40 protein-coding genes (2 of these 40 only partly in view) are annotated in these 57671 nt (G+C 35.4%); 21 read left to right on the top strand and 19 right to left on the bottom strand.

Annotated features, from left to right (window positions below):
• Window positions 1-807, top strand: partial view of a B12-binding domain-containing radical SAM protein gene (locus tag VB796_RS01170; protein WP_323344675.1) — the 3' end only. 1404 nt of this gene lie to the left of the window's left edge; only the last 807 of its 2211 coding nucleotides appear in the window; its start codon lies beyond the left edge, outside the window; its stop codon occupies window positions 805-807.
• Between the two features lie 81 nt (window positions 808-888).
• Window positions 889-3291 (top strand): alpha-L-rhamnosidase N-terminal domain-containing protein, encoded by a 2403-nt coding sequence (locus tag VB796_RS01165; protein ID WP_323344674.1) that lies wholly within the window; start codon window positions 889-891, stop codon window positions 3289-3291.
• A 206-nt stretch (window positions 3292-3497) separates the two neighbouring features.
• On the opposite strand, the gene VB796_RS01160 is transcribed toward VB796_RS01165, so the two are convergent.
• Complete coding sequence (locus tag VB796_RS01160; RefSeq protein WP_323344673.1) at window positions 3498-4409, bottom strand: DMT family transporter; 912 nt, start codon at window positions 4407-4409, stop codon at window positions 3498-3500.
• 133 nt (window positions 4410-4542) lie between these two features.
• On the opposite strand from VB796_RS01160, the gene VB796_RS01155 reads away from it, so the two are divergent.
• The 7 genes from VB796_RS01155 (at window position 4543) to VB796_RS01125 (ending at window position 12385) form a co-directional block, all read left to right on the top strand.
• Window positions 4543-4779 (top strand): hypothetical protein, encoded by a 237-nt coding sequence (locus VB796_RS01155; protein WP_323344672.1) that lies wholly within the window; start codon window positions 4543-4545, stop codon window positions 4777-4779.
• A gap of 120 nt (window positions 4780-4899) precedes the next feature.
• Window positions 4900-5466, top strand: coding sequence for a transposase (locus VB796_RS01150; RefSeq protein WP_323344671.1), 567 nt, complete (start codon window positions 4900-4902; stop codon window positions 5464-5466).
• A 160-nt stretch (window positions 5467-5626) separates the two neighbouring features.
• The gene (locus VB796_RS01145) at window positions 5627-5902 is read left to right on the top strand and encodes a hypothetical protein (RefSeq protein WP_323344670.1); all 276 of its coding nucleotides are present in this window, start codon (window positions 5627-5629) and stop codon (window positions 5900-5902) included.
• A 12-nt stretch (window positions 5903-5914) separates the two neighbouring features.
• Window positions 5915-6679, top strand: a complete 765-nt coding sequence (locus VB796_RS01140; protein WP_323344669.1) for a hypothetical protein — start codon at window positions 5915-5917, stop codon at window positions 6677-6679.
• A 54-nt stretch (window positions 6680-6733) separates the two neighbouring features.
• Window positions 6734-8062: an IS4 family transposase gene (locus tag VB796_RS01135; protein ID WP_323344668.1), complete on the top strand. Its 1329-nt coding sequence runs from the start codon at window positions 6734-6736 to the stop codon at window positions 8060-8062.
• Between the two features lie 166 nt (window positions 8063-8228).
• Entirely contained in the window at window positions 8229-10652 is a 2424-nt protein-coding gene (locus tag VB796_RS01130) for a zinc-dependent metalloprotease (protein ID WP_323344667.1), read from the top strand.
• Between the two features lie 272 nt (window positions 10653-10924).
• Window positions 10925-12385, top strand: coding sequence for an APC family permease (locus VB796_RS01125; RefSeq protein WP_323344666.1), 1461 nt, complete (start codon window positions 10925-10927; stop codon window positions 12383-12385).
• A 250-nt stretch (window positions 12386-12635) separates the two neighbouring features.
• Here VB796_RS01125 and VB796_RS01120 read toward each other — a convergent pair whose 3' ends face one another.
• From VB796_RS01120 to VB796_RS01110, 3 genes are all read right to left on the bottom strand, one after another.
• Window positions 12636-13367 (bottom strand): hypothetical protein, encoded by a 732-nt coding sequence (locus VB796_RS01120; RefSeq protein WP_323344665.1) that lies wholly within the window; start codon window positions 13365-13367, stop codon window positions 12636-12638.
• Window positions 13368-13620: 253 nt separating this feature from the next.
• Entirely contained in the window at window positions 13621-14205 is a 585-nt protein-coding gene (locus VB796_RS01115; protein WP_323344664.1) for a Crp/Fnr family transcriptional regulator, read from the bottom strand.
• Complete coding sequence (locus VB796_RS01110) at window positions 14205-14543, bottom strand: hypothetical protein (protein ID WP_323344663.1); 339 nt, start codon at window positions 14541-14543, stop codon at window positions 14205-14207. Before VB796_RS01110 ends, VB796_RS01115 begins: the two co-directional genes overlap by 1 nt.
• Before the next feature lie 288 nt (window positions 14544-14831).
• Between VB796_RS01110 and VB796_RS01105 the strand changes: the two genes are divergently transcribed.
• Window positions 14832-15542 (top strand): SDR family oxidoreductase, encoded by a 711-nt coding sequence (locus tag VB796_RS01105; RefSeq protein ID WP_323344662.1) that lies wholly within the window; start codon window positions 14832-14834, stop codon window positions 15540-15542.
• Between the two features lie 126 nt (window positions 15543-15668).
• Here the strand turns inward: VB796_RS01105 and VB796_RS01100 are convergent, their stop codons facing one another.
• On the bottom strand, window positions 15669-16604 hold the full coding sequence (locus tag VB796_RS01100; RefSeq protein ID WP_323344661.1) for a hypothetical protein: 936 nt from the start codon (window positions 16602-16604) through the stop codon (window positions 15669-15671).
• 259 nt (window positions 16605-16863) lie between these two features.
• Between VB796_RS01100 and VB796_RS01095 the strand changes: the two genes are divergently transcribed.
• From VB796_RS01095 to VB796_RS01085, 3 genes are all read left to right on the top strand, one after another.
• The gene (locus VB796_RS01095) at window positions 16864-17403 is read left to right on the top strand and encodes a gluconate 2-dehydrogenase subunit 3 family protein (protein WP_323344660.1); all 540 of its coding nucleotides are present in this window, start codon (window positions 16864-16866) and stop codon (window positions 17401-17403) included.
• Window positions 17404-17547: 144 nt separating this feature from the next.
• Window positions 17548-19275, top strand: coding sequence for a GMC family oxidoreductase (locus VB796_RS01090; protein WP_323344659.1), 1728 nt, complete (start codon window positions 17548-17550; stop codon window positions 19273-19275).
• A gap of 792 nt (window positions 19276-20067) precedes the next feature.
• Complete coding sequence (locus VB796_RS01085) at window positions 20068-22014, top strand: DUF1508 domain-containing protein (protein ID WP_323344658.1); 1947 nt, start codon at window positions 20068-20070, stop codon at window positions 22012-22014.
• A gap of 317 nt (window positions 22015-22331) precedes the next feature.
• On the opposite strand, the gene VB796_RS01080 is transcribed toward VB796_RS01085, so the two are convergent.
• The 3 genes from VB796_RS01080 to VB796_RS01070 form a co-directional block, all read right to left on the bottom strand.
• A complete protein-coding gene (locus VB796_RS01080; protein ID WP_323344657.1) occupies window positions 22332-22715 on the bottom strand; it encodes a DUF3037 domain-containing protein in 384 nt (127 codons plus the stop codon).
• Window positions 22693-23478 (bottom strand): HipA family kinase, encoded by a 786-nt coding sequence (locus tag VB796_RS01075; protein ID WP_323344656.1) that lies wholly within the window; start codon window positions 23476-23478, stop codon window positions 22693-22695. Before VB796_RS01075 ends, VB796_RS01080 begins: the two co-directional genes overlap by 23 nt.
• Window positions 23479-23626: 148 nt before the next feature.
• Window positions 23627-25306, bottom strand: coding sequence for a 2-oxo acid dehydrogenase subunit E2 (locus VB796_RS01070; RefSeq protein ID WP_323344655.1), 1680 nt, complete (start codon window positions 25304-25306; stop codon window positions 23627-23629).
• Between the two features lie 243 nt (window positions 25307-25549).
• Between VB796_RS01070 and VB796_RS01065 the strand changes: the two genes are divergently transcribed.
• From VB796_RS01065 to VB796_RS01055, 3 genes are all read left to right on the top strand, one after another.
• Entirely contained in the window at window positions 25550-26689 is a 1140-nt protein-coding gene (locus VB796_RS01065) for an acyltransferase (protein WP_323344654.1), read from the top strand.
• A 191-nt stretch (window positions 26690-26880) separates the two neighbouring features.
• A complete protein-coding gene (locus tag VB796_RS01060; protein WP_323344653.1) occupies window positions 26881-29157 on the top strand; it encodes a T9SS type A sorting domain-containing protein in 2277 nt (758 codons plus the stop codon).
• 69 nt (window positions 29158-29226) lie between these two features.
• A complete protein-coding gene (locus VB796_RS01055) occupies window positions 29227-30477 on the top strand; it encodes a hypothetical protein (protein ID WP_323344652.1) in 1251 nt (416 codons plus the stop codon).
• A 53-nt stretch (window positions 30478-30530) separates the two neighbouring features.
• Here VB796_RS01055 and VB796_RS01050 read toward each other — a convergent pair whose 3' ends face one another.
• From VB796_RS01050 to VB796_RS01030, 5 genes are all read right to left on the bottom strand, one after another.
• On the bottom strand, window positions 30531-33854 hold the full coding sequence (locus tag VB796_RS01050) for a VCBS repeat-containing protein (protein ID WP_323344651.1): 3324 nt from the start codon (window positions 33852-33854) through the stop codon (window positions 30531-30533).
• Window positions 33855-33882: 28 nt separating this feature from the next.
• Complete coding sequence (locus VB796_RS01045; RefSeq protein ID WP_323344650.1) at window positions 33883-35736, bottom strand: CRTAC1 family protein; 1854 nt, start codon at window positions 35734-35736, stop codon at window positions 33883-33885.
• Window positions 35733-37070 carry a vanadium-dependent haloperoxidase gene (locus VB796_RS01040; protein ID WP_323344649.1) on the bottom strand — a complete coding sequence of 446 codons (1338 nt, stop codon included), beginning with the start codon at window positions 37068-37070 and terminating at the stop codon, window positions 35733-35735. Before VB796_RS01040 ends, VB796_RS01045 begins: the two co-directional genes overlap by 4 nt.
• 396 nt (window positions 37071-37466) lie before the next feature.
• The gene (locus VB796_RS01035) at window positions 37467-39344 is read right to left on the bottom strand and encodes a RagB/SusD family nutrient uptake outer membrane protein (RefSeq protein ID WP_323344648.1); all 1878 of its coding nucleotides are present in this window, start codon (window positions 39342-39344) and stop codon (window positions 37467-37469) included.
• A gap of 22 nt (window positions 39345-39366) precedes the next feature.
• Window positions 39367-42564 (bottom strand): TonB-dependent receptor, encoded by a 3198-nt coding sequence (locus tag VB796_RS01030; RefSeq protein WP_323344647.1) that lies wholly within the window; start codon window positions 42562-42564, stop codon window positions 39367-39369.
• Between the two features lie 960 nt (window positions 42565-43524).
• Between VB796_RS01030 and VB796_RS01025 the strand changes: the two genes are divergently transcribed.
• The 4 genes from VB796_RS01025 to VB796_RS01010 all read left to right on the top strand — a co-directional run bounded on the left by VB796_RS01025 (window position 43525) and on the right by VB796_RS01010 (window position 48475).
• The gene (locus VB796_RS01025; protein WP_323344646.1) at window positions 43525-44574 is read left to right on the top strand and encodes a PmoA family protein; all 1050 of its coding nucleotides are present in this window, start codon (window positions 43525-43527) and stop codon (window positions 44572-44574) included.
• Window positions 44575-44890: 316 nt separating this feature from the next.
• Window positions 44891-45553 (top strand): CAP domain-containing protein, encoded by a 663-nt coding sequence (locus VB796_RS01020; protein WP_323344645.1) that lies wholly within the window; start codon window positions 44891-44893, stop codon window positions 45551-45553.
• A gap of 179 nt (window positions 45554-45732) precedes the next feature.
• The gene (locus VB796_RS01015; RefSeq protein WP_323344644.1) at window positions 45733-47160 is read left to right on the top strand and encodes an MBL fold metallo-hydrolase; all 1428 of its coding nucleotides are present in this window, start codon (window positions 45733-45735) and stop codon (window positions 47158-47160) included.
• A 76-nt stretch (window positions 47161-47236) separates the two neighbouring features.
• Entirely contained in the window at window positions 47237-48475 is a 1239-nt protein-coding gene (locus tag VB796_RS01010; RefSeq protein ID WP_323344643.1) for a DUF819 domain-containing protein, read from the top strand.
• Window positions 48476-48531: 56 nt separating this feature from the next.
• Here the strand turns inward: VB796_RS01010 and VB796_RS01005 are convergent, their stop codons facing one another.
• Window positions 48532-49134: a Crp/Fnr family transcriptional regulator gene (locus tag VB796_RS01005; protein WP_323344642.1), complete on the bottom strand. Its 603-nt coding sequence runs from the start codon at window positions 49132-49134 to the stop codon at window positions 48532-48534.
• 194 nt (window positions 49135-49328) lie between these two features.
• Between VB796_RS01005 and lepA the strand changes: the two genes are divergently transcribed.
• Window positions 49329-51116: a translation elongation factor 4 gene (gene lepA, locus VB796_RS01000; RefSeq protein ID WP_323344641.1), complete on the top strand. Its 1788-nt coding sequence runs from the start codon at window positions 49329-49331 to the stop codon at window positions 51114-51116.
• A 123-nt stretch (window positions 51117-51239) separates the two neighbouring features.
• Here the strand turns inward: lepA and dacB are convergent, their stop codons facing one another.
• The 5 genes from dacB to VB796_RS00975 form a co-directional block, all read right to left on the bottom strand.
• Complete coding sequence (dacB, locus tag VB796_RS00995) at window positions 51240-52730, bottom strand: D-alanyl-D-alanine carboxypeptidase/D-alanyl-D-alanine-endopeptidase (RefSeq protein ID WP_323344640.1); 1491 nt, start codon at window positions 52728-52730, stop codon at window positions 51240-51242.
• Between the two features lie 103 nt (window positions 52731-52833).
• Window positions 52834-54720, bottom strand: coding sequence for a CocE/NonD family hydrolase (locus VB796_RS00990; RefSeq protein WP_416233507.1), 1887 nt, complete (start codon window positions 54718-54720; stop codon window positions 52834-52836).
• Window positions 54721-54803: 83 nt separating this feature from the next.
• Window positions 54804-55925 carry an ABC transporter permease gene (locus VB796_RS00985; protein ID WP_323344639.1) on the bottom strand — a complete coding sequence of 374 codons (1122 nt, stop codon included), beginning with the start codon at window positions 55923-55925 and terminating at the stop codon, window positions 54804-54806.
• Window positions 55926-56102: 177 nt separating this feature from the next.
• A complete protein-coding gene (locus VB796_RS00980) occupies window positions 56103-57245 on the bottom strand; it encodes an agmatine deiminase family protein (protein WP_323344638.1) in 1143 nt (380 codons plus the stop codon).
• A gap of 233 nt (window positions 57246-57478) precedes the next feature.
• A protein-coding gene (locus VB796_RS00975) for an AraC family transcriptional regulator (RefSeq protein WP_323344637.1) crosses the window boundary here: on the bottom strand, window positions 57479-57671 show its 3' portion. It continues 632 nt past the right edge of the window; only the last 193 of its 825 coding nucleotides appear in the window; its start codon lies off the right edge, out of view — the gene reads right to left on this strand; its stop codon occupies window positions 57479-57481.

Here is a 57671-nt window from a genome sequence, read left to right as displayed (position 1 = left end):
TCTGACCGACTTTTAGACTTAATTCAGAAAGGCGTAACGGTTGCCCAAGTAGCCCAAGTAACTCGCCATTTTACCGAAGCAGGCATTATGGTTCATGCGTATTTGATGTATGGTTTTCCAACGCAAACTGCCCAAGAAACGGTTGATTCGTTGGAAATGGTGCGTCAAATGTTTGAATTAGGCATTTTGCAATCGGGATTTTGGCATCAATTTGCCATGACGGCACACAGTCCCGTTGGGATGTATCCAGAACAATTTTCGGTGAAAAAAGATAGTAATTCTGTCGGAACTTTTGCCAATAACGACCTTGTTTTTACCGACCCAAAAGGCACAGAACACGATACTTTTAGCTACGGTTTAAAGAAATCTTTGCTTAATTATATGCACGGAATTGGCTTTGATTCACCTTTACAGGATTGGTTTGAATTTAAAATTCCAAGAACTAAAATCCAGAAAAATTATATTGAAAATGCCCTTTCGGAAGAAGATGATTTTATGGTAAAGCCAAGTTCTAAAATCGTTTGGCTGGGAAAAAAACCTGCTACTGAAATTTCGACTACCAAGAAAGGAGAAATTGTTACCTTGAGTTTTCATGATAAAAAAGAAACGTTTTCAATCAAGGTCAATAAAATTCATGGAGATTGGCTCGTTGAAATTTTAAACTTGATTTCTACCAAGAATGCTAAAATTTATACGTTTCAAGAAGTAAAAAAACATTTTGAAACTTTTGGTTTAGACGATTTTGAACTTTTTTGGTACAGCAAATCTGTCAATACTTTACGAGATTATGGTTTGTTGGTTTTGTAATACTCAAAACATGAATCATCAGTACACAAATTCACGGAATAAAGATTATTTTAGGGCATTGATTTTACCTAATCTCAAAACATGATGAATAAATACTGCTTTTTCCTGCTATTTTTCGCTCTTTTAACCCAAAAACTTACTGCTCAACAACCCAATCCCAACTTATTAAATCGTCGTTGGAAAGCCGATTGGATTGCTCCTCAAAATGTCAATTTAAAGGATTTTGGCGTTTATCATTTCCGTAAAAACTTTGAACTTGCCCAAAAACCAAATCAATTTATTATCAACGTTTCGGGAGATAACCGTTATCGAGTTTTTGTAAATGGAAATTATATTGGAGCTGGGCCCGCTCGGAGCGACTTAATGCACTGGAATTTTGAGACTTACGATATTGCCCAATATTTACAACAAGGCAAAAACACGATTGCAGCCGTTGTTTGGAATTTTGGAGATTATATGCCCGTTGCTCAAATGAGTAACAAAACTGGTTTTATTTTACAGGGAAATTCGAGTACGGAGGAAATTGTAAATACCAATAAATCATGGAAAGTAACCCAAAATAAAGGGTACAAAGCTTTACCTGTTGATGGTGCAAAATTGCAAACGTACATCGTGGTTGGTTGTGGTGAAGAGGTGGATGCTTCAAAATATCCTTTTGGTTGGGAGAAAACCGATTATGATGATAAAACTTGGGAAAATGCCAAGTCGCTCGAATCGGGTTTTGCCACGGGTTCAGGTTCGGGAGCGGGTTGGTATTTAGTACCAAGAACGATTCCGCAAATGGAGGAAATTTATCAGCCCATGAAAGAAATTCGCCGATTTTCCAATATTTCCGATGCCAATATGACGGATAAATGGTTGAAAGGAACGGGAATATTAACGATTCCAGCCAATACAAAAACGACTATTTTGCTCGACCAAAATTTTGAAACGGTGGCTTATCCTGAAATGACGGTTTCGGGTGGGAAAGGCTCTTCTATTCAGTTTACTTACGCAGAGGCTTTGATTGATGACAAACGTCAAAAAGGTAATCGAAATGAAATTTCGGGACGGAAAATAATTGGAAATACCGATATTTTTAGACCAGATGGAGCCGTAAAAAGAACATTTAGACCACTTTGGATTAGAACTTTCCGATATATTGAATTAGAAATTGAAACAAAAACCGAACCGCTTATCATTAATTCTTTTTATGGTTTAAAGACAGGTTATCCCTTTGAAGAAAAAGCGTCGTTTTCAAGTAAAGACGACCAGTCTTTGACTAATATTTGGAAAGTTGGCTGGCAAACCGCTCGACTTTGCGGAGGTGAAAATTATTATGATTGTCCGTATTATGAGCAGTTGCAATACACAGGCGATACTCGTATTCAGTCGCTGATTAGTTTGTATGTTTCGGGCGATGACCGCTTGATGCGAAAGGCTTTGATGGATTTTGATAATTCTACCACTTCGGAAGGATTAACCCAAAGTCGGTATCCCTCAAATACAGCTCAATTAATTCCTCCTTTTTCATTGTATTGGGTATCAATGACTTATGATTATTGGATGCACCGCAAAGATGATACATTTATAAAATCGCTTTTGCCGAATGTGGAGAAGGTTTTGGCTTGGTACGAACGCAAATTTGATGCTCAGAAAAATATGTTAGGGGCTGTTAATTGGTGGCCTTTTGTAGATTGGGCAAAGCCTTGGCAGTGGGACGAAATGGCAGGTATTGGTGGTGTTCCGAGTGGAGCAACGAAGGGCAATTCTTCTATTTTATCATTTCAATATGCTTATACACTTCGTCAGGCAGCGGCAATTTTTGAAACTTATGGACAAAAAGAAAAGGCAATTTATTATAGAACTTTAGCCGATTTAATCTCAAAATCGACCTACGAATTATGTTATGATGCGACTAAAGGCGAAGTTGCTGATACGCCCGAAAAAAAGATATTTAGTCAGCACGCCAATATCATGGCTTTGTTATCGAATAGCGTTCCCAAAGCCAATGAAAAGGCAATGATGGATAAAATTCTCAATGATAATTCACTCATTCAAGCTACCTTTTATTTCAAATTTTACTTGACTCAAGCACTCAAGAAAGTGGGAATGGCAGACCGTTATCATGGCACATTACAACCGTGGAGGGAAATGATAAATATGGGTTTGACAACTTTTGCAGAAAAAGAAGAACCCACTCGTTCCGATTGTCACGCTTGGTCGGCTTCACCAAATTATGATTTTTTAGCGACTATTTGCGGTATCATGCCCGATGCCCCTGCTTTTGAAGAAGTGCTTATTCAGCCTGCTTTGGGCATTTTGGATGATGCCGAAGGAAAAATGCCACATCCACAAGGAGAAATAAAAGTGAATTTAAAGCGTAAGGGTAAAACAGGAATTTCGGCAGAAATTAATTTACCACAACAGCTAAAAGGGCGTTTTGTTTGGAATGGAAAAACAGAAATATTGAAAGGAGGGAAGCAGACCGTTTCGATAGATTGATAATGGTTTTAGCACGCAGATGACGCAGATACAAGTAACACAGATTTTATGGATTTTTTTAAGCAATTATCAAGAATAAATATAGTTGATATTACGTAATTGTATTGGCGTATAGCTGAACATATCTATCTTATTAAGGAATTTATCCGTCTAACGCAGGCAGGGTTCAAACCCTACCTGCGTTGAAAGGAGAGAGGTTAAAAAGGCTACGACCTACGACTCACCGAAGTAATCAAAATAACAGCCGTAATAATAATTGCACCTGATACAATCATTAAAGGATGCAATTTTTCACCCGCCAATAACCAACCTAAAAACATAGCTACTAAAGGATTGACATACGTATAAGTGGCGACCAACGTCGGAGAAGCCACTTTTGATAACCAACTAAACACTAAAAAGCCGATGATTGAGCCAAATGTTAGTAGATATACAAATGCCCAAGCGGCTTTTGGTGTGACTTGATGAAGATTTAATTTGTCAAAATCGCCAATAATAAAACTAATTCCTAAAGAAATTAAACCTCCAAAAATCATTTGCGTACCTGCCAATTGAGCAGCGTGATAGGTTGTTATATTCGCTTTTTTGGTAATGACAACACCGATATTCCAGAATAACACCGCCCCGAAAAGAGTCAAAATTCCTTTTACATAATAGTTTTCGTAACCATCTATCGCTAAAGATTTTAAACTCATCAAAATACCAACGCCAATAATTCCTAAAAAAGCTCCAAAAACCACCTTCTTTTGTGGTTTTTCTCCCTCAAAAATCCAAAGTAAAATCACTAAAATGACAGGACCCAATGCCGAGAATAAAGCAGAATAACTTGAAGGCATCCATTTGGCAGCAATCGTGAAAAATCCATTTGAAAGTGTAAGTAAAAAGAATCCTGATAAAATGTTCGTAACAATCATTTTACGACTTGGTTTCTGATATTTTTTTGTCAATATCGAGAAAACTAAAAGGGTAAAACCCGCCAAGAAAAAACGAAATCCAGAAATTAGCATAGGAGGAAAACTCTCCACGACAAACCGAATACCGAGATAAGTAGAACCCCAAATAATATAAAGCGTAATAAGTCCCGCCCAGATTTTTAGTTGTTGATTTTGATTATTCATGACACAAAATTGGCGTTTTTTTGCGATATTTAGAGAATTTCAACAATAAGCAATTTATAATTTTCATGAAAAAATAGTTGAATTGAGGTTTTAATTGTTGGTGCTATCCACCAATAATGAGACAAATAGTCTTATGTATGATTACTTATTAATTGAGATTGTTTGTTGGATTGCTTTCGCACCAGTTGTTGGTGGAAAACACACAACAACGGCGAGAAAAACAACGGCAAGAAATATTATGGAGAAACAAAATTACATACAGACTACTCGCTTAGTTCGGAATATCGAAAAAGATTTTGATTTTTATAAGACTTCTACCCGTGGTCAGTGTCACACTGACCAACTGGCGACAGCAAAAACCAAAACATAAACAATTTTGTCACACTGAACATCTGGCGACAGCAAAACCAGAACATAAACTATTTTGTCAAACTGACCAACTGACAACAGCAAAAACCACAACATAAACGATTGATTACCAATAAGATAAATGAGTAACCAAAATACATCGCAGCAAGGAATCCGTAATTCCCAAATGTTTTTGAATGAAGTATATTTTTGGACGGCAACGGTTGTACAATGGAAGCGGTTATTTGCCCAAGATAAATATAAACAAGTGATTATTGATAGCCTAAAACACCTTGTTGAAAAGCAAAAAATCGTCGTTTATGGTTTCGTCATAATGCCAAATCATGTTCACATTTTATGGGAAATGAAAGAACTGAATGGAAAAGAAAAACCACATTCAAGTTTTTTGAAGTTTACTGCTCATGAATTTTTGAAAGATTTGAAGGCAAATCATCCAGCAGTGTTAGCCATATTTGAAGTGAATAAAAAAGAGCGAGACCATCAATTTTGGCAACGAGACCCTTTGGCAATTGAAATGTACGACCGTTTTATTTTCCAGCAAAAGTTAGCATATTTACACATGAATCCGCTACACGAACGGTGGAATTTAGCGGATAGACCTGAGAATTATTATTGGTCATCAGCACGATTTTATGAAACAGGTATTGATGATTTTGGTTTCTTGACACATTATTTGGATAGATTTTAAAATTATCACCTCTTGTCTCATTTATACAAGTTTATTTAAAATATTGACAAGCAAATAATTATTGTTCGGGTTTTTGCTGTCGCCAGTTGGTCAGTGTGACACTGACCACGGACACAGATTAAGCTATGCTAACCAAAATTTTGATCCCGACTTGTTATTCGTGAAAATAATAGATGATGGATTAGGTAATATCACTACTGATTGTAAATATATTGACATTAAATATTTGGATGATGTGCCATATAACCCAGGTGGGCAAACAGCAATAAAAAATGCAATGGCTACAGGTAATGCTAATGTAACCAATACTACTGGAATGAACTTAATAAATGAAATTACTGGGTTACCAATACCCAATACTAATGGGCAATTAACTATTACTTCTGTTGAAAAACTATCAGTAAAAGTTTCAGATTTAGATTTAACAATTTTTTAATATGTATTAATCATGAGTGATGTTCAAATAGAAAAAAAATTAGGAGAAGTTTTAATAAAAATAACAAATTTTCCTAACGATAAGATGAATTATGTTTATGCTTATACTAATTGGGGCTATGTGCAGTTCCATTTGGGATTAAGTAGATATTCAAAACACTCAGACCATTTTAAAGTTTCATTAAATGCCTCTGTCAGAATCATAGAAATAGAAAAATATTGGGATGATATGGCTTCATTATTAGATTTCAATACTGTTCCTGATGTAGAGTATAAAAGTGATAGATTAAAAGTTTTAGACGGTCCAGAAACATTTATAATGGGTCCATTGAGTTGTTTTAATTCAATTGATGAATTACATGAGGCATTACCTATGTTCAAAATTTCCAAAGAAGGTTTCGAGAATTTGGAAAATACTTTTAAATTATTCTATCACGAAAAATTTATTCCTAAACTTAAAGAAACCTTAGACTTAAAATTTTTGGACAGTACAATTAATAGTAAGGTCGAATATTTGGGTGGTAATGCGTCTGACTATTTTTTAAACATTGTTGCAATTTTGCTAAGAAGAATGGTACTGGCAAAGCTAACAAATAATCCATTATACGAAGAAATTTGTGAATTTAACAGAGGAATTGTCATGAAGTTAAATAGTATGCCATTGGAAAATCGAAACAACTATCAAAAAAATTTCCCAGAAGTTTTTGAAAAAGTATATAACCGATTAAAGACAGTTAAGCCGTTAGAAAATTATGTTTTGGAATTAGATATAATTTAATAAAACCCCGCAGTCGCTCGGCCAATGTCATTAAGTTAAGGAAAAAGTAGAACTTTGTCTAATGAAAAAAAGTCTAATTTAGTTATTATTGAGAGCCTTCGAGCCTTTTTATTGCTGACAGAAGTTCCTTCAATTTACAAAGAAAAGCCGACAGATTTTACTCGTAATCGTAAATTACCATTTCCACGTTTAGTTACTTTTATGCTTAAAGCACTTCGTAAGAAAATAAGTCTTGAACTAACCCATTTTTACGAGAAATTAGTTTCGATGGCACTTGAAGATGAACAAGCAAGTTTGACAGCGAGTGCCTTTTGTCAAAGTCGTCAAAAATTAAAGCCTTCATTTTTTAGAGATGGGCTTCGTCATTTTACCCATGAATTTTACACTGATAATGATGAGCGAGTAAAACTTTGGGAAGGCAAAAGACTATTAGCAGTAGATGGAAGTATTATAGAACTTCCTCATACAGAGGTGTTTGAGGAACAATATGGTACTTATGCCAATCAACATAAGACTTTACGTATTGCAGCGAGAGTTTCTATATTATATGATGTTCTCAATGAAATGGTCATTGATGGGTTATTAGAAAAGTTTGGTAGAGGAGAACGAGAAATGGCTCTATCTCATTTAACTCAAGCATCCAATAATGATTTGATTTTATATGATAGAGGTTATCCCTCATTCGATTTTATCTTTGAACATCAGCAAACAGGAGTGGATTTTGTCATGAGAGCCAAAGTAGGTTGGAATAATGTAGTGAAGGTATTTGTAAAATCAGGACTTCAAACTCAACAGGTAGATATAATGATAGCTGATAATGAACCTATTAAGGGTAAATTATATGGCTACAAAACTAAACTTAGGGTTAGACTTGTACGAGTAACTCTATCATCAGGTGAGACTGAAATCTTAATTACCTCACTATTAGACGAAATAAAATACCCTAACTCGGTATTTATGTCCCTCTACTTTAAACGTTGGGCTATAGAAACAAGATATGATGTGTTAAAAAACAGTTTACGGATTGAGAATTTCTCAGGTTTGAGTGAAATAGTTATTCAACAAGATTTTTTCATTACACTTTTAATTGCTAATATGGAGGCTCTTCTTCGAGAACAGGTCAATAAAGAGGTTAAAGCCAAATATCCGCTTCGTAAATATGAGTATCAAGTCAATATTAGTTCTTGTGTGAGTTTATTGAGAGATAAAATAGCAGATTTACTTTTGGGACAGCATCCTCAAAAGGTCTTAGATTATTTGACACAAGTATTTATTCAAAACATTGAACCTGTACGTCCAGACAGGTCTTTTGTCAGAAAAACAGACCAATATAGAACCAAGAAAAAGCCTAAAATGATCAAAAATAGAAAAATAAATACATGATTATCCCTTAACTTAATGACATTGGTCGCTCGCCTCTGGCGAGTGACACCTATTTTTAGTCCTCTGGACTATTTACGGCTGGAAGCCTTTTAATAATCGTCTCTCGCCAGAGGCGAGAGACTGATGTAAAATCACATTAACAAACAAATCAACAAAATCAGCATTTATGAAAAAACTATTATTCCTCTGTGTATTACTAATTTCCTTGCAAGGGTTTTCTCAGAAACTGCCATCCATTTCCGAAAAAACGGCTAATTTGAAGAAATATGAAGGTTTTATGCCTTTTTATTGGGATGAAGATTCGGGTAAAATTTGGCTTGAAATTTCTTCTCTTAATCAAGATTTCTTGTACGTTTCGTCGCTTCCTGCGGGTTTGGGGTCAAATGATATTGGGCTCGACCGTGGACTTTTGGGCGATGAAAAAGTGGTATTTTTCAACAAAGTTGGACGCAAAATTATGCTCATTCAACCCAATTTGAGATACCGTGCCATCACCAACGATGCCAATGAAAAACGTGCCATCGAACAATCTTTTGCCCAATCTACGCTTTGGGGTTTTACCGTCGAAGCCGAAGAAAATGGCAAATATTTGGTAGATGCAACGGATTTTTTAATGAACGACCCCATGGGAATTCCTGACCGTTTGAAGGATACCAAACAAGGCATTTACGCTCCCGATAAATCTCGTTCGGCGATGTATTTTGGCCGTACCAAAAACTTTCCGTTAAATTCTGAATTTGAAGTTACCTTGACTTTCACAGGTGGAAGCGATGTGGAAAATTTCGTAAAATCAGTAACGCCAAGTTCGGATGCGATTACCTTGCGAGTTCATCACAGTTTTGTGCAATTGCCTGATAATCAGTTTGAAAAGCGAGTTTTTGACCCACGTTCAAGTTTCAATGCTTTGGGATACATGGATTACGCAACGCCTGTGAGCGAACCGATTGAAAAGTATTTTATCGTCCGTCACCGTTTGAAGAAAAAAGACCCAACGGCTAAAATTTCGGAAGCCGTTAAGCCCATTATTTATTATTTGGACAACGGAACGCCCGAACCAATTCGCTCGGCTTTGATGGACGGAACGGCTTGGTGGAATCAGGCTTTTGAGGCGGCAGGTTATAAAAATGCCTTCCAAGTTAAATTATTACCCGATGATGCCGACCCGATGGATTGTCGTTATAATGTTATCAACTGGGTTCACCGTTCTACTCGTGGGTGGTCGTATGGGGCTTCTGTAACAGACCCACGCACGGGCGAAATCATTAAAGGACACGTGAGTTTGGGTTCGTTGCGGGTTCGTCAAGATTATTTGATTGCCCAAGGTTTGCTTTCCCCTTTTGAAAATGGTCAAAAACTTGATATAGAAAAAGACCCAATGCTCAAAATGGCTTTGGCTCGTTTGCGTCAATTGGCGGCTCATGAAGTTGGGCATACTTTGGGTTTGATGCACAATTACACCGCCAGTATCAACAGTCGTGCTTCGGTGATGGATTACCCGCACCCAACTGTGAAGTTAGATGCGAAAGGCGAAGTAGATTTAAGCGATGCTTATGCCGTTGGAATTGGCGAATGGGATAAAGTTTCAATTACTTACGGTTATCAAGATTTCCCGAAAGGAACGGACGAAAAAGTGGCTTTGAACAAAATTTTGAAGGATTCACACGATAAAGGATTGTTATTTTTGACCGACCAAGATGCTCGTTCGGCAGGTTCGGTGAGTCCAACGGCTCATTTGTGGGACGGTGGAAAAAATCCAGTCGATGAATTAGAAAATTTGATGAAAGTAAGAGAAAAAGGGCTTAAAAGTTTTGGCGAAAAAACGATTAGAACGGGCGTTCCGATGGCATTTTTAGAAGATGCTTTAGTACCATTATACAACATTCATCGTTATCAAATTGAAGCCGTTTCTAAATTGGTTGGTTCGATGGATTATCATTATGCGGTGCGTGGTGATGGTCAATTTAGTACCAAAGCCGTTTCAAAAGAAACACAACAAAAAGCCTTAGAAACTGCCTTGAAATGCCTTTCAGCAGATTTTTTGACTTTGCCAGAAAACATTATTTCCTTGATTCCTCCACGTCCAGCGGGATTTATGCAATCGAGAGAATTGTTTAAAAAGCGTACAGGTTTAGCATTTGACCCATTGGCGGCGGCAGAATCAGCGACTGATTTTCCATTACAATTCTTATTTCATCCAGAAAGAGCTTCTCGCATGATAGAATATGAAGCAAGAAATGGTGGTTTAGGTTTGGAAGAAATGATTACGCAAGTGTTAGATAAGACCTTCAAAACGGCTAAAAATCAAGGATTAAATCGTAAAGTACAATTCCAAACCGAGCAAATTGTATTGACACATTTAATGGCTTTAAGTACCAATGAAGCTGCCAATTATCAAGTAAAAGCCGTTTGCGGAAAAGCTCTGAAAGAATTAAAAACGTATTTGGAAGAAACCAAGAAAACCGCTAAAGATGCTGATTATCAGGCTCATTTGGATTATGCTTTGGAAAGAATGAAAAACCCCTCAGCAGCAAAAGTGGCGGTGCATAAAGAATTAGCTCCAGGAGCTCCAATTGGTTGTGAGGAGGAGTAAAGTGTTTGGATAAATCAAGATTTTATAGACTTGAAGATTCGTTTACAATTGAAGATGCAAGTATTTCAATAGCAGATATTTATCGTAAAATTGTTTTTTGAACAATGATTTCAAGCAAGTAAATGATGATTAGAATAGCCAACTCTCAAAAGGGTTGGCTATTCTTTTGGGTAAGTACCAATTTGAAGGGTATGTCTCAACACCAGTTTAGCAATTTTGGGATTTTGAGCCTAAATCGTTATGTTTGTTATACATAAAAAATAACCCCTAATATGCAGGAAAAAACTACTTCATCAAATCCTCAAGAACTCAAAAAAGAATTATCGCTTATTGATGCCACCATGATTGTGATTGGCTCTATGATTGGCTCAGGTATTTTTATCGTTTCAGCAGACGTAACCCGAAATTTAGGCTCTCCAGGCTATTTGCTTCTTACTTGGATAATTACAGGAATTATAACCTTAATATCAGCACTTTCTTACGGTGAATTGGCAGGAATGATGCCCAAAGCAGGTGGACAATACGTTTATTTGCGGGAGGCTTATAATCCATTGGTTGGTTTTCTCTTTGGTTGGACTACCTTTTTGGTGATTGAAACAGGAACAATTGCAGCAGTTGCGGTAGCTTTTGCCAAATACACTGGTGTACTTTTGCCCGATTATATTGGTACTGAACATAGTTTTCTGATTTTCAATACCCAACAATTATTGGCGATTGCTTTAATTTTATTGCTAACTTTTATTAACATTCAAGGCGTAAAAAATGCCAAATTAGTTCAATTGATTTTTACGGTAACTAAAATTGGTGCATTATTGGGTTTGGCGGTTGTCGGAATTATTGTGGGTTTAAATCCTCAAAAAGGAATGTGGGCAATCAATAGTATTGACTTTTGGAGTCCCGTGAAAATTATTTGGGAAAAAGGTAAAATCATTGATTATGAATATTTGTCTGGTGTCGGTTTATGGTCGGCAATGGGTTTAGCTTTGATTGGACCACTATTTTCATCATCGGCTTGGAACAACGTTACCTATACGGCAGGTGAAATGAAAAACCCCAAAAGAGATATTCCGTTGAGTTTACTTTACGGTACTTTAACAGTTAGTTTTCTGTACATTTTGGCAAACATTGCGTATTTGATGTTATTGCCTGTTCAAGGACATCCGAATGCAGTTGATACTTTGGGGCGTGGTATCATGTGGGCAACCAACGACCGTGTGGGAACGGCTGCCGCAGAAATGATTTTTGGAAATCCTGCTACGATAATCATGGCGATTTTTATCATGATTTCTACTTTTGGCTGTAATAATGGAATTATTTTATCAGGAGCGAGAGTATATTATGCGATGGCAAAAGATAAACTTTTCTTCAAAAAAGCAGGAGAATTGAACGATAAAGGCGTTCCTGCATCTTCATTAATTATGCAGTGTGCGTGGGCTTGTTTACTCTGTTTATCAGGTACTTATGGAGATTTATTAGACTACACTGTTTTTGCCATTTTGGTATTTTATATTTTAACTATTGCGGGTGTTTTCATTCTTCGTAAAAAACAACCGAATACGCCACGCCCTTACAAGGCATTTGGTTATCCAATTATTCCTGCCATTTATTTGATTTTTGCGGCTGCTCTTTGTGTTAATTTGCTGATTTATAAGCCCGTACCGTCTTGGATTGGTGTTGGAATTGTAGCCTTGGGCATTCCTGTTTTTTATCTTTGGAAGAAGAAGGAGGCGTAAGAGATACTTTTCTAAACAACCCTGTCTGAGCTTAGATTTTAGGATTTTCGTGTTTAAGGATTAATTATTGTAAGTAATGAGACAAAATTATTTGATATTATGTAGTGGCGTATAGCATACGCCAATGTTATGACAATGTTGGCGTATGCTATACGCCAGTACCAAATTAATGAAATCAATATTTTTAAATAATTTATTCTTGGTTCTAAAAATTATAAAATCCTAAAAATCCCAGTTCAGATAGGCTCGTTCAGATAGATGCGTCTTTTTTCAACTTCTTAAAAACAGAAATATGTAAGAAAATAATAACCGCAGGAGCGAATGCAGGAATCCAAATGAAAGGAAATTTTGCCATTTCTACAATACCTTCTGTATGATTTTCAATTGAAGTTTTTGTGGTGTGTATCGCTGAAATAATAACAGAAATAATATCTACCAAACCCAAAATATTCCAAATTATAATTGCTTTTCTACGCCAAGATTTCTGCTCAATTACCCATCTTGAAACAAATATTGCCCCAATTGCGGTTGTAATATCTCCAAAACCTGCTATAATAGCAAAATGAGCAGGTAAAGTTTTATAATAAGCTCCTATAAGAAAAAACAATCCGACAAATCTAAAAAGATGAATTCTGATTAAAGATTCTAAAGGAATTTTGTCTAAAATTTTATCATAAAGTGGTTTGTTGAACATGAAGCCCAATAGAATTATCAAAAGTGGAATTGCCGTAAAAACTAATACTTTTGGCGGCAAAGAGTTTTCAAGTAAAATTCCTGTTTGAGACAAAACAAACGTATAGATTAGATATATCGTGAAAAACCCCCAAATGCCATATTGAATATTTTTAGATTGTTTTTGTGATAATCCCGCATCAATTCCGCCACGTTTGATTATTTGAGAAATTACATAAATGGTTATCGGAAAAGTTGGGATAAATAATAATAAAACCCAAGCAGGAAGATTTGAAAAGTAGTTTTCCATCGTGATTAATAATTTGGTTAAACAGTATATTAAGTCAAAATTATTCTGAACTATACAGGGCTTGTTGCAAGACAAACAATAGACCACTGATTGAACGGATTATACTGATTTTCGCTGATTATTCTTTATTTTATCCGACTGTGCGTTTCAGTGTAAATCAGTTCAATCTGTGGTCTAAATTTGTCTGCGACAAATAGTTGATAGTTTCAAAATTATTAATCACAATATTGAAACTACTTGACATAAGACAAGTTTAGTTTTTTGTAGCAAAATCTCTTCTAATTCTACTCAAAGAAGTATCAGTTACACCCAAATATGAAGCAATATTTTTTAACGGAATATTTTGGAGAATTTCGGGATGAGCTTCCATTAAATGAGCGTAGCGTTGCTCTCCTGTTTGCTGAATCATGGATAACATTCTCTTTTTCAGATTAATACAATTGTTAATTAACATCATTCTACCAAACTCTCTGAATTCGGGAATTGTATGGAAATTCTTTTGTAAATCTTCAAATGATAGATAGCAAGTCACACAATCCGTCATCGTAATTAAATTTTCAGAGGCAGGTTCTCTTTTAAAAAAAGAAGTAAAATCGTTGGCAAACATTGAATTACCAAAAATCATGGTTGTTACATCATTTCCGTTGGTATCAAAAGTGTACATTCGTGCAAAACCATCAACTATAAAGTGCGAAGTATTACAAATTTTCCCTTCTTCAATTAAATATGTATTTTTGGTAACTTCCTTAATACTAAAGGTTTCGGTAATTTGTGTTGCCTTTTCAATAGACATTGGTAAAACTTGTTGGAGGTAGTTTTTCAGTTTTTCGTGTGGCATTATGATATTCTTAATGAAGTCATTTTATGTTTTTTTACTTGCCACATAATTTGTGTAGCAATAAGTAAAATTATGCTTGCGATATTTATCCAGATGAAAGCATTGTGATAAATATCCTCAAATGAGCCATATTTTGTTGGAATAAAATCTTTAATGAAATAAAAAACAAAATTTGTCCAGACCAAAATAGAAAGTATTTTTTTTAGATAACCTTTAAATTTTTGAGCTTCTTTTTGATAAGGAATAGCAACGATGTTTTCTAATTCTTCGATTAAACCCAAATATTTTTGATGATTTTCGGGATTTATTTTTACAAAGTATTTCTCATGAGATGGCATTAATTTGAAAGTCTGATTGACTTTCTCAATTATAATTTCAGAAACTAAAATTCTATTATTTTCCTCTTGAAGAATATTTAATGTTTTTTGAGAGAACCAAATTTATATTCTTTTTGATGTTGAAGCGTAAAACTATCTTCTATTATTTCTAAATGATTGATTTGCTTTGAGAATAGAGAACGTGTCATTTTTGTAGAAATTTAATATTATCGTTTAATTGAGATTTATTTTGCGAAACTATTTAGGGTATTACTCGGTTCAAATATAGTTAAATCTAAACAAAAAATCATGTCAACAATAATAAAAACAGCCTTAATCACTGGTGGTTCAAAAGGAATTGGTTACGGGGTAGCGGAGGCTTTAATTAAGGACGGAATCAAGGTAGCGATTACTTCTCGCACGCAAGCAAGTGCCGATGAAGCTGCGACGGAATTGAATAAAATTAAAGAAGGTTATGCCATCGGAATAGAATCTGACGTAAGAAATTTGGCTTCGCAAGAAAAAGCCGTTCAAACGATTCTGTCGGCTTGGGGACGCTTGGATTATGTAATTGCAAACGCTGGAGTAGGATATTTTGCTCCAATTCAAGATTTAACTTCTGAACAATGGCAAGAAACAATTGATATTAATTTAACAGGAACGTTCAATTCTATCAAAGCATCTTACACACAATTGAAAGAAACGCAAGGTTATTTTATTACGATTTCGAGTTTGGCAGGAACTAATTTCTTTGCGAATGGCGGAGCGTACAATGCCTCAAAATTCGGAGTAGTTGGTTTTTCGCAAGCAATTATGATGGATTTGCGGAAGGACGGAATTAAAGTAACGACGATAATGCCAGGTTCGGTGGCTACCTATTTTAATGGACATTCCCCAAGTGATAAAGATGCTTGGAAAATTCAACCAGAAGATATTGGACAAATTGTATCCGATTTAATCAAAATGCCAGCTCGTACTTTACCAAGTAAAATTGAAGTTAGACCAACGATGCCTGCATAAATGTATCCCGATGCTTTCGCATCAGTAATAAAAATAGACCACAGATTTGACGGATTGAACTGATTTTACGGATAGAATAATGATGAAATCTGAGAAAATCTGTCAAATCAGTGGTCTATTCCTACCTTAATTGAAAACGAAATTAACTAAATATGCCATTTTTTTTTTCTTTCTTTCTTCCGACGAAATAGTCATCGTAACAATTTCTTTATCTGTTGAAGCACTGTAATTATTGTCAGTATTACTTTGTTCAGTCCAGCTACGTGCTAATACTTGTAATTGCTTCTTGATTTTTTCAAAATATTGTTTAGCATCTTCTTCATTTTCAGATTCAAAAATGACAGATTTATAGTTGACTGCTTGCCCCGCATTTTCTTGAATTAAAAGTGCAGCTTTTCCTACTACAATTTCTAAAGTTGCCTTAAAACGCTCTTGTCCTGATGATTTATCCTTTTTGTCCTTCTTGATTTTCTCACCCGTAATAGACTTGAAATTATCCTGTTTAGCATTCAAAAGTGTTTTAAATTGTTTTGCGAAAACAGGGTCTAATTGAGCTTCAACGGCATTGGGAGGCGTAATCATTTTTTGGATTTTGTACTTTCCAGTTTGTCCTGCATCCATCGAAGTTGCCAACAAAGTATAAGTTCCAGTGCTTGGTGCTACATAAAAAAACTTATTATAACTTCCTCCCGAAAACGGTTTTGAGTCATAGCTCATTTCTTGTTTATCTTTTGAAGGTGTTTTCAAACTCAACATCACTCTGAAATTATCTGAAGAGTGTTCGAGGGTTACTTCTTCGCCTGCGTGCAAGAATAATTTGTAAGAATCATAATATCTTTTTTCGCCGTTTTGAGAAGCCGTCAAATCTTTGCCCGTAAGACTTGCTTCAATCTCATCTTGTGCTTGTAATTGACCAGTTTTTAACTGATTTCTGTTTAATAACTCAGTTGAATCAACCGCAATTTTCTTTGTCGGAGGAGTTTTTTTAGTGGGCTTCTTCTTTTGTGCAATTGTGGTAAAGCAACATAAAATGCACAGAAGCATTAATAATTTAACTTTCATTTGTCGTTTTAATTAAAATTTTCGCAATTAGGCACAGAAAACGAAAACGACCAAATATTATTTTGATGAATTCGTTATCGGTAAAATTATCTGTGTGGTTTTGTATGTATATTTTTGGGAGAATGTAGGTAAATAGTACAAAATTTTACAATTTAAGTGTAATTTTACAGGTAGAACAATTTGCTTTTTGAGTAGTTTTAATAACTATCAGCAAACCAATAATTTAAGATTAAAGCATAAAATAAACAAAAACAAATATATGAAAAGAAGAGACGCAATATCCCGAGTAGCATTACTGATGGGCGGAGTGCTATCTGCTGGAACTTTAGCAACTGTTTTAGAAGGTTGTAAGTCAGGAGGTGGTTCAACGGCTGGAACTAATTTCGCTATTACTCCAGAACATGGCGAAATGATTGCAGAAATTGCAGAAATTATCTTACCTAAAACATCAACTGCTGGTGCAAAAGAGGCTAAAGTGCCTGAGTTTATTCAGTTTATGTTGAAAGAATGTTATAAAGAAGACCAACAAAAAGCATTCTTTGCAGGATTAGATAAATTAAATGAAGGTGCAAAAGGTAGTTTCATGAAAGCTACTGCGGAAGAAAAATTGGCTTTGGTTAAAGCGGAGGATTCTGCCAAAGAAAAATCTGAATTCTGGAAAACAATGAAGGATTTAACTGTATTGGGTTACTTTACTTCTGAACCTGGAGCAACTAAAGCATTGGAATACTTAGAAGTACCTGGAAAATACGAAGGTATCAAATTGCAAAAAGGACAAAAAGCTTGGGCAATGTCTTAAAAGCAGTTATCAGTTAATAGTACACAGCGGGCGGTGTTCCGCTTATCAGTTAAATTTTAAAGAAAAATATAAAAGGCTATTTTGTAAGTGTATTTAACTCTGAGAAGACATAGTACATAATACTTAATACCTGATACATATAAAATGGAAATTACAGGAACAGGACAAAAAGCTAATACCTACGATGCCATCGTGGTTGGCTCTGGAATATCAGGCGGTTGGGCTGCCAAAGAACTTTGTGAAAAAGGGTTAAAAGTTATCATGCTTGAGCGTGGACGTGATATTAAACACGTAACTGACTATACAAACGCTACTAAAAACCCTTGGGATTTTCCTCATCGTGGTCGGGTTGATAGCAAAACTGCCGAAGAATATTTTATCAATATTCGTACTGGTTATACTGCAAATGAGCAATGGAGAGACCATTTTGAAAACGATAAATTAAATCCAATTATTGAGAAAAAACCAATCGACTGGATTCGTGGCTATCACGTTGGTGGACGTTCATTGATGTGGGGTCGTCAATCATACCGTTGGAATGAAACCGATTTTGAAGCAAACGGAAAAGAAGGTGTTGGAACAGATTGGCCAATTCGTTACAAAGATATTGCTCCTTGGTACGACCACGTAGAGAAATTTGCGGGTATCAGCGGTAATAAAGATGGGATTGATGTATTGCCACACGGCGACCATTATTTGCCAGCAATGAATATGAACGCTTTGGAAAAAGATATGAAAAAACGTATCGAAAAAGAATTTCCAAGCCGTCACTTCATTATGGGACGTACTGCTCACTTAACGGGAGAATCTAAAATTGCTTACGATTTAGGTCGTTCTCAATGTCAATTCCGTAACCGTTGTATGATGGGTTGTCCTTACGGAGGATATTTCTCAACGCAATCATCAACTTTACCAGCAGCCGTAAAAACGGGTAATTTAACCCTTCGTCCAGATGCTATCGTTCAAGAAGTAATCTACGACGATAAATTAGGCAAAGCGATTGGCGTAAGAATCGTTGACCAAAATACCTTAGAATCAATTGAGTATTTTGCTAAAGTTATCTTCTTGAATGCCTCTGCTTTTGGTAGTACAGGTATCATGTTGAACTCAAAATCTCAACGTCACCCGAACGGTTTAGGTAATGAGTCTGACCAATTGGGTCGTAACATCATGGATCACCACTTAGGAGTAGGTGCTTCGGGTGAGTTTGAAGGTTTGGAAGATGAATATTACTATGGTCGTCGTGCCAATGGTATTTATATTCCACGTTACCGCAATTGGGCTGGAGACAAACGTGACTATACTCGTGGATTTGGTTATCAAGGAAGTGCCTCTCGTGATGATTGGGGACGTGGTGCTGGACAAGAAGGTATTGGTGCAGATTTCAAAGATTCATTGAGCTATCCAGGAAAATGGACATTTGGTATGATGGGCTTTGGTGAGGTTTTGCCAAATCCAGAAAACCGTATGTATCTTGACGAAACTCAGAAAGATAAATGGGGAATGCCATTATTTGTTTTTGATGCAGAATACAAAGACAACGAAAAGAAAATGCGTATAGACATGAAAAACGATGCCGCTGAAATGTTAGAGCGTGCAGGTTTGAAAAATGTTAGTTCGTATGATGACCAATCGAAACACTTAGGAATCGGTATTCACGAAATGGGAACGGCTCGTATGGGTACTGAGGCTAAAAACTCTTGTTTGAACAAAAACAACCAAGTTTGGGGAGCAGAAAACGTATTCGTAACTGACGGTGCTGCCATGAGTTCGGCTTCATGTGTGAACCCATCATTGACGTACATGGCTTTAACTGCTCGTGCGGCTGATTTTGCGGTAAATGCTTTGAAAAAAGGTGATTTGAAAGCGTAACCGTTTTAAATAAATTTCAAAAGCCCTCATTCAGAAATTGATTGAGGGCTTTTCTTTTATCAACTCATTTTGAAATTTCAGTAAGGTGCTTGTTTTTATTTGCTTAAATTTAAAGAATCGTAAACAATCAATGATTTCACCCTTTTATTTATACCAAAGCCACAAAAACATTATCATTTACGAATAAAGATAGAAAATTGCATTTTTTAATGTAAATTTTCTCAATAATCCTTTGTAAATGAGAACCTTATCACTATTTTGGACGTGAAATTAAGAATGAATCTTTTTTATAAACTCAAAAGTGATTCTTGGTTTGCAAATCCCCCATGCCTTCGTAAATAATGTTCAATGAAATTCTTAGTTACTCCGCAAGAGGACTGAAAACTCTCATTCAATTTTACTAATAACGATGCCAATCTGGCATTGTTGAGTATTCGCTTCAATGACCGTGAAACCTGTATTGAGGCTTACTCAATCGAGTAAATTATCAAGTTGAGTCAACGTATGGTTCTGAAAATGCGACGATGAATGGTATCCAAAACAGGTTCGTTATTTAAAATAGTATTGAGTAAACAAAATACAAAAAAGTGACCAAAATGGTAAGTTTTCGTTTATACTCCGAACAGGCAATTGTCAGGAAATAGTGAAAAGGACAAATTTTGAAACGAAAGAATAACGAAAATCTACTTTGGCGTGGCTATTAGCCAATACTCGTTCTTATGCCGAACAATATGGCATAATTTATGAAACCCCAAAGTTGTAACTGAAAATACCGAATCTTTTACCATAGAGATGCCACCTCCAATTTCGGTGGAGGCAAATCCAACAACCAAACCAAATACAAATATGCAAATTGACAGTTATTTACCTTGTGAATCTTACGCAGGACATTCGGAATCGCCAGTCGAAGACTTCAGAATTTTTCAAAATCCAGAAAATAAAGAGCATTATTTTACCATGCTTAGCAAATCTGGGAAAGTTGTTTTTAGAAGTGAAGGTTATCCAACTACGGCTGCTCGTGATAATGGTATTGCATCTGTAACTAAAAACAGAGAGCTAAGAGAACGTTATAGTCTTATCGAAGCTGACGGAAAGCATTACATAATCTTGAAAGCAGGAAATCATCAAGAAATAGCCAGAAGTTGTCCTTTTGAAAGTCAAGACGAATTATTGGGTTTGTATCCATTTATGGTTGCAGGTTCAACCGCTGCTATTTCATTTGACGATACGAGTAGCGATGATTCATCGGATAGAGAAATTGACGATTATTTACCTTGCGAAGCCTATAAAGGACATGAAGATTCTCCTGCTGATGGAATTCGTACTTTTCAAAATGAAAAAGACGGTGAATATTATTTCTCAGTAGTAAATAGCGATGGTGACGTTGTTATGAGAAGCGAAGGTTATCCAACCAAAGGTGCAAGAGATAATGGCGTAGCTTCGGTGATTAAAAATCGTGAAATTAAAGAACGTTATGCCGAAATAGAAGAAGACGGTTTACATTATATTATTCTAAAAGCAGGAAATCACCAAGAAATTGCCAGAAGTTGTCCATCAAAAGATAAAGCTGGACTTTGGGCATTATTCCCGATTTTAGGTTTAGGATTAGCAGGGCTTGGTTTTGGTGCTTCGGCAGGAACAGGAACAATTGCTGGGGCATCAGCTTTAGCAGGTGAAGTTGAAAAAGAAAGCGACGGCATTGGAGCAGGTGTAATTGGAGCAGGTTTGGCAGGTGCAGCAGCCCTCGCAGGTGGGTTATCTGGTGAAGCTGATGCAAAAATTGAAGAAGTTAAAAAAGATGAAGACGGAATCGGAGCGGGTGTAATTGGAGCAGGTTTAGCAGGAGCAGCAGCTTTAGGAGCTTCAGCATTAATTCCTGATGCAAAATTACCTGTTGTAGAAACGCCCAAAATTGTTCCTCCAGTAGTAGCTACTCCCAAAGTTGCTCCATTAGCAATGGCAGATACAGACCTTGATGGTGCAGTAGCAGGTGGGGGTTTACCAAAATGGTTATTGCCACTTTTAGGAATTGCTTTATTGGCAGCTTTACTTTGGTGGTTAATGCGTGGTTGTCAGAAAGAACCAGTAGCCGTAGTTGGAGAAACTCCTACAATGGTGGATTCGGCAGCAGTAACTACTACCGATACGGCAAAAGTGGCAGTTGAGCCAATAGCCGCAGGAACACAAATGGAAAATTTTGCTCCTGTTGTTTTATATTTTGACAATGACCAACCTAATAAAAATTCTAAAGCAGAAAGTACACAATTGACTTATACTCAAACATTTGAGAAATATATGAGATTGAAAAATACTTTTGCCAAAGAACAAGATACCCCAGAAGCAAAAGCAGCAGTTGAAAATTTCTTTGATGATGGTGTTAAAAAAGGCTATGAAGATTTAAAGGCATTATCTGGTAAAATAGTTGAAGCAGTAAAGGCTGGACAAAAAGTAAATATTACGGTAAAAGGATTTGCAAGTCCATTAGCTCAAAATGACTATAACATTAACCTAACGAAACGTCGTGTAAGTAGTATTCAGAATTATTTAGAAAGTTACGAAGACGGAGTTTTGAAAAAATACATGGATAAAATTTCAATTACTCAACAAGCCAATGGTGAAGATTCATCGGTATCAGGTTTGAGTGATGATGACAAAAACGTAAAATTATCGGTTTACGATTTAGCACCTTCAAAAGAAAGACGTGTTGAAATTGTAGATGTTCGTTTTGTGAAGGAATAATTTTGATTTTATGTTTCGGAACTATAAGGAGTTTGTCGCAAGATAAAATCAGACTACGGATAATACAGATTTTACAGATTTTCACTGGGACGCACAGTCTGATAAAATCAAGAATAATCTGACTGTGCGTCCCAGTGTAAATCCGTCGAATCTGTTAAATCTGTGGTCTAATCTTTTCTGCGACATATAGAGTTTATAGTTCCGTTATGTTTAAAGCAAAAAAAAGCCGTCCCAAAGAGACGGCTTTTTTTTGTATCATAGGATTTTTTCTGGTAAGAGAATTTCATATTTTTCACATGAAAAATTCCTGTACTACCTCAAAGTACCAATTCTTCAAACAAACAATCCATCGTCTGTTGTGCATCTCCACAAAGTCCAGGATGAACTTTTGAGGTTTGTACAATGGTGCTTCGGGTAGCAGTTAACCAACGAAAACGAGATGCAATCGGTAAAACTCCGATTGGGCCTGCTGTTTTTCCTCCCTTACAGATTCTTTCCCAAGTTTGCAGATACGTTTCTAATTCATCCAAATCAATTTGTTTTGAAAAACTGGTAACACGGTCTTTATCTAAGAGATATTTTGCTTGTAAAAAGCCTTGCTTCGAGCAATAGAGAATGATACCAACGTTCAGAAACTCCTCACGTTCAACTCTCGGAACTACCCGAATGACGGCATATTCATATATTTGTTTGTCTTGCATGGTTGGCTTCTTTTACTAATAAATCTGAAATTTCAATTCTGGTTTCTAAAAACTTTGCGTAAACGTTTCTTACTTCTTCGGCAGATTCTTCTCGGTTTTCTAACCATTCGTCTGGAATTAATGATAAAATGGCATTGATAAGCTCAGGCGTAATAATGGCTTGGGCTTCCACATTTACAGTATCCAATTCGGTAGCTTGTGCCAAAAGTACATGGTCTTTTACTTGTGTAAACGGACGACTGGCTTGTGCTTCCCAATTATCCCAATTATGATGAAAATATAAAGACGCACCGTGGTCAATCATCCATAATTCTTTGTGCCAAATGAGCATATTGGTATTTCTGGCGGTACGGTCAACATTGGTCAAAAGGCAATCTAACCAAACAATTTTGGAAGCCGTTTTTGCATCAATCGTTGTAACGATAGGGTCGAAGGTAATTGCTCCAGAAAGATAATGAACCGCTAAATTTAAGCCAACACTTGCTTTGAGGAGGTCTTGGATTTCTTCATCAGGTTCGGTTTTGCTAAATGAATCATCTAAATTAGCAAAAACGATTTCGGGCATTTTTAAACCTAAAGCACGAGCCATTTCACCACCAATGAGTTCTGCAATTAAGGCTTTTACGCCTTGTCCTGCTCCTCTAAATTTTAAAACGTACAAAAAACCGTCATCTGCTTCAACGATGGCAGGCAATGAACCGCCTTCACGTAAGGGTGTTACATAGCGAGTTACATTGATGGTTCTTAATTCAAGACTTTTCATTTGTTGATTTTGATTAAATAAAATAATTTTTCATATCAAACAAAAAAGGGTGAGGATAAATTTACCCGTCACCCTTTTTGTAAATATGATTTTAGGAAATAGTCGTTTTCAACACTGATGCTCAAACCCTAAAACCTAAGTCCTTGAATTAAACCAATAATTTATAAGGCTCTTCAAGTAATTCTTTTAAAGTTACCAAGAAAGCAGCACCCGTTGCACCATCAACTACTCTATGGTCGCAAGTAAGGGTTATTTTCATAACATTTGTTGCATAAAATTGACCATTTTTAACCGCAACAGTTTCCTTAATTCCGCCTACTGACAAAATAGATGATTCGTTTTTAGGATTATTGATAATTGAGGTAAATTGTTCAATACCAAACATTCCTAAATTACTTACTGTGAAAGTATTACCTTCCCAGTCTTTCGGTTGAAGTTTACCATTTTTAGCTTTTCCACCCAAATCTTTGGTAGTTGCAGCCAAAACAGATAATGGTAATGTATCAGCAAAACGAATTACGGGAACAACTAAACCATCAGCAATAGCGACAGCCATACCGATATGAACATGGCTATTACGTCTGATATGCGTTTCTCTCCATGAAGAATTTACATTTGGATGTTTTTTCAAGGCTACACCGCAGGCTTTCAAAATCATATCGTTGAATGAAATTTTCACTGGCGATGCACTATTCATCACTTCTCTTGCTTGCATGGCTTTGTCCATACAAATTTCCATTGTTAATTGGAAATCAACCGCTGAAGATTGTGATTCTGCCAAACTTCTTGCAATTGCCTTACGCATTTGGTTCAATGGAATCTCTTCAAAGCTTTCTACTCCAAAACCGCCAGAAACAGCATTTGAAGACTCTTTCGCAGGAGTTTCAGCCGTTTTTGCAGACGGAACAAAACTATCAATGTCAGCTTTTACAATTCTACCATTTTCGCCAGAACCTTTTACTTGGGCAATATTAATGCCTTTGTCTTTCGCTAAAGCTTTTGCTAATGGAGATGCTTTTATACGTCCATCTGCATCACTTACTGCTACTGCTTCAACTGCTGGAGTAGGAGTAGCAACTGGAGCAGGTGCTGCCGCTGCTTGTACTGGAGCAGGTGCCGCAACTGGTGCTGGTGCTGGTGTTCCTCCGTTTAATAATGCTTGGAAATCTGCACCTGGTTCGCCAATGATGGCAATTACTTTATCAACTGCAACCGTTTGTCCTGCTTCGATACCAATGTATAAAAGAGTACAAGGATTGTATTTTGTAACATCTAAGAAATTATCTAACTCAAATTCCATCGTAGCTTTGTCAGTTTCGACTTCAGCCAAAAGAGTATCACCTGGTTTTAAAACATCACCCACTTTTTTAAGCCATGCAACCAAAGTTCCTTCTTCCATCGTATCGCTCATTTTTGGCATTCCGATAATTTCAGCTTTAATTGAAGATGTATCAACCGCTGGAGAACTTGCTACTGGTGCAACTGTTGCTGCTACTGGAGCTTCAACTGCTGCTGGGGCAGGAGTTGAAGAAGCACCGCCAATGAGGTGTTCAAAAGCCTCTCCATTTTCTCCAATGATAGCGATGATACTATCAACAGGAACTGCTTTACCTTTTTCTAAACCAATGTATAATAGACGGCAATCTTTAAAGTTGCTCAAATCCATTCTTTCGTCTAAATCAAGTTCCATTGTTGCTTTGTCGGTTTCGATTTCAGCTAATAGTCCATCACCTGGTTTTAAGACATCACCAACTTTTTTGAGCCATTCTGCCACAACACCTTCAGTCATGGTGTCGCTCATTTTGGGCATGGTTATAATTTCTACCATTTTTCTTTGTATAGGAATTTAATCTTTCAGCAAAATATTTGCCTTTTGAGTATATTGTTCGATTTAAAATTCAAAAATAAGGCTAAACGATTGCTTTCAAAAGCTATCTTGAAAAAATATAAATTTGTCTTGATAATTTCTTGAAATTTTACTGTTTTTAGCTCGTGTGTCGGCAAATTCGAGGAATAACTTGGTAAACGGAAACAAAGAACTTATTTTTGTTGCTTTGACAAAATAAACTCGATGGCTTCAAACACAAATAGTAACTCATTATTTTTCCCAAACCTCAATGGCGTTCGTTTCATTGCTGCTTTTTTAATTGTTATTCATCATGTGGAACAATTCAAAGAAAAGTTCGGATTTCAAAACCATTTATTTTATACTCGATTCATTAAGTTGATTGGTCCTGTGAGCGTTTTTTTGTTTTTTGTTCTGAGTGGTTTTTTGATAACAGCGTTACTTTTGGTAGAAAAAGACCGAACTGACACTGTCAATATTCCACGTTTTTATATGCGTAGGATACTCAGAATTTGGCCGCTTTACTACTTAACTCTGATTTTGTGTCTATTTATCTTTCCTCAAATTCCCTTCTTAAATATAGCAGGCGAAACAGAAGTTATCGGGGATAATTTAACGATTAAGTTAATTTTATACACGTTGATATTGCCTAATGTTGTTACGGGTGTTTTTACTCATATACCTTACCTTTCACAAAATTGGACTATTGGCGTTGAAGAACAATTCTATTATTTCTGGCCTTGGGTTATTCGTCAAACAAAAGCGAAAAAACTACTCTTCATCATGAGTATTTTGTTGGGATTGTTCTATATACTTCGTTCTTTAACAGTGATATATATGCCCGAAAATGGTTGGTGGTTGTACTTGAAGGAGTTTATTAAGTCTTTGAGGCTGACCTGTATGATATTGGGAGCAATTGGAGCTTATTTTATCCATTTTGAAATAGATTCTAAAATTGTCAAATTTATCTTTAGTAAAGGATTTCAAATAGCTATTTATCTATTGTTGGTATCTATGTTGGCTTTTGGGGTGTATCTAAGAGGTATTAATCAAGAAGTTTACTCTTTGATATTTACGTTGATATTGATGAATTTATCCAAAAATCCACAAACAATTTTGAGTTTGGAAAATCCTGTTTTTGACTATCTGGGTAAAATTACTTATGGATTTTATATGTATCATACACTCGCAATCGTAATTGCACTTAAAATTACATTAATGTTTCAAAGTAACAGTAATTGGATATCGTATCCTATAACCTATATTTTGACTATTATTTTTGGGTGGCTTTCTTACGAATATTTTGAGAAACCATTCTTAAAGATAAAAGCGAAATTTACGACAGTCAAAAGTGGAAAAGAGTAATATCTCGACCCTTTGAGGCTTAACCTATTTAAACTTTCTATTTCTGCCGTGAATGATTATGTTCTAAAACTGTAATTTTGAAATTTACGCAGTATGATTAAAGGTTATGTAGTTGCGAAAAGTAAAACAGCGTATTTATGATTTTGGTTGCTATCATTATTAATGAATAACCCGTACACAATTTTAAGAAAATGAAAAAAATATTTGTTCTATTACTTTTGATTAGTATCAATTCGACAAAAGCACAACGTTTTTATTCAACAGTATTTGATAAACTTCCTCAAGATTATCAGTTGTATCCAAGAAATGATAAGAACGAATCTAATGTTCCCATCGAGGGTAAAATAGAGACATTAGGCTGGAATTATTGTTCTGTTCAAATCTTCAGAGAAGATAAGTTCTTTGGATACCAACGGGCAAATCTGACCTACAATAATTCAATTGGTAGTTTTCGGTTTAATTCAATAATTATTAAAGCTGAATTGGCTGAATACAGTTTTAAATTCTTTGCCATTGATAATAAAGGTGATTCTGTTCAGATTGTGTCTCGGCAACATATTGTTTGTGGAGATGCTTTTGTCATCGGAGGACAATCTAATGCTTTGGCATTGGTTAATGAAGGAGATATTCCATATCGTAGCAGGTTCGCAAGAACTTTTGGAGGTGGGTATCCTTATGACCCTAACATGATTTGGCAGCTATCTGAGTATGGAAATGCACGAGTTGGACAGTTGGGAGGTGGTATTCAGCGTCAAATTATTGAAAAATATAAAATTCCTGTTTGCATAATCAATCAAGCGATTGGTGGGATTAATCTTGGATTGAGTTTGGTCAGAAATGAAAGTAATGTAGGTGATTTGACTAATAACTATGGTATCACTTACTTTAGAGTGAAACAAGCAGGATTATTAAATGGTGGAATTAAAGCATTTATTTGGCGACAAGGAGAAAATGAGTCATCTGGTGGGTCTGGATTTTGGGGAACTTTATTCGACCAATTGTATAATTACTGGCGTAAAGATTATCCAGATATTAATAAATATTATATTTTTCAAGTTAGTCTAATTGCTTGGCCTGAACGTTTTGCAGGAGCCTTGAGAGATTATCAAAGAAGAACAAAAACAATTTATGATAACGTAGATAATATAGCTTGCGTTGGTACAAAAGGCTATGATGGTGTGCATTATGACACATCAGGGCATTCACAAACAGCCAAAGAACTTTTTAGAATGATTGACCGAGATTTATATGGAGGAAAATATAACCAAAATATAAACTCTCCAAACATTCAAAAAGCCTATTTTTCTAAATCCAATAAGAAAGAAATTACGCTTGAGTTTGAGTCAGACCAACAAATGGTTTGGGTGAATGATACCATTCTGATTGATAAAAAAGGAAATCCCGTAAAACAGTTTATGAAAAATATGTTTTATTTTGATTTTAATAGTAAGAATGACCTCGTAACTGATGGAAGAGCATCCAATAATAAAATTATTTTGACTCTAAACGCTGAACCTCCATCCAATAAATTCAACTATTTGCCTCCTTTTCATGATGACCAAATTTTTCAACAATTTGGAGGTCCATTTTTAACAAATAAAATTGGAATGAGGGCATTTTCTTTTGATGGTGTAACGATTGAAGATTATGTTGCCCCATCTACTGTGCCATTAGCTACTCCAGAATTGTCTGTACAGGCAATATCTTACAAATCATTGAAAATTGGTTGGAAGGCCGTTGCAAAAGCAACGTCTTATGTTTTAGAACGTAAATTATTAGCGACAGACTCGTTCAAAGAATTAATTAAATTGGATGTTAACAAAACCGAATATATAGATTCGGCTTTGAAAGATAATACAACCTATTATTACCGCTTGAAAGCTTTGGGGGATAATCCCGAATCAGATTATGGAATAGCTCAAGGCAGTACACCAGCTAAATTAACAAAAATTGAATTGTCTGTAAATTCTTTATCGTATGAGTCATTAAAAATCAGTTGGAAAGCAATAACAAACGCAACGTCATATATTTTAGAACGTAAATTATTAGTGACCGATTCTTTTAAAGAATTAACTAAATTGGATGCAACCAAAACGGAATATATTGACATGGCTTTGAAAGATAATACAACTTATTATTATCGCCTCAAAGCATTGGGAAATAATACCGAGTCGGATTATGAAATAAGTCAGGGAAGTACAAGTATGATTTTAGTAGCTGATTTTGAAGTTCAAGATTCATTTAATTTGTATCCTAATCCTGCTAATACCCATTTGATAATTAACTTTAAAGAGCCTGTTACGGGTAAACTAACCTTAATTGGATTAACTGGAGAAAGATATTTTGAAGAAAATTTGAAAAAAATATCTGATAAAACCATCAATCTCGGTAGTTATCAGAAAGGTACTTATTTGATAATTTTTGAGGAGAATGAAACTATTTCAACAAGAAAAATTGTGGTAGAATAGATTTTAACGATTCCAATAAATTAGACAATTTTGCGATTCATTGATTTAATAATACTCTTTACTTTTAACATGACAGATTACGAACTTTACGAAGTAGTATATAATAAAGCGTACATTTCCGCAACCTTATGTTTGTTGGCGTTGATTGCATTTCGTTTTAGGAATGAAATTGAGAGTTTTTTTGCACGTTTTGGCAAAGGAAAGTCCTTCTTTTTGATTGCGTTTTTTCTCAGAATTCTTCCATTTTTAGTGGTTTACGTGTACTATGGTTATGATGCACAGTCGGATGTTCAGATTTTTTGGAAATCGGCTCAAGAAGCGGCAAAATTGAAATTGGTTTATCGTGATTTTGAGTCTTTGTATTCGCCTTTCTTTGCGTATATAACTGCTTTACCGCTTGTTTTTTGGGACACTGCTCGTGCCGTAACGTTATTAATGATTTTGATAGAAATGGCAGTTTTATGGCTGACCATGAAAACGTATCCAGATAGAAGTTCAGCTTCAACTTTGTTCAAAGGATTGATTTATTTGTTGTTGCCAGCTCCGTATATTTTTTGTGTTTTGGGTGGTCAAGAAGATATTTGGATGTGGGGTTTTGCCTGTTTGGTTGTTTATGCTTGGCAAAAGAAAAAGTCTGATTTGGTATTGGGAATGATTACTGGTTTGGGCTTATTGGCTACAAAGGCATTTTTTGTGTTGTTGCTTCCATTGTTATTCTTGAAACTGAAAAATAAAGGACAATTTGTACTTGGTAATGCCATTGTTGGATTGCCTGTATTGTTGATTTTGTATATTTCGAGTGGAACTTCTTTCTTGATGCCAATTCGTTTGGCACAAGAGCCAATGGCAGTAAATATGTGGTCGGTTATTAATCCTTTGATTTGGGATTATGGTATTACAGCAGATATAAAATTATTAAATTGGATTGGACTTTTTGTTATTTTAACGATTGCTATTTGGCAAACATTGAAAGATAAAACGCTTGATATTCAGCAATTTATGCCTAAAATCTGGATGTTGATTTTTGGAGTCATGATGGTTGTGCAAATTGGAGCTTATGCCAATTATATTTTCATTTTTGCTATGCCTTTGATTTTCGGTTTTAACTTCTTTAAGAATAAAACATTCCTGATTATCACGTTTTTAGTCCAATCTTTTGCAACAGTACAACCTTCGTTTTGGTTTAGAATTGGAAAACCTTTTTTAAGATTTGATAACCTTTTAGGAGCAAAATTTGCCGTTGAATACACTTTAGAAATGGTTGTTTTTGTAGGCGTAATTTATTGGTTAACGAAGGTTTTGAAGAGTGAAACGAAATGATTTTAGGTAACCTAACGCTGGCAGGGTTTTAACCCTGCCAGCGTTTTTTCTATTTAAAACTTAAACGTTCTAATTTTTCCCTGATTCATGCTCAAGAAGAGTAAATTATTGATGACTAACCCGCTTCTTACATCGCCTTTAATTCCCAAAGAGGTATTGAAACTAAAATTCCCTTTTCCATCATTTTTGAACACAAATCCTTTGTTGGCATCATAATTCCCAAATCTCAATCGGGCGTGGTGAATATTTCCTGCTAAAACTAAATCTTTTTTGCCATCATGGTCAAAATCAAGGGCATTAATCGTGAAAATTGGGGCATATTGAACCTCTTTTGGTAAAGATTTTTCTTCAAATTTTCCAGAAGAAGTCCCTGTAAAATACATCGTTTTTAAGTAATTAGCCGTTAAATGTCCTGCTTTATCCAATTCACCATTTTTGAAAATATCTTCAACGGTAGCTTCTGAATAGGTTTTATAATCCGTGAATATTTTTTTGTAGATAGGTAGTTGTTCCAATAATTCGTCACGAGTGAGGTACGGATAACTTTTCCCTTGAATGTATGAACAAAGAATTGGCTCAACTGAACCATTTTCGTCAAAATCTTTGAAATAAAGGTCTAATGGCTGATTTTCTGATACTTTTAATTGAGCGTTTTGTCCTAAATTCCCCACAATTAAATCCGCTTTTCCATCACCATTAAAGTCGTCAATCAATAATTTATTCCAAAGTCCAGCATAAGTTTTATCGAAATAATTATCAGTTATATTCTCAAATTTACCTTTTTCAACTTTAAAAACAGTAATTGGCATAAATTCACCTACGATAACTAACTCATTCTTTTTATCACCGTCCAAATCGTGCCAAGCTGCATCCGTTACCATTCCGATTTGTTTAATTTCTTCGGGTGTTTGATTAGTAAATTTCCCTTGACCGTTATTGACTAAAATATAACTGGTTGGGGCAGTTGGGTAACTTCCAATGACAACTCGTCCGCCTACAAATAAATCTAATTTTCCGTCGCCGTTTACATCGCCTGCACGTACACAACTCGTACTTGTAAACATTTGAGGTAAATTAGTTTTATTAAAATTCCCTTTGCCGTCATTTAGGTAAAGACGGTCTTGTAGAGTTTTGTCGTTTGCTTGTAAATTGCCGTAACCACCGCTACAAACGTATAAATCCAAGAATTTATCGCCATTGGCATCGAAGAAAAGTGCGTCAGTATCATAGCTTGCTTTATCAATTTCAAAGGCTTTTTGAACTTGTTTAGTGAAATTACCTGCTTTGTTTTGAAGATAAATTTCACCTGCTTGATTGGTGGCTCCACTCACAAAAATATCCTCCAATCCATCACCATTTACATCTCCTTTTGCCATACAAGGGCCAGAAAATGACATCGGGTTTGTCATTAATGATTGACGTTTGAAATCGTTGATAGTATCTTTTTTATGCTCAAAAACTAATGTTTGTATTTCTTGAAAACTGCTTTTTGATTCTATATTTTTTGAATTACTATTGTTTGCATTTTTCTCCGAAATAGTCAAGGTTTGATTCGCTTTAACGGACTTCAATATTTCTGATTTTCCTGTAAGCCAAACTACTTTTAAAGAGTCAATTTGTGTGTTTTTGCCAAGTCCAAAATGAAGAAAATTAGTTACACTTGATTGATAGCCATGCGTAGGCATTTTCTCTTGAAATTGTATTTTACCTTGACTATAAACGGTAACTTTTGCTCCAATTCCTTGACGGTTCATGCCTTCGCCATCTAATTTCAATTTGAGGTAATTGTTTTTATTATTTGACTGATTTTGATAAATAAAAGCGGATTGATTTACATTATTTACGACTAAATCTAAATCGCCATCATTGTCTAAATCTGAGTATGCCGCCCCGTGACTATTTGAGGTTTGATTTGTTCCCCACGAAGCAACTTTGTCCGTGAATGTTAAATCACCATTATTTCTGAAAAGATAATTAGTAACATTGCTCGAAGGCATCTGGTTTACCAATTCCAAAGCTCTTTCACGATTCATAACTCCTTGATTTTGAGCCGTAAAGTCATTCATGTATTTAATAAAATCAAGGTTTGTATAGTCTCGTAAATATCCGTTGGTGATATATAAATCTTTCCAACCATCATTGTCATAATCAGCAAAAAGGGCAGCCCACGACCAATCTGTGTTGGAAATGCCAGCATATTGTCCGACTTCGTCAAACAGAAAAGACTTTTCATTTTCAGCGTTGTTTCCACCATTTATTTGCAACATATTTCGCATATATTGGTATCCAAAACCTACTTGCACATTGAAATTAAATTTCTCGTAACTATCCGAAGCCATCAATAATTTTTGACGACGATTATCTTCTGGCAACATATCAAGCGTGAAAATATCCATTAAGCCGTCATTGTTCACGTCAGAAACATCATTCCCCATTGAGTACATAGAATTATGCCCTATTTTATCGTTGATTTGATTAACGAAACCACCTTTTTTATCATTAATGTACAAATAATCGGGTACTGTATAATCGTTTGAAATGTACATATCTTGCCAACCATCTTGGTTAAAATCGGCAATTCCAATGCCCAAACCGTAGGAGAGAGGCGAACTCGAAATGTTAGCTTGTTTGGTTACATCGGTAAAATGTGGCTGACCGTCTTTGCCTTTATCGTGTCTGAAAAGGCGAACACCACTAATTGGGTCTTCAATTTTTAAGGTTTCAGCCGTGTTTAAAACATTGAGGACGGGTAATGATTTGATATTATGATTCAACAAAAACATATCCAAATCTCCGTCACGGTCGTAGTCAAAAAAGGAGGCTTGCGTACTGGTAGAAACGTTGTCTAAACCATATTCTGCGGCTTTATCCGCAAATTGGGGAATACCATTGGCATCATTTCCTTGATTTATGAACAATTGTTTTATCCTATTTTCTGGACGAACTGCCCCCGAATAGCACACGAAAATATCCAATAATCCATCACCATTAACATCCGCCATAGTTGCTCCTGTTTTCCAAGGACCTTCACGACCTTTTACGCCTGAAAGTGCCGAAACGTCTTCAAACGACATATTTCCTCTGTTCAAGTACAGACGATTTACTTGCATATTTGAAGTAAAATATAAATCTTCGAGTCCATCGTTATTGACATCGCCAACAGCTACGCCACCGCCATTGTAGAAATATTCGTACATCAAAACGTTGGTATTCAGCCCTTCTTCAATCACATTTTGAAAATCAACGTGCGTTTTTTCGGTAGGCAGTAATTGAAATAATGGTTCAGCACTATCGCTTTCCTCATTTTGAGCTGTTTTTTTACAATTACTCAGAGAAAATATGACAAAAATGAGGAGAATATATTGGTTAAATTTCATGGTTTGAGTAGGACAGGTTTCCAACCTGTCAATTAGTTTTTGTGACAGGTTGGAAACCTGTCCTACTTAAAAAATATCCACCGATTAAAACAACTAAACCAATTAGTCCCCATTTGATAAAAGGATTAATTTTGGTAGATTTTTCTTCAGTAATGGTGATAAATTGATTAACTTTTTGATTGCTGAGTGTTTGAGTATTGCCACCTGTCCAATGAATGATAATTTCGTCTATTTGGTTGGCATTTCCTACGCCAAAGTGTGCATACGGAGCATTTTGAGATAAATGGCTTGACCCTCCGCCGTCAATTTCTTGATAAAAATGTTTGCCATTTACCACAATTTCAACTTTTGAACCTAAACCTCTCGTTTCAGCCTCAATGCCTTTCAGAGCAATTTTTATCCAATTGCCCTTTGCCGAATCGTTGCGATATAAATGTGTTTCTGAAACGGTTGGAAAATCTAAAACAGGCTTTTGATTTACGACTAATAAATCCAAATCTCCATCATTATCAATATCTAAAGTTACTGAACCACGAGCTATTCCATAATCATTCAAGCCTTTTTCACGAGCTTTATCAATAAACTTTCCGTTAACATTATCAAAAAGATAGTCGGCAATGGGCGTACAATTTGGGTTTAAATCTCCGTTTGCTACGAATAAATCAAGGTCGCCATCGTGGTCAAAATCCGCAAAATTTGCTCCCCAACTAATGGTCATCATACCCATACCCAATTCTTGCGATTTTTCTAAAAACGGCTTGCCAACACCCTGATTTACCATAAATTTATTGAAACGGATATTCGTCACAAAATAGTCCATTAAACCGTCATTATTGTAATCTCCAATGGCTGTTCCCATCGAATTTATTTTCAAATCCATACCCAATTTCGGAGCAATATCTTTGAAAGAATCCCAAGGCGATTGATTTTCTAACAGTAAATCTGGTGTGCGTTTATAGCCAAAATCATGATTGACAAAAAGGTCTTGGTCACCATCGTTATCAAAATCAGTAAAAACGCCACCAAAACCAAATCCTTTGTGGTTTAATCCATAATCTTGATATACATTTTTGAAAGATTTTCCTTTTTCATTTATCAACAAATAACCCTCCGTAATTTGGTTGGCACTCGCAATCATCGCATCATTAATTATACTTAAATCACCAGGGTATTCCGTGAAGTAATTGCCTACATAAAGGTCAGGAAAACCATCGGCATTAAAATCTCCAAAACTTGCTCCCGTGCTAAAAGAATTCAATTTATCTAAGCCAAATTCTTTGGTGGCATCTCTAAAAGTGCTATTTCCATTATTCAAATACAGTAAATTTATCGCTCTCGGAATTAGTTTTTTTGCACCTTTTGAGGTGATTGTCGTGATGTATAAATCTACAAATCCATCACGGTTTACATCGGCTGAAACTGCTCCTTGAGTGACGAAATTATTTGTTCCAACAAGTCCCGATTTTTGATAAATATTGGTAAATGTTCCATTTTTATTATTCAGATACAGCATATCATCTGCCATTCCACCTGTTAAAAAAAAATCATCAAAACCATCATTATTAAAGTCAAAAACGCAAGCTCCTCCACCTAAAAAACCTTCATAAACTTGAAATTGGTGTTTTATGCCTGCTTCTTTTGTGATGTCTTTAAAAGCAGTTGGTAGGCTGTTTTGGGCGGATAATTCTATATTTAACGATATTATTAATGATGTTATAAACAGTGATAACTTTAATGAAAACCTCACCCCCAACCCCTCTCCAAAAGAGAGGGGAGTAAAAATGAGGCAAATGCTTCCCTCTTTATCGGAGAGGGGTTGGGGGTGAGGTTTTTTAAAATTAAGCAATAATATTTTTTGTAATAAATTCTCTAAAAATCTCATTTTTTCCAAATTAAATGGTTAATATTTTCACCTACCTCTTCCCCTTTTTCTAAGCCTCTTTCATTGTCTTGTGGAATGTGGATTCCTCCGTAAAAGCGTGAATTTGCCGTTTCCTGAGCAACTTCCCAAAAGGAATGATAGTTTCGTGGTTTATAATCTACGTTTCGGAGTTCGTCTCTTTTTCTACCCACGTGAGCGTCGTCTGTAAAAGTAAATTTATTGCCATAAATACCCGCCAAGACCGTTGCGGTTGCAGATGCCTGAATGGCGTGTCCGCTCGGAAAAGCAGGAAAAGGAGGGTCAGGCCAAAAAGATTCCCACCGTTGATTGATGTGTTGAGTAACGTAATTATTGGGTCTTTCGGTAAAGAATTTGTACTTCCATTTCCAACAATTAATAAAGGCATCTGCCACCGCCAAACCTACTTTTGCGTAAGTTTCGGTACATTTTATTAAATCGGGCTGAGTTTTTTTAATGACCAAAGTAGCCAAATAATAAGAATGTCCTGGAGGAGTAAAAGTCTCGTCGGGGTCATCACTCCACCAAATGGCAGCTTCTTTTTGTGCTTGTGTTAGCGCATCTTTTTGTTTGGAAGTTTTCAGAAATTGCTGATAATATTCAGAATTGAACAAAGTATCGAATGGAATAATTTTAGGGTCAGTAATTTCATGATTTTGTTTTAGAAAAGTCCTGTTTTCTCCCCAATGCGGATGTAATGGATAGTGACTAAATGATTGGGCAAATAATGGTGGACTCCATGAGCCTGCACGTTGAGGGTGAGTCATTTTTTTGTCAAAATTTTTCAAATAGCCACGATGTCCGCCGTCAGTTTTCGACCATTCAAAAATGGAATCAGCTACGGATTTTCCAAAAGTTACCGACCGTTCAATTAATGCTTTATCTTGAAGGTTTTTTGTATAATACTCATAAATAGTGTTTTCCAAAGAATCTATTTTGAGTTTATTTTTATCAGAAGTTTGATTATAAATGTTTTTTAAAATAGTAGCTTGAGCAGCGTTTAAAGATAATTTCCAATCGTATTTTTTGTTTTTTTCTGGTTTTGGAAGATTGTCTAATCCGTTTAATTGTCCTGATAGAGATTGATAATTTGGATAAGCATTTACCACAGATTCATACATTGTCAAACCAATATATCCTAAACATCTTGATGAATAGGTAGGGGAATTTGAAGGTGTGTTTTTGGTAATATAGAGCGTTATATCCGCCCATTTAGTTGTTAAATCTTGGTCTGTTAAGGGTTGTTCAGATTTACAACGGGTAAAAAGTATGATAAGGGAAAGTGGAAATAATAAAAGCAGTAATTTTATTCTCATATATCTTGGGTTTGGGAAGTTTTGAAGTTGTTTCTACTTTTCGTTTTAGAGACTAAAGTTTATACTTAACTGATAGAGGTTTATGAAAATGTGTAATCTGTTGATTTTTAGTGAATTAATTTGTTCACTTTTTTGCAAATCGCTTTTCTTTACGGAACTATCTACAATTTGTCGCAGAATAAAATTAGCCCACAGATTGTACTGATTCAACGGATTTACACGGATAAATTTAAAGAAAAATCAGTGTAAATCTGTTTTATCTGTTCTATCCGTGGTCTAATTTTGTCTTGCGACAAATAGTAGATAATTCCGTTTCTTTTATTGAATATGCTCTAAAAAATTAAAAATCTACCCCAAAATAGAGGTAGATTTTTAATAATCAAAGGTTATTTAATATTAATAACCAGGGTTTTGAACCAACTTATTGTTTCTGCTCATTTCATCTCTACTCAACGGTCTGAAATACATTTTATCCACCCATTTTCTGGTTTCATTTTCTGTATTATCAACTACTGTATAGTTATAAGTATAAATATTTTTGTCGTATTTGTATGGTTTTAATGCTTTTGCACCAGTCTTCAATTTGGCTTCGATATTTAATGATTTAATACCTCTACCAACGGTTGTTGCTGCAATTAACCATCTACGTGCATCATGATAACGGTGTTCTTCATAAACCAATTCAACACGTCTTTCATTGCGAATTCTCTGGCGAAGGGCATCTCCTTTATCAGTTACCGCAGGCATACCTGCTCTAAATCTAATTCTGTTTACCCATTTCAATGCTTCTGCTTCGTCGCCAGTTTCAAGAGCTGCCTCTGCATAACTCAAAGCCATTTCTGTAACTCTGATGAATGGCCAAGGAATAACCTGAGCACTTGATTGATTATCGGCTAAACCTGGATTAGCATCAATAAATTTACGAGTATAATAGTGAGTTCTACTACCATTCCAGTTTTCTACTGCTGATTCTCTTGTATCAATACCGTTGATTTTTCCGCCTGCACCATCATCATAATAACCAGTTTGAATTTGGTTAACTGGGTCAAGTCCTGCTACATCCGAAGGTCTTGGTTTCCAAACTGCTCCGTCGTATAAAACTGTTGCATAAAAACGTGGGTCACGGTTTGAATATGGAGCCGCTTTGTGTTCTGCTTTTGTCCAATCAAATTTAGAACCGTCCATCATTTCATAGTCATCAACTAAATTCTGGATTGGCGTATTTCCTGCCCAGTTGTGATAACCATTTGGTCCATTGTTAATTCCATAGTGAATACCACCCAAAGGCCAGTTATCTTCAGCAGTATAAAGTCCTGTATGAGTTCTTTGGAAAATCAATTCAGAAGAGGCAGAAGCATCACCTACTGCACTTTGTCCTCCCATAGCAATTGACATATAGTTTGCCGTTCCATCAGCCGCTGTTGCTGGGGCTGTCAAATTCAATTTATAACCTGCCGATACATCTAAAACTGCTTTAGCTGCCGCTTTAGCCGCTGCCCATCTTGCTGCTCTATCTCCTGAAGTATAAGCTAATAATTCAAGATTTGTGAAAGTTCCAATAGTTGGAGTTTTTGCTTTCAAGGCAGTTGCATCGTGCAAATCACTGGCTGCATATAAAAGTACACGAGCTTTAAGAGCCATTGCACTAATTTTGGTAGCTCTACCAGCTACTGTACTTTTGCCATCTAATAATTTGATAGCATTGTCAAGGTCGCTGATGATAAATTTAACACATTCATCGTAAGTGCTTCTTGCAATGGTATAATCCTCATTTAAACCATAAGGTTTGCTAATTAAAGGTACACCACCATAAAATCTTACTAATTGTTGGTAGTAGTATGCTCTCAAGAAATAAGCTTCACCTGTAAGTTTTTCCTTTAAAGTTGCATCTGTAAATGTTGCCGTTGGAAGGCTCTGTAAGGCAACATTTGCTTGTCTGATAGCTAAATACATTCTACCGTATTCATACGTTGGACTTTCCCAAGCTTTGTTGTTAGCCGTTTCAGAACCTTCCGTAAATGTATTGATATTTCTACCTGCGTGGGTAAACATTGCTTCGTCTGTATAGGCTGCAAGTGCTTGTTCTTCAAAACCACCGTAACCTAAATATGAATAAACGTTAAAGATGAACGCTTCAGAAAGTGCTCCATCAGCCCAAGTGGCTTGACTTGAGATTTTGTCGAGCGGCTTAGTGTTCAAGAACTCTTTATCGCACGACAAAACAAACGCCATTGATACAAAAAGCACGCTTATTTTTATGATTGATTTTTTCATTTTATTATCTTTTATGAATGAATTAAAAACTTAAACTTAAACCTGTATTAAGAACACGTGATTGTGGATAATACACACCGCTTTGTACTGTTGACTCTGGGTCAAATACTTTTGTTTTATCGAACGTAAGTAAATTTGAACCGTTTACATAAAGTCTAAGTGCTCCAATTTTATATTTATCAGTAATATGTTTTGGAACTGTATAAGCTAACTGTAAGTTTTTCAAACGAATATAATCTTTGCTGAAAAGGTAATAAGTATTGTTTCCGTAGTTTCCACCTGTAAAATAAGTATCACCTCTACTTGCTAAACGTGGGTGTTCGCTACTCGGATTGTCGATTGACCAGCGGTTGTCGTAAGAATATTTCAAGAAGTTACCAATATCTCCTGATTCTGTCTGAACACGGATAGCCGCACCAGTTGCACCTTGGAATAAGATATTCAATTCAAAGCCTTTATATTTTAAATCTAAAGTTGCTCCGAAGTTGAAAGTAGGCGTAGCATTTTGGTCTAATCTTTCTCTATCATCACCGTTGATTTTGCCATCACCGTTTACGTCTTCAAATTTCATATCTCCTGGAATTAACTTAGAAGTTACACCGCTATAATCAAGTTTATTAGCTTCAATGTCCGCTTTGTCTTTAAAAACTCCTGCCGAACGATACACTAAATAAGATTCAATTGGTTTTCCTTCTTGTAATTGGTAGCTTGGAGCTCCCGGGATTTCATCCATATAAATAACTTTGTTTTTAGCATAACCACCATTTACACCTGCTCTGAAAGTAAGGTCTTTTGTTGCTTTTCCGTTATAACCAATATTGAATTCAAAGCCTTTATTTTCTACAATACCCGCATTTACAGGAGGTAACAATGAGTTGATACCAGATGAAGCAGGTGTTGAACCGTTTTTCTGAATCAAGATTTGGTCTCTTTTGTTATAGAAGTATTCTAAAATAACATCAATTTTGTTATTCAATAAACTCATGTCAATACCGAGGTTGTAGTTATTCGCTCTTTCCCAAGTAAAGTTAGGGTTTGCTAAAACAGTTTCTCCCAAAGTAGTTACCACTTGGCTATTGATTGGATAGTTTCCGAAACCATACGTTGATAAATAAGCATATTCTTGAAGTTGTCCGTTAAAGAAAACTTGGTCATTACCCATTTGTCCATAAGAAGCACGAACTTTCATGTGGTCAATAGCAGGTACTTTAAAGAAATCTTCTTTTGATACGTTCCAACCTAACAAAACTCCTGGGAAGAAACCGAATCTACTTGATTCAGGGAAAATATATGAACCGTCATAACGAGCAATAAATTCTGCTAAGTATTTCTCATTATAGTTGTATTGTAAACGTCCATAATACCCTAATCTTGCTCTGCTGTAAGCACTACCACCAGTATTTTGTTGTAATGAACCTCCTGCAAATAATTGGTCAATTGCTGGTGAAATATAGTTTCTTCTGTAAGCAAAAAAGCCCTCACCTGAGAAATTTTCTTTAGTAACACCCATCATTACACCAACATTGTGTAGCTTATTAATTTGTTTATCATAACTTATCTGTGCTGTTAAGTTTGTATTCAATAATGAGCTATAACCTTGTGATAATCTTGGGTCAGTGAAATTTGAACGAATGGCACCTACCAATTTTGGCGTTACACCATCTGCTTCATAAGAAACTTTGTCCCAACTATAAAGTTTCCAAGGTGTTTGCCAGATTTTGTTTGTACCACTATTTTTATCAACTGCTGCCGATAACGTAACTTTCAAGCCTTCAATCCATGGATTAGTTATAGATACTGAACCATTTGTTTGTAAATAATCAACTGGATTGTCAATGTAACCTGTTGCATTAGTCGTAATTACATACGGATTTTGTCCATTTTCAATATCTGGGCCTGGCAAACCATTTGGCCATACTTCTGGCTCTGTTGGACGACCACGCATTAACATTCTAAAAATAGAACCTGCACTTTCGGTTGGGAAACGACGTTGCTCACGTCTGGTCATAATACCAAGATTTGCCACAATGTATTTGCTGATGTTTGCTTCAACGTTCGTTCTGAAATTGAATTGTTGGTAGCTTGTAGCAGAGTTTTTGTAATATGCGTCTTGATTTACGTAACCAATTGAAGAAAAATATCGGATAGTTTCACTACCTCCAGAAATGGATAAGTTGTGTGAAGACTGTGGCGACCATGTTTTGAAAGCATCTCCAAACCAGTCAGTATTTGGATATTTCCATTTGTCAGTCCCTGCTGCATAACCTTTTACAGCTTCTGGGCTATAATTGGCATTGATAGTTGTACCAGCAGATGGAGACGTAAAAGTTCCTGTGCTTTGGATACCTTTCCAAGCTGCACCCCATTCACCATCAGGGATAGTTTTATAAATAGGCAACTCATTCATGATTTGTGCATACTCAGATGAATTAGCCATTTGAGGTACACGTGCAGGTTGTGACCAACCAGTATTGAAATTATACGTAATTGTTGGTTTTCCAGCTTTTCCTTGTTTTGTTGTTACCAAAATTGCTCCGTTGGCAGCTCTTGCCCCATAAATAGCGGCAGAAGCATCTTTCAAAACAGAAATAGATTCGATGTCGTTACCATTTAAACGTCCAACACCACCATCTCTGTCAGGCACACCGTCAATTACTACTAAAGGACTGCTATTTCCAAGCGTGTTTGTACCTCTGATTGAGATTCTCGCTCCGTCATTTCCTGGTTCACCGCTTGATTGAATTACTACTAAACCGGGCAAACGACCTGCTAAAGAGTTACTGATTTCTACGTTTGGAGAACGTAAAATTTTCTCTCCTTGAACGGCTACAACTGCACCCGTTACGGTAGCTTTTTTCTGAGTACCATAACCTACCACAACCACTTCTTCAAGGTTTCTATTGTCTTGAGTCAAGCTAATTGTAAGTGACGTTTTTCCATTAATTTGTACTTCTTTGCTTACAAAACCTACATACGTAAGTACCAATGTTGCATTTTTGGGTGCATTTACTGAGAATGCACCTTTTGCATCAGAAATTGCTCCAGAGGTAGTTCCCTTTACTAAAATGTTTACGCCTGGTAAACCTTCCCCTTTTTCATCAATAACCTTACCCGTAACACTTTGTGCAATGGCATTTGAAAAACTTGCCAATGCTACAATCAGCATGAGTAAGAGTTTTGTTCTGAAAATTGGAATTCTTTGAGTTAGAATTGTTTTCATAGTTTAATTAAGACTTGGATAAATTTTGTATGATTTTTAAATCTTTGTGATACCAGACTTAACTGGTCTTGAACAGAGCAAACCGATTAAAATGTTCATCGAATAGACTGCAAAATGACCATATTTATATTTTGCAGAAGGACCAAGCATCGTGTTATTTTAAATTTTCAGTAGTTCTATTTTAAAGCAAACACAGTGATTTATTTACTTTTAGTTTATTCTGCATTTAAAGTGATATTTGTTTCTTCTTGTTAATATTGTATAGGATAAATTTAATATTTTTTTGATTATAAACAAGAAGAGGTGTCTTGTTTTACCATTATTTTACTATCATCCTAAGTTTTAAGAAACCGACATTCAACAGTACGGATTAAACAATGCAAAAAAGCAATTAATGTAGTTTTTTTAATGAGGATATTGTCAATTATCAACTGAGCAGTTTTGAAGACATAATTGGCTAAACAAAGTTAAATTAATATAGAATTTTATGATTATACTTAAAGATTGTAATCACGAAAATATACTAAGTTTTGTCATGATTTTAATAGTGAAAATAAATTAGAGTTGTTTTATTTATAATCTATCACTCTTAATTAATATTATTATTGAGGTAAATACAATTAATAGTAATTTTTTAATTTATAATGTAAAAAAGCAAATATTGAAGTGCAAAGTTTTTCAAAAAAATGCTTGAATAAAAATAGTTAATATTCTGAAAATGATGGATAAAATTATGGTTTTGCGTGTCATTTTAAATTAATTTTTGAAATCATAAATTTTTACTTAAAATAGTCTTAATTATATTTTTTATTGTATTAATTTATTTTATCGTATTGTAAGGTTTTTTATGGATAATGATGTATTAATGGATATTATCATCAATCAAGTAGCATAAAGTTGTCAGATTTTTCGAGTAGTTTTAGCAAAAAAATAGCTTTTTTAAAAAACATAATTTTAAGTATGAAAAAATATATTTGTCTGGCAATTTCGCTTGCCTTTTTTGGTTCAGATAGTTTGGCTCAAACGTCAAAAAATCGGATTCAATTAATCACAAAAACGAAAGAAAATAAGGTGGAAGTCGTGGTAGATAATAAACCATTTACGGCTTATTTCTTTCCGAATGATTCTATTCTGAAAAAGCCAGTTCTTTTCCCAATAGTTACTACTCAAGGAACAACTGTTACTCGTGGTTATCCATTTGCTACTCGGGCAGGTGAACGAGTTGACCATCCACACCATGTAGGAATGTGGTTAAATTATGAATCCGTAAATGGGTTTGATTTCTGGAATAATTCAACGGCTATCAAAGACCGTTCGAAATACGGAACGATTAAACATACAGGAATTACAAAATCAAGTAGTGGTGTTGGCAAAGCAAATTTGGAGGTAACTGCTGATTGGATTGATACTGATGGAAAGGGGAAAACGTTATTGAAAGAAACGACTAAATATGTTTTTTATGCCAATGGAAATCAAAGAATAATTGATAGAATTACGACATTGACGGCTCAAAATGATGAAGTTCTTTTCAAAGACGTGAAAGATGGAATGTTTGCTATTAGATTAGCTCGTGAATTGGAACACCCTTCTGATAAACCAGATGTTTTTGTTGACGCAAACGGAATTGAAACAAAGGTTGACAAATTAGACAATACTGGAATTACGGGAAAATATCATAGTAGTGAAGGAATCAACGGAGAAGACGTTTGGAGTACACGTGGAAAATGGGTGAATTTAACTGGGAAAATCAAAAATGAAGATATTTCTGTTGCCATTATCGACCATCCTGCCAATGTAAGTTATCCAACTTTTTGGCACGCAAGAGGTTATGGTTTATTTGCAGCAAATCCATTAGGCGAAAAAGTATTTAGCAAAGAGAAAAAAGAATTGAACTATAAGCTTGCTCCTCATCAGTCGGTAACTTTTAGATATAGAACAGTGATTACTTCTGGAACGGCTTCGGATGAAAATTTAAACAAATTAGCTGCTGAATTCGCTGCAAGTAAGTAGTTATTGGTTGATTAGTTGATTGGTTATTAGTTGATTGGTTATTAGTTGATTGGTTATTAGTTGATTGGTTATTAGTTGATTGGTTATTAGTTGATTGGTTATTAGTTGATTGGTTATTAGTTGATTGGTTATTAGTTGATTGGTTATTGGTAGATTGGTTATTGGTAGATTGGTTATTAGTAGATTGGTTGATTTGGAATAAAATCAATTTACCAATTTACCAATTTACCAATAACCAATCAACCAATAACCATTCACCAATTAGCAAAAATAAACTAAAAAGGTACTTTATGCGTTTAATCTGAAAATTAACCGTATGAAGTATCTTTTTTTTATCCTACTGCTCTCAAATACCATTTTTGCTCAAAGAGACTCCGTTTTTTATAAAATGTCTGCTTTAAAGTTTTTGAGTTTACCACAAGCAAATCAGCCAATCGACGTTCGGAATCCCGACTTTGAGCTTTTGGATGCAGCTCTTTTTCAGGCAACCAATGAACAAAGGACAGCTTTTAATTTGCCGATTTTTCAGTATTCTTCAGTTATTCATCAAGCTGCTATTGGGCATTCAGTTGCGATGGTTAATCAGGATTTTTATAACCATGACAATCCTTTTGATGCCACCAATAAAAGTTTGCCAGATAGAATTTTTAGAAGAACAAAAGTTTATCGACAATTGGCAGAAAATATCGCACAGCATGATGTTTTGATGGCAGCGGGTAATATGTATTGTTTTACACCGCCCAAAAGCGGAGGCGATTTTTATTATTATGATTGTAAAACAAAAAAAGCATTACCAATGATGACTTATGCCGAATTTGCTCGTTCAGTAGTAAATGGATGGATGAATTCGCCACATCATAGAGCCAATATTTTAGATTCAAAATTGAAATTTATGGCTTGTTCTGGCCGAATTTCAAAGAATCCTTACAAATCTCAAAGAAGTCCTTTTGCCCGTTTAACACAAGATTTTGGCGGGTAAATACCCTTTTTCTACTTCGTGGTATTATGTTTGTATTAAATAAAAATACCAACACCTATCTAAGAAAATATAACCAACAATTAATTTTAGGTATCTTTGTAAAACCCATCATTTTGGAATAATAATCCAACGTGTTTTCAAACATAAGCTAAATTGACAAACGAATAACTAAATATAGAATGAAATTAACTTTTTGGGGAGCTACGAGGCAGGTGACAGGTAGTATGTATTTACTTGAGTTAGACGATGAATATAAAATTCTGATTGATTGTGGAACAAATATGGAGCGTGATATTGACTATTCACAACCCGTAACAAACAAAGCATTTTTTCCGTTTGAGGCTTCGCAAGTAAATTTGGTTCTTCTTACACACGCACACATTGACCATTCTGGAAATATACCCATGTTGTACCGTGAAGGCTACGAAGGACAAGTGCTTTGTACGACTCCTACGGCAGAATTGACTGGACTTTTACTGACCGATGCGGCAAATTTGCATTTGAAAAAAATAAAGCAGGCGGAGGGAGATAGCAAGAAAAAGAAGAAAAAAATGGATAGATTGCTTGTAAAGGGCGATTTATATTTACAAAAAGACGTTGAAGACTCGATGTCTAATTTTGTAACGATTCAGTTCAATCATCGTTTTAGAGTTTCTGATACGGCTTGGGTTACGTTTATTCCAGCAGGACATTTGTTGGGTGCGGCTCATATTGTTTTGGAAGTAAAAGAAGACGGAAAGACAAAATCAATTTGTTTTTCGGGAGATATTGGACGGAATAATTATCCACTCCATATTGACCCATCTGCTGAAATTCCAGAAGTAGATTATTTACTTTGCGAAACTACTTATGGGGCAAGATTACACGAAGATAAAATTTCACCCGAAGATGCTTTAGGCGATGTTATTAAACGTACTTGTATTGATATGCCAGGGCGTTTGATTATTCCTGCTTTCTCTGTTGGACGTACACAAGCTTTACTTTTTACTTTGAATAAACTTTACAGTGAACGTGGTTTTCAACCCATTAAAGTATTCAGTGACAGTCCATTAGCGTATGCTTCAACAAAGGTTTATCAGAAAAACCTTAAGCAATTGAATAAGGAAGCTCGTGATTTTCAACACGATAATGATACGCTTTTCGACTTTGAGAATCTGCAATATATTCAGTCAGAAAAATCAAGTAAAGCCATTTCTAATTACGGTGAGCCTTGTATTATTATTTCTGCTTCTGGAATGATTTCGGGAGGACGTGTTGAGCAACACATTGCCGCAAATATCAATAATGCTTATTGTACCATTCTTTTGGTAGGCTATGCTTCAGAAGGAACTTTAGGTTGGCGTTTAATGAATGGACAGAAAACCTTGAGAATCAAAGATGTAGAACATACTGTTTTGGCGAATGTAGAGAAAATTGATGTATTCTCGGGACATGGCGACCAAAATGATTTGATAAACTTTGTAAAAAAACAATCGAAGGAAAAACTGAAAAAAGTATTCTTGATTCATGGAGAAATGGATAGTATGGAGGCTTTCAAAGAAGTTTTAGAAAAAGATGGTTATAGTGGTGTTGAAATTCCAGAAATGGGGCAAACCTTTGAGTTATAAGGGTTTTTCTGTAAATTGAAATTAAATTATTAGGCAAGATTTTCTTGCCTTTTTTTATTACCTCAAATCCATCATCATGCAAACCACTCTTATTACAAACGATGCCGTAATTTTCGGAATTCTGCTTGCTATTATTTATTTCACCTTTTATACTTCATCACTTCAGAGTCGTTTTTGGCAACGTTTTTACCTGTTTTTTCCAAGTATTCTTATCTGTTATTTTGTACCTGGATTGCTTAATTCTTTCAATATTATTTCAGGAGAAAATTCAAAATTATACGATGTTGCCTCAAAGTTTTTATTACCTGCGTGTTTAGTTTATTTTACCATAAGTATTGATTTTCAAGCATTAAAAAGGTTAGGGCCAAAAGCAATTATTGTATTTTTAGCGGGTTCAGTAGGGGTAATGATTGGTGGACCTGCATCAATTTGGATTGTCAAAATGATAAGTCCCGACACCGTAGCAGGTGAAACATGGCGTGGATTAGCCACCATTGCAGGTAGTTGGATTGGTGGAAGTGCCAATCAGACTGCTTTAAAAGAAGTTTTTAACCCATCTGCGGAGGTTTTTTCGCAAGCAATTGCAGTTGATGTAGTTACCGCAGAACTATGGTTGGCACTATTACTTTATGGTGTTGGTAATGCTCATAAATTAGATAAATGGTTAGGGGCTGATACGAGTGCTGTTGATGAAATTAGAGATAAAATTGAAAGAGAATATACTGATAATCAGAGAAATCCGAGTTTTAATGATTTGTTGAAAATTCTTTTTGTAGGCTTTGGAACAACTGCTTTGGCGTATGTATGTGCAGATTTTATTGTTCCATTTATTGAGAATAATTATCCCAATCTCAAGAAATTCAGTTTGACATCTACTTCATTTTGGGTAATTTCATTGGTTACACTTTTCGGTTTACTACTATCAAAAACATCATTGCGAGACATCGAAAAAGTTGGGGCTTCTAAATTTGGCAGTATATTTTTATTCATTTTAATTACCACAATTGGTATGAAAATGGACATATTATCTGCCTTAGAAAAACCTCAATTATTTTTAGTAGGAATTATTTGGATGTTTTTTCACGCTTCGTTCACGCTCATTGCTGCTTATTTTACAAAATCTCCTTATTTTTTTACTGCGGTTGGCTCTCAAGCAAATGTTGGAGGAGCGGCTTCTGCCTCGGTTGTGGCAGCGGCTTTTCATCCATCTTTGGCATCTGTTGGGGTTTTATTAGCCATTTTAGGTTATGCACTTGGTACATATTTAGGGTATTTGACAGGGCTAATGATGCAGTGGGTAGTCATGAATTTGTAATAAGTACATCTTTTCTGAGAATAATGTCACTCGCAAAAAAGATGCACGTAGTATGTTTATTCTCCGCTACCTTCGATTTCTCTTTTTAATCTACTCAAAGATTGTGGGGTAATGCCAAGATAAGATGCTACAATGTGTTGAGGGATTCGATGAAGGAGGTTTTGATAAGAGTGTTGATATTTTCTGTAACGAGTGGCTGCATCATCGTTCATCATTGAGCGTAATCGACGATGCGAAATAATAAAATTTATATCACTAATTTTTCTACCAATGGTTTCCCAAACATGGAATTTAGCGTATAGATTCATTAAATCTTCGTAATAAAATACGATAACTTCGGTTTCTTCAATTGCCTCTACAAAATCCGTAGAAGGGTTTTGAGACATAAAACTGACGTGTTCAGAAAAAATATTTAACTCACGAGTAATAATGTAGGTTCTTTGATTGCCGTTTGGCATCATCTGAAAGGTTCGTATAATACCTCTTTTAATAAAATAGCCTTCTGTACAGGTTTCTCCTGCTTTTAAGATTATTTCACCTTTTTTAAAAACTTTTGTCTTTAAATAGGGTATTAGTAGAGCAATGTCTTCTTCTGTTGGAATGACTCCAAATGACATAATTTTTTCACGAACAAGACATAGGTCTGTGGGTAAATTCATGTGGTTAGCGGATTTTTTTAAGAGTTAGCGGAAATTTTTAAGTGTAAGAATATTAATTAAAATGACTTTTAAAGTCTATTAGATTATATTTTTCAAAGTTAAGAACGTATTTTTGTATTAGGATATAATTAAGAATAAAAACATATAAAAATGTTAAGATTCTTTCAGAACATTTATACCATTAAATAAATAACGTGAAGAACATACGTAATTTTTGTATTATTGCCCATATCGACCATGGTAAAAGTACCTTGGCTGACAGATTAATTGAGTTTACTGAGACTGTTTTGAAACGTAATATGCAAGCCCAGTTGCTTGACGATATGGATTTGGAACGGGAGAGAGGAATCACTATTAAGTCGCACGCTATTCAAATGAATTATGTCTATGAAGGCGAACATTACGTGTTTAACTTGATTGACACCCCCGGTCACGTTGACTTTTCTTATGAAGTTTCACGTTCTATCGCAGCCTGTGAAGGAGCTTTATTGATTGTGGATGCTGCTCAGGGAATTGAGGCACAAACTATTTCCAATTTATTTTTAGCACTTGGTCATGACTTGGAAATTATTCCAGTTTTGAACAAAATTGACCTTCCTGGGGCAATGCCAGAAGAAGTTACCGACCAAATTGTTGATTTATTAGGTTGCGAACGTTCAGACGTAATTCACGCTTCTGGTAAAGAAGGTATTGGTATTTCTGATATTCTTAAAGCAGTAATTGAAAGAATTCCTGCTCCAAAAGGCGACCCAGAAGCACCATTACAAGCCTTGATTTTTGACTCTGAATTTAATTCATATCGTGGAATTGAGGTAATGTTTAGAGTTTTCAATGGTGAAATTCGTAAAGGCGATAAAGTAAAGTTTGTAGCGACAGGAAAAGAATATTCTGCTGATGAAATTGGTACTTTACGTTTTGAAAAAGAGCCTAAAGATGTTGTCAAAGCAGGTGACGTAGGTTATTTGATTTCTGGAATTAAGGAAGCAAAAGAAGTAAAAGTTGGTGATACCATTACACATCGTGACCGACCTTGTAAAGACTTTATCGAAGGTTTTGAAGAAGTAAAACCAATGGTTTTTGCGGGTATTTATCCAGTAGAAACGACTGAGTTTGAAGACCTTCGTGATGCAATGGGTAAACTCCAGTTGAACGATGCTTCATTGGTTTGGGAACCTGAAACATCAATGGCTTTAGGCTTTGGTTTCCGTTGTGGATTCTTGGGAATGTTGCACATGGAAATCGTACAGGAACGTTTGGAACGTGAATTTGATATGACGGTTATTACAACAGTTCCGTCGGTGAAATTCAATGTAAAAATGACCAATGGAGAAGAAATTTGGGTTTCTGCTCCTTCCGAATTGCCAGAGCCAAACTTAATTGATTATGTAGAAGAACCAATAATTAAGGCTCAAATTATCTCAAAATCTGATTATGTTGGGGCAATTATGAAGTTGTGTTTGGATAAAAGAGGAGATTTGAAAAATCAAATTTATTTGACTTCTGACAGAGTTGAATTGTCATTTGATTTACCACTTTCGGAAGTAGTTTTTGATTTCTTCGATAAATTAAAGACAATTTCACGTGGTTACGCATCACTCGATTACGAATATAAAGGTTACCAACAAGGCGATATGGTGAAGTTGGACATCATGTTGAACGCTGAGAAAGTCGATGCCCTTTCTGCGATTGTTCACCGTGATAAGGCTTATGAATGGGGAAAACGTTTATGTGAAAAACTCCGTGAATTATTGCCAAGACAACAGTTCGAAATTGCGATTCAAGCGGCAATTGGACAAAAAATCATTGCTCGTGAAACGGTAAAAGCTCTTCGTAAAGACGTATTAGCGAAATGTTACGGTGGTGATATTTCTCGTAAACGTAAATTATTGGATAAGCAGAAAAAAGGTAAAAAACGTATGCGTCAAGTAGGAAACGTAGAAATTCCACAAGAGGCGTTTATGGCAGTGTTGAAATTAGATTAATTCTGAGGTTTTAGGTTTCTGGAATTAGGTTTTAGATACTTAGCCTTCATCAACAAAAACGGTCTGTGAGTTAGAACTTACAGACCGTTTTTGTTTTGCAATATTTTAGCTGAAAGGAATAAACTATAACTCCACCATCAAAATCATTAGCTTTTCCAATTCTTTTGTAGCAGAACCAAAGTCTGAATTGTATTTATTTAGCATCATTGAAAAGCACATCATTTCTCCATTTCGAGCTGTAAAATAGCCAGAATAAGCTTTTACGCCATCAATTGAGCCACTTTTTGCATGAACATTTCCAACAGCTTTTGATTTTTTCCCTAAATTAGCGACCGTTCCTGAAACCCCAACAACTGGGATTGATTCGTAAAAAGCATCAAAAGATTTTTCTAAAAACATGGCTTTCAAAATATCTGTCATGTTGTTGGGCGTGATACCATTTGCAGGAGCAAGTCCACTGCCATCTTTGATTTTTAAACCTTCAAACTTCACACCTTTGGTGAGCCAAATTTGCTTTAATCCTTTGACTGCTGCATCGGTTGTACTGCCCAAATTCAAGATAATTGAAGGCGTTTTCAAAAAGGCTTCTGCGTATAAATTGATGCTATGGAGATTACATTCTTTTACTAAATCTTTGAGTGGAGGCGATAATAAAGAATCTATTGTCGTGCTTTGGAGTGGCTTTTGAAACGAAATGTTTTTCTTATTTGCTTCCAATATTGAAATGGGACTTTCTGAAATTTTGACGTTTAATTCTTCCAATTTTTTATGCAAAAAAAACGCAGAAAATAAGGCAGGGTCTGGAATTGAACCTTTTACTGAGAAATTATCTCCCGTAGGAACAAACCCTTCCATGATTAAAACATCTTGATAGGGCGTTGAGTAAATATTAACTTGGTCGCCTGTACCCGCTTTGTCGGTTAGCACTCGATTGATTTTTGTATAATACGGTAAATCAGGGGCAGTTTTCACTAAAGGGGCATTTTCCATGTATTTGGCAGGGTTAAAAGTTGCCCAATACAAGTTTTCATTCATGTTCAAGCCATACGCTCCTGCTCCATAATAATTGCCCATATCGCCCCAAATCCAACCATCAGAAATGACATTTTCATCGAAAAAACTACCATCACCAAATACTCGACCTCTGATTTCTTTGATACCGAGCGATTTTATTTTCTTTGCCCAATTTTCAGTTAATTGCTTATAATCGGGCTGATTTTTGAATCGCCAACTTCCCAAAGAAGGGTCACCAGAACCTTTAATAATGATGTTACCCGTTAGAATTGAATCTTTAATTTCTCCGCTATATTCCAGTGTGGTTGTGTATTTGAAATCACTTCCTAAAGCCATTAAAGCCGTTGCGGATGATACCAACTTGAGTGTTGAAGCAGGTGTTAAACTCTTCTTAGCATTATACTCAACAATATTTAAGTCAGAATTTACCGATTTTATGCTCAATCCAATGAATCCATTTTCTAAAAAGGGCGAAGTAACCAACGAGTCAATTTTCCTTTGAATGACGTCTTTGGGGCTAAGCACTTTAACAGAATCAGCGGTTTGTGGTTGATTCTGAAGCAATATTATTTTGAAAATGCTAAGAAGGAATAATTTCATATTTGCGTTAATGATTAGTTAGTTCGCTTGTGTTAATTGGAGAGAGGGAGATTACTTTATGGTGAGTATTTTAACCAATCAACTAATAACCAATTTCCAATAACTACTTTAATACCTCAACCGTTATTTTACTGTCGGCATAAACTCGTTGCGTTGCTTTTTGAAAGTCTGTTTCCTCAGCTTTGTAAATATTTTCTACGTATTTCTGAGGGTTAATATCGAACAAAGGATAAGCCGTTGATTGTACTTGAATCATGATTTTATGCCCTTTTTTGAAAGTGTGCAAAACATCTTGCAAACGGAAATTAACGTCAGTTTTTTGATTAGCAATCAACGGTTCTGGCTTTAAAAACGAATTTCTAAAACGTGAACGCATAATTTCACTACGCACCATTTGCTGATAACCACCTAATGTAATGTGTTTTGGCGTGTAAGGACTATTTTTTTCATCTCCAGGATAAACGTCGATTAATTTTACGAAGAAATCTGCATCTGTTCCTGTAGTTGAGATTTTTAAATTTGCCATGATTTCACCGCCTAAAGTCATATCTTCTGTTAAAATATCCGTTTCAAATACTAAAACATCAGTTCTTCTACCTGCAAAACGTTGGTCTTCACTCATATAATTTCTTGGCGAAAATCCTAAAATTTGTTTGGGGTCTTCAGTGTATGGAACTGGTTTTGAGGGGTCTGAAACATATTCACTAAAGCCATTTTCTGCCATTCCTGTTGAAATTTTTCCAGTTGAATTCAGAAAGAAATCAACTTTTTGAGCCGTTTTTACGGGATATTCCGAAAACTCACGCCATTCTTTTTTACCTGTATCAAACAAAAATGCTTCGGGTAAACCCGTTTTGCCATCCCCCGATTCTTTTAAAAAGTGTTTGAAGAATTTCAATTCCATATTTTTTTGAAAATAAGTCGCTACGCTATCACCAAAGTAAATATTTGAGTGAAAATGATGTCCTCGCTCACGAGCCCAATCACCATGTCCGAAAGGTCCCATTACTAAAGTATTGTAAACATTGGTGTTATTTTTCTCAATATTTTTGTAAACATTCAACGGACCTGGTAAATCTTCAGCATCAAACCAACCGCCTACTACCATCATAGCAGGAAGATTTTTAACGTTTTTCAAATGCGGAATAATGCTACGTTTTTGCCAAAAATCATCATAATTAGGGTGTTCTGTGTGTTCTTGCCAAAAGAAATTATCTCCATAAACTTTATTGAAATTCTTTAGTGGAGTCATCGTTTTATACCACTCAAAACCATCAGCAGTTTTGATAATAGGAAATTTATCATCGTACCAAGAATCAGGTGTTGGTTTAGGATGTTGAACCCCAAAAACTGGAAATGTTAAGCCATAACCAACAGTAAATGCTCCATTATGGTGAAAATCTTCAAAGAAAAAATCGGAAACGGGTGCTTGAGGAGAAGCTGCTTTTAATGCTGGGTGACCCGATAAAGCTCCTGCAACGGTGTAAAAACCTGGGTAGGAAATTCCGTATTGACCCACACGACCATTATTATTTGGAGTGTTTTTTACTAACCAATCAATGGTGTCATACGTGTCGGTTGATTCGTCAATATCGGTTTTCTTGGTTTTGTTGATGACTTGCGGAGTCATATTTGTCCATATTCCTTCCGACATCCAACGTCCACGTACATCTTGGTTCACAAAAATGAACTTCTCTCGCATCATATAACGTGAATAGTACAACATTTTTGGGTAATCATCTTTGCCGTACGGAGCAACGTCGTAACAAGTACGTTGAATCACGATTGGGTATTGATTAGTAGGAGAGGCATCTTTTGGCGTGTAGATATTTGTAAAGAGTTTTACGCCGTCTCGCATCGTTATTTGTACTTGCGATTTTACATAATTTTCACGAATGAAAGCAGAATCTTGCTGTGCAGTTGACATCATTTGGGCATTTATCGTGAAAGATAAAGCACTGATGACCAATAAAAAGAGTAGTTTTTTCATGTTAATGTTTGTTGAAATTTCTTCGGTAAAGTACAAAGATATAATCTCTTGGCACTTTACCCAAAAAAGTGGTTCAACAAACCTTATGCACTTCTTTTTCGATAGTTGAAAATGGCTAAACCATTGAAAAAAATGGCAAATCCAATGATTTTGAGAAAGTCGGGAAATAAATCAGAAAATGAACTTCCCTTAATGAAAACAGCTCGGATAATTTTTACAAAATACATGGGAGGATTACATTTGGCAATGTATTTCGCCCAATCGGGCATACTTTCGATAGGGGTATAAAGTCCGCTCATCAACACAAAAATCATCATGAAGAAAAAGGCAAAAAGTGTGGCTTGTTGTTGCGAATCAGAAATGGTGCTGATAAGTAATCCAATGCCCAAAACCGCCAATAAATATACGGCTGAAAATATGTAAATAGTTAAATATGAGCCATTTGGAATTATTTTAAAAATGACAAATGCCACAATCATTCCTATGGTCATGGTTATCATTCCAAGAATCCAGAAGGGAATTAATTTGCCCAAAATGAACTCATATTTTTTGATAGGCGTAACATTAATTTGTTCAATTGTCCCTTTTTCTTTTTCTGAAACAATATTTAAACTCGCTAAAAAACTTCCGACCATCGTCACTAAAATTGCCAAAATTCCAGGAACCATAAACAGGTGATAATCAATGTGCGGATTGTACCAATTGGCGGTGGTTATCTGAATTTGGGGCATATCCACAAACTTGGGCAGTTGTATCCATTCTTCACGAATTTCATTGTTGAAATCAGCAATCATTTGTACAGCATACGACGAGCCAAGTCCTGCTTTTACGTTATTGGAAGCATCAGCAGCTAAGGCTAATTTAGCAGTATTTTCTTTGATTAAATCTCTTTCAAAATGAGCAGGAATTGTTAAAACTAAGTCCGATTTTCCTTTTCCAACGTTGTCCAAAGCCTTTGAATAATCATTATCATATTGCACCAATCGGAAATAATCAGAAGAGGTGATTTTAGAAATTAATCTTCTTGAATAACTCGAATGGTCTTGGTCTATTACACTGATTGATAAGTGTTTAATTTCATAATCTGCCGCTAATGGAATCAGAATTAATTGAATTATGGGCATCATAAACATCATTCTCAAGATAGTTTTATCCCGAAATATTTGTCTAAATTCTTTCTGTAAAATGAATGATAAGTTTCTCATAATTCGTTAATAAAAAGTTGGTTGTGACATAATTTATCAGAATTAAAACTCGATAAATCGGAATACTGAACTTCCCGAAAGTTTTTCTACTTTCGGGAAGTTTATCTGATAAGTTATGTCATTCTCAATAAGCAATTGATTGTAAGTATTTTGTTGCTTAATCCCCAACCCTAACCCCTATTTGGGTTGTTGTTGCGTTACGCAATGCACCATTCCGCCATTGGCATAAAGGTTCCTAACATCAATCCCAATTACCTTTCTGTTTGGGTATAATTTCTGGATAATTTGATTGGCAATTACATCATTTGGGTCATTATAATTGGGTACCAAAATACTGTTATTGGCTATGTAATAATTGATGTAAGAACCCTGATAACCCAGATTTTTACCATATTCTGTTACCACATTTTTCTGTGTAAGTGGCAGATTTACAATGTTATAAGCTATACCATCTTTGTTTTTGGCGATATAAATTTTATCAATGTCACTGGCTGGAACTTCCCAATTCAAAAGGTCGTCTTCCGACATCGTTACAAGCGTATTTTTATTGGCAAATTTTACAAAGCCGTCGATGTGCATATCGGTAATTTCTAAACCTGCTACACCGTCCAACCAAATAAAGTTTGTTACGCCCAAATATTTGGTAAAGTTCGCCTCAGCTTGTGCCTGAGTCATATTTGGATTTCTATTTTTGTTTAAAATGGCACTTTTTGTAGCGATAAATGTGCCGTTTCCATCTATTTCAACAGAACCACCTTCGTTGGTCATTAAGCTATTCAAATCAATAACTTTTTGATTTTGGTCTTTTCCAATTTTTGATGGAATTACGTTGCAATTTTGATAATCTGCCTTTTTTCCCCAACCGTTAAAACCCCAATCTTCAAGCAATAATTGACCGTTTTTATCCTTTACGTAAATTGGACCGTTGTCTCTAACCCAAACGTCGTCGGTGGCATAAATTTTAAAATCCACATTTTGTAATGGAATACTTGCCGATACAAGTAATTTTTGAATTCTGTCTTTTTCAGTAGTATTATACGCTACGATATGTACTTTTTCACCAGAAACGAGTGCTTTTGTCATGGCAACCCAAGTGGCATCTAATCTTTTACGGTAAGTAGTGCCGTATTGATAATGGTGTGGCCATTGCAACCAAGTGCCTTCGTGTTGGTCGGCTTCGTCGGGCATGGTGTACAAAATTTCAGTAACCGTCCGATTATTTGAATCTACATTGGTAGAAGTTTGAGTGCCAATTTCTTCTGTTTCGCAAGAAGCCAATAACATCAATAGCGATAATGCTGGGATTAACATACGTTTCATTTTTTTGAGATTAAATGTTGATAATTTTTATACAAAATTACCTTTCATCTCAACGGTCATGTTGTCCAAAATTGACAAGTTACTGAAATTATAAAGCTTTTGTCGTAAGACAAAATTAGACCACTGATGATACAGATTTAACAGATTTATACTGGAATGGAATTGAGATAAAATGAATGAAAATCTGTTTGAATCTGTCTAATCTCTTAAATCTGTGGTCTATTTGGTTTCACTTATATTTTTTTCAAAGGGAATAAAATCTCTGTGATAAAGCTGTCTTTTTCGGCGGTATCAAAATCATGAATTAGATAATGTTCAATGACAGGCGAATTATCAAATTCTAATTTTGCGTTCAAAAGCCAATCTTTATAAATCATTCTGTAAGTGTCTTCTATATGGTCATAATTGCCTTTATGAATATATTTA

The sequence above is a fragment of the Arcicella sp. LKC2W genome (assembly GCF_034931005.1).
In the GTDB taxonomy this organism is placed as follows: domain Bacteria; phylum Bacteroidota; class Bacteroidia; order Cytophagales; family Spirosomataceae; genus Arcicella.
The sequence above is the reverse complement of the archived record's forward strand: the minus strand, read 5'-3'. Positions and strand labels throughout refer to the sequence as shown.

Bases quoted from the DNA above. Each gene is read 5' to 3' on its own strand.
- VB796_RS01165 (WP_323344674.1), top strand. From the start codon at position 889: ATGATGAATAAATACTGCTTTTTCCTGCTATTTTTCGCTCTTTTAACC.
- VB796_RS01160 (WP_323344673.1), bottom strand. From the start codon at position 4,409: ATGAATAATCAAAATCAACAACTAAAAATCTGGGCGGGACTTATTACG.
- VB796_RS01155 (WP_323344672.1), top strand. From the start codon at position 4,543: ATGTATGATTACTTATTAATTGAGATTGTTTGTTGGATTGCTTTCGCA.
- VB796_RS01150 (WP_323344671.1), top strand. From the start codon at position 4,900: ATGAGTAACCAAAATACATCGCAGCAAGGAATCCGTAATTCCCAAATG.
- VB796_RS01140 (WP_323344669.1), top strand. From the start codon at position 5,915: ATGAGTGATGTTCAAATAGAAAAAAAATTAGGAGAAGTTTTAATAAAA.
- VB796_RS01130 (WP_323344667.1), top strand. From the start codon at position 8,229: ATGAAAAAACTATTATTCCTCTGTGTATTACTAATTTCCTTGCAAGGG.
- VB796_RS01125 (WP_323344666.1), top strand. From the start codon at position 10,925: ATGCAGGAAAAAACTACTTCATCAAATCCTCAAGAACTCAAAAAAGAA.
- VB796_RS01120 (WP_323344665.1), bottom strand. From the start codon at position 13,367: ATGGAAAACTACTTTTCAAATCTTCCTGCTTGGGTTTTATTATTATTT.
- VB796_RS01115 (WP_323344664.1), bottom strand. From the start codon at position 14,205: ATGCCACACGAAAAACTGAAAAACTACCTCCAACAAGTTTTACCAATG.
- VB796_RS01110 (WP_323344663.1), bottom strand. From the start codon at position 14,543: ATGCCATCTCATGAGAAATACTTTGTAAAAATAAATCCCGAAAATCAT.
- VB796_RS01105 (WP_323344662.1), top strand. From the start codon at position 14,832: ATGTCAACAATAATAAAAACAGCCTTAATCACTGGTGGTTCAAAAGGA.
- VB796_RS01100 (WP_323344661.1), bottom strand. From the start codon at position 16,604: ATGAAAGTTAAATTATTAATGCTTCTGTGCATTTTATGTTGCTTTACC.
- VB796_RS01095 (WP_323344660.1), top strand. From the start codon at position 16,864: ATGAAAAGAAGAGACGCAATATCCCGAGTAGCATTACTGATGGGCGGA.
- VB796_RS01090 (WP_323344659.1), top strand. From the start codon at position 17,548: ATGGAAATTACAGGAACAGGACAAAAAGCTAATACCTACGATGCCATC.
- VB796_RS01085 (WP_323344658.1), top strand. From the start codon at position 20,068: ATGCCACCTCCAATTTCGGTGGAGGCAAATCCAACAACCAAACCAAAT.
- VB796_RS01080 (WP_323344657.1), bottom strand. From the start codon at position 22,715: ATGCAAGACAAACAAATATATGAATATGCCGTCATTCGGGTAGTTCCG.
- VB796_RS01075 (WP_323344656.1), bottom strand. From the start codon at position 23,478: ATGAAAAGTCTTGAATTAAGAACCATCAATGTAACTCGCTATGTAACA.
- VB796_RS01070 (WP_323344655.1), bottom strand. From the start codon at position 25,306: ATGGTAGAAATTATAACCATGCCCAAAATGAGCGACACCATGACTGAA.
- VB796_RS01065 (WP_323344654.1), top strand. From the start codon at position 25,550: ATGGCTTCAAACACAAATAGTAACTCATTATTTTTCCCAAACCTCAAT.
- VB796_RS01060 (WP_323344653.1), top strand. From the start codon at position 26,881: ATGAAAAAAATATTTGTTCTATTACTTTTGATTAGTATCAATTCGACA.
- VB796_RS01055 (WP_323344652.1), top strand. From the start codon at position 29,227: ATGACAGATTACGAACTTTACGAAGTAGTATATAATAAAGCGTACATT.
- VB796_RS01050 (WP_323344651.1), bottom strand. From the start codon at position 33,854: ATGAAATTTAACCAATATATTCTCCTCATTTTTGTCATATTTTCTCTG.
- VB796_RS01045 (WP_323344650.1), bottom strand. From the start codon at position 35,736: ATGAGATTTTTAGAGAATTTATTACAAAAAATATTATTGCTTAATTTT.
- VB796_RS01040 (WP_323344649.1), bottom strand. From the start codon at position 37,070: ATGAGAATAAAATTACTGCTTTTATTATTTCCACTTTCCCTTATCATA.
- VB796_RS01035 (WP_323344648.1), bottom strand. From the start codon at position 39,344: ATGAAAAAATCAATCATAAAAATAAGCGTGCTTTTTGTATCAATGGCG.
- VB796_RS01030 (WP_323344647.1), bottom strand. From the start codon at position 42,564: ATGAAAACAATTCTAACTCAAAGAATTCCAATTTTCAGAACAAAACTC.
- VB796_RS01025 (WP_323344646.1), top strand. From the start codon at position 43,525: ATGAAAAAATATATTTGTCTGGCAATTTCGCTTGCCTTTTTTGGTTCA.
- VB796_RS01020 (WP_323344645.1), top strand. From the start codon at position 44,891: ATGAAGTATCTTTTTTTTATCCTACTGCTCTCAAATACCATTTTTGCT.
- VB796_RS01015 (WP_323344644.1), top strand. From the start codon at position 45,733: ATGAAATTAACTTTTTGGGGAGCTACGAGGCAGGTGACAGGTAGTATG.
- VB796_RS01010 (WP_323344643.1), top strand. From the start codon at position 47,237: ATGCAAACCACTCTTATTACAAACGATGCCGTAATTTTCGGAATTCTG.
- VB796_RS01005 (WP_323344642.1), bottom strand. From the start codon at position 49,134: ATGAATTTACCCACAGACCTATGTCTTGTTCGTGAAAAAATTATGTCA.
- dacB (WP_323344640.1), bottom strand. From the start codon at position 52,730: ATGAAATTATTCCTTCTTAGCATTTTCAAAATAATATTGCTTCAGAAT.
- VB796_RS00990 (WP_416233507.1), bottom strand. From the start codon at position 54,720: ATGAAAAAACTACTCTTTTTATTGGTCATCAGTGCTTTATCTTTCACG.
- VB796_RS00985 (WP_323344639.1), bottom strand. From the start codon at position 55,925: ATGAGAAACTTATCATTCATTTTACAGAAAGAATTTAGACAAATATTT.
- VB796_RS00980 (WP_323344638.1), bottom strand. From the start codon at position 57,245: ATGAAACGTATGTTAATCCCAGCATTATCGCTATTGATGTTATTGGCT.